The sequence below is a fragment of the Mucilaginibacter sp. P4_E8 genome, assembly GCF_056401495.1.
Map to the genome: position 1 here is coordinate 1 of NZ_JBFUJG010000040.1, position 43,384 is coordinate 43,384.

Genomic DNA, 43,384 nt, shown 5'->3' on the forward strand with positions numbered 1-43,384 from the left:
CAATACCTTACTAATGAGCCTTCCAAACTCTAATTTCTATTTGATGTCACAGTTTAAAACAAGCGGTAAGGGATTTAATCGAGGCATAGGCCTTTAAGCCTGGCAATGACGATAATGAACCCTTACCGTTGTTAACTTTTTCCACAAAAATCAAGGTTATTAACAAAGAAAAAGAAGCAAAAAGAAAGCTTCAACAATAATAATAACCTATATTATTTTGTTGAAGCTAATCTAAAGGCAATGACGCGTATAGGTTACCTTTTTTCTTAACACTTAAATGGGTATGCGATTATGTCGCCTCATCTTGATGATAATGTAATTTACGTTGCAAACGTTAAACCATATTAAGCACTCGTCACAGACGAGCGAAGGTTAGTGTGTTATATTTTTCTTGATTCCTGACTCTTACAGTCCTGTATCTCCAAAAACCCTACTTCTTATCCTCCAAAACCACCCACCTGTTCACGGTATTAAATTCCCCTTCAATACAAACCTTATAAAATTTAGACGGCATGTTTTTAACATCTAACAAGGCATGTTCATTAGTAACAGGCACTTCAGCAAGTAATTGGTAATCATCTGGTTTGCCTTCCTTGAAATTATTGGCGGCAGCTACCCATATTTTTACTTTGCCTTTGGCGTCAAGGGCTTTCCAGTTTACATCCAGTGCACCCTGTATATAGTTGGCTTCGGGTTGAGCCACCGATACCGTACCGATCAGGGATATGCCATCCATCTCGTGTAGTTGGGCCGAAGGTACTTTTACATTTAAAAAACTGTTGATGGATGATGTAATATCAATAATACCCGGATAGTAATATTTAGCATAGTTATTAAGCGGTTTATAGCTGGTCACCATCCAGGTTGAGCGCTGGCGGGTGCTTTGACCGCCGTGGTCTTTTCCGTTTAGTTCACTACGGCCATGATCGGTGGTGATAAATATCAGCCAGTCTTCCTTAAAGTTTTTCTGGCGGTACTGTATAGACTGCCAGATGCGGCCAACCTGCGCGTCCATTTTTTCAATGGCATCATAATATTGTGGGCTATCGCCATACTTGTGCCCCATATCGTCGGTATACTCTAAATAAACCCACGACAAATCAGGCGCTTTATCTTTAATACAAATAGCAGCCGATGTGGCCACCTGCTCATCAATCAGGTGCATGTAATTACCCGCCTTATCATGCGGGAATTTTACAGTATCCAGTTCATAACCGTCAAAGGCATAATCAGGGTGGATATTACCAGCCTGGGGTAATCCATCGCCTATAAGTTTAGTTCGGTTATCTGTCCAGCTCGAAAAAACAGCCGTTTTCCCTTCTGGATAAGCATTCTTAAACATCCGGAACACATTCCAATAATTATAATTTGGCGCTTTAATATCGTTGCCCCAAACATTGTGTTTGTTTACCCAGGTAGCAGTAAGCAAACTATTATATCCATTGGCCGATATGGTTGGCGTTTGTGAGTAGCCTCCCTTTTCGCCACCAACATGCGCCCTGAGGTAGGCACCCTGCTTAGCTATCAGTTTCAGGTTTGGAGTGTTCAGCTTTTCAATCACGTCGGCAGGTATACCATCGGCAATAATAAAAACAGCTTTTTTAACACGGGTTTGAGCGTTTGCGCCAAAAGTTGCCAGTAACAGCAACGTAATTAAAGTTAATTTAACAGGGTTTTGCATTGTTTATAATATCAGTTGTACAAGATACTAAACTACCGTGTTTTAAAAATCATGGGGTTAATAAATTGTTATGTTTTGATGGGACTAAGGGACCATGAGATAAAAGACGAATGGACAAAAGACAAAGCCGTTCTCAGTTTATGCGATACGTGTCTGTATATCCCTTTATCTTTTGTCCATTCGTCCTTTGCCCTCCAATCCTTTTATCTTTTGTCCCTTAATCTCATAGTCTTTTGTCCTATAGTCCAATTGTCCATGATCTTTTGTCACTATTAAAATACTTGAAATTATATATAATAAAATGTGCTTTTATTTTTACCTTTTGTCTGCCGTTATCAGCTGCCGGATAAACGCTGTCACTGCCCGGAAAAAAGAACTTAAATTAACCAGTTAATTCATACTATAACCTATTACTATGAAAAAAATAATGTCGCGAGTAATCGTTCCTGTTTTTATGCTTGTAGCCGGATTCATGTTTACCGGTCTGCAGGCAAGCGCTCAAACTGAGAATTGGAAACCGGATGCAGGTTTTGAAAGCCTCTTTGACGGGACCACGCTCAACGGTTGGTGCTACCGGAGCAAGGAGGGTGACGTCACGGAAAAGTTCGACGGAAAGAAGGTGTCTTCTGACGGACGTTATTCTTCCGCTAACGGAATCATCACGGTAAACTATCCGGTAGGAGTAGAACGTAAAGTACAGCAGTCATGGACCCTGCGGGAGTTTCCTAAAAACTTCATTCTAAAGATCGAATTCCGTGCGTCCAAAAATGCAGATAGTGGCATTTTTCTGCGCGGGAAGCAGCTCCAATGCCGTGATTATCTCCTGGCCGGTCCCTATAAAGATTTGAAAAATTACCGGGCGCAGGACTGGAACACCATTATTGTCACGGTGAAAGATAATATTGCCCACTGTGAGTGCAACGGTGAGGTGCTCGAAGATGCACTGGTGCTACCCGCAACCGGTCCTATGGGGTTGGAAGGTGATCGCGGGCAGATGGAATATCGCCATATTCAAATAAAGGAGTTACCATAAGCTTGAACATAGATGGAATAGCCGTTACGCCATGCATTGCGCCGGTGACTATCCGGATTTCCTGCGACGGTTCATATTAAACAACATTTATACATATCGGAGGAGTTTGATTTTCCCCGCTACCCTTAAATCTGTTTATATTTACCGCCGCTTACCCAGGCTTATTTTATATATGGATCAACCAAACGCTGCTAATCAAACAAAATGGCTTTACCTCTTTATAGGCATGGCCGTTGTGGTAAACTTTAGCGGCTTATTTATCACCATCATAGGGCCCGATGGCAACCTGTATGCCACCATAGCCAAAAATATGGTGCAGCGTAACAATTATGCTGATCTGTTTGCCTGGGGTACCGACTGGCTGGATAAACCTCATTTTCCGTTTTGGGTTACCGCCTTGTTTTTTAAGTGTTTTGGTTTTACTACCTGGGCCTATAAGCTACCGGGTATTTTATTTGTGATGATGGGGGCTGCTTATACCTATCATTTAGCTAAAGCACTTTACAATAAACAAATAGCCCTATGGGCCGTGTTGATACTACTTACCGCCCAGCATATTGTACTCTCCAATAACGATGTACGTGCCGAACCTTATTTAACCGGACTGATCATTGCCGCGGTTTATCATTTTTATAAAGCGCATACCCGTAATAGTTTTTGGCAATTACTTTTTGCCAGTCTATTTACCGCTTGCGCCATCATGACCAAAGGGATGTTCACGCTGATCACTATCGGCGGTGCGGTGGTTGGGCACCTGATCATCACCCGGCAATGTAAGCAGCTTTTTCACTGGCGATGGTTATTGGCAGCGGTATTGATATTACTATTTATCATGCCCGAAATATGGTGTCTGTACCGGCAGTTTGATATGCACCCCGAAAAGGTGATGTTTGGGCGTACGGGCGTATCGGGTATCAAATTCTTTTTCTGGGATAGCCAGTTCGGTCGTTTTTTTAATACCGGCCCTATAAAAGGTAGCGGCGATCCCTCCTTTTTTATCCATACCACCTTATGGGCATTTTTACCCTGGTCGCTATTATTGTTTGTTGCTATATTCCAATTCATCAAAAAAGGCATCAAAAATGTGCAGGCTCACGAGTGGTATTGCCTCTGCGGATCGATGCTTACCTTCCTGCTTTTTTCGGCATCAAAGTTTCAGCTCCCGCATTATATAGTTATCGTATTTCCGTTTTTCGCCATCATCACAGCGCAATACCTTTATAATTTAACATCAGCCAAAAGCATTCAAGCTGTACGCGTTACCCAGGTTGTGGTTATTATATTGATGCTGGTTATCATAGGCATACTTCAATATTTTTATCAGCCCGAAACCTTAAACTGGCTTAAAGGGCTTATCATTTTAGCGGTATTACCGGCGCTGATATTTTTACCGGGCAAGATCTCTGCTGGTATTCAACAAACCGTATTCCGCACATTGTTAGCAGCATTTATTGTAAACCTGTACCTTAACCTGTGTTTTTACCCTTCGTTGTTACATTATCAGGCCGGCAGTGAGGCTGCTATGTGGATCAACAAAAATAATCCCCAAAAACTCCCGGTTTATATTGCAGATGGCATGTTTCACGACGATATGAATTTTTATCTGGATGCCCTGGTTACTGAAACCAGTCCTGATGGTTCGGGAACTATCCCATCCCCCGCCTTGCTTTATGCCAATACCGATATACTGCACAATTTTGCCGCCAGGGGCTGGAAATATAAGGTTATTAAAACATATAAACGGTACCCTGTGACCCGACTTAAACCCGCTTTTTTAGACAAGGCCACCCGTGATAAAGAATTATCAGAAATGCAGATTGTATTATTAAACCCCCTTCCTCCAAATATTAAATAAATAATTACCTTATCTGTAGCATAAATAATAGTAGTTCCGTAATATATTATAAACCACTTATTTATGACACCTAAAACCACTACACTAATAAGCCTTTTGCTTTTAATTTTTTCAACTGCCTGTAAAAAAAGTCCTGTTGAACCCATTGTTGGAAAAGACCTGGTGCTTACCGCCACGGAGCAGCAAAAAGTTACTGCCGATAATGCATTTACCCTTAAATTGTTTAAAGCAACCTTTAGCGGGACAGCTGATAATCAAAACCTTTTTATATCGCCATTAAGTGTAAGCATGGCTATTGGCATGACCAGCAATGGTAGCAACGGCCAAACGTTAGCGGCCATTAGGAACACGATGAATTTTAATGGTTTTACCGAAGACCAGGTTAACAGCTATTACCATACCTTGATCACGGAGTTGCCGCAATTAGATCCTAAAGCAACCGTTAAAATAGCCAACTCCATTTGGTACGCCAACACATTTACACCCTTGCCTGCCTTTTTGCAAACTAATACCACCAATTATAATGCTAAAATAGCGGGAGTTGACTTCAAATCTGCAGCTACTAAGGACCTGATCAACAGCTGGGTAAATGAACAAACCAATGGCAAGATCACCAAAATAGTTGACCAGATACCGTCTAATGCAGTGATGTATCTTATCAACGCCATATATTTTAAAAGCACCTGGAAAGATCGTTTTGATGCGGCTAAAACAAAGAAAGCCGATTTCCATCTGTCAACAGGGGGTATAGTTCAGGCTGATTTTATGAACAATGATCTGAATTGTAACGTCGGCATTGCAAGCGATGCAACAGCTATTGAACTTCCTTATGGCAACGGAAAATACAGTATGGTACTTGTGTCACCAAAGGAAGGTACATCTGTAAAGGATTATGTTGCAGGCCTTGATTCGGCAAAATGGAAAATATTAATGGCTGGTTTAGGGTCAAGTCATGCTATAATTAGTTTGCCTAAGTTTAAATTCAGCTATGAAATTATTCTGAACGATATATTAAGCAGCCTGGGTATGGCCAATGCATTTTCGGATTTTGCCGATTTTACCCGAATAAGCGCCACTGGCCTTAAAATTACCGAGGTTAAGCACAAAGCTTATGTTGATGTAAACGAAGATGGTACCGAAGCAGCGGCCGTTACTTCGGTAAGTGTTGGGTTAACATCGGCAGCTCCGTTTTCCTACGCATTTAACCGTCCATTCGTTTTCGCTATAAGAGAAATGAAAACAGGTCTGGTGCTATTTGCGGGGGTGGTGAATGACCCTACCTTAAGCGGGAACTAAAACATAAAACATTTGATAAAGCCCTCTCCTTTGGCTACTGTGTGTACACCGGTTGATATGCTCCGTTAGGAGCTACCTGTTTGTAGTAAAAAACCAAAAAGCGGGTTTGCTCCGTAGGTGCAACCCCTAATTAGCAGATAATCGCTTTTGTTATTAACGGGTAGCCTCTACGAGGCAAAGGGTATAAATATTTAAGTGCTACAAACAGGTAGCTCCTAACGGAGCATATTACCCTGTTGCGTGTTTTCAAGATATGTACATACAGTAGCTCCGAGGAAAAGAGTTGAGTGAGTTATCACTCTGATCTTAAACTTTTAACCGGGCTATCAAGCGCTGCCTTAATGGTTTGTACAGCTATTAAAATGGCCGTAACCAAAGTTAAGCCGGCTATGGCTATGATAAAAGGATTAAGGGTAATGGCGATCTTATAGGTATAATCATTAAGCCATTGGTTCATAATTAAATAAGCCACCGGGCAGGCTATTAACCCTGCAATTAATATCACACCTAAAAACTCCTTCATAAATAAACTGATGATACCGGCAACTGATGCCCCCAGCACTTTACGGATGCCTATCTCTTTAGTACGTTTTTGTATGCTCAATGATATTAAACCTAATACACCAAGCAGCACAATAATAATAGCAAGTATAGTAGCAATATATGATGCCTGCTTCAACTGCAACTCGCTTTGATAAATCTTTGCGAGCGCGTCATCAATAAAGCTATACTCAAACGGGGCGCCAGGCAAAACTTCGCCCCATTTTTTCTGTAGGGCCTGCAGGTTATGTTGCATATTACCAGGCTTTACCTTGATAGAAAAGAAGCGGTAATAGGTAGTATAGTTAACATTAAAAAAGGTGATAGGTTGTATGCGGCTCTGCATCGACCCGAAATGAAAGTCGGCCGTAACACCACAAATGGTAAAGGGGATATTAACCCCCGGGATCATAATACGTTGACCAATGGCATTCTCAGGGGTCGGGTAACCTAATGCTTTTGATGCTGTTTCGTTAATAACTACCTGGGCGGTATCGGCTACCATAAAAACCGGCTTAAAAAATGTACCTGCTTTTAACGGGATATTATAAGTAGCCGCGTATTGATTATCTGTAGCCAAATTCTGTGAAGTTATTGCCTGGGCCGGATTTGACCCTTGTTTGTATATAGGCGAATTACCTCCGTTACTACCATCGGGGATCTCCCATGACAACGTTATATTTTTCACCTCAGGCATTTGTGCCAGCTGTTCTTTGATGGATTCCATTTTTTGCACGCCTTTTACAGACCAGTCGCGGGGTAATTGGGCGTAGATCACATAATCGCGATTATAACCCAGATCTTTATTAAAAAACAGGCCTATCTGCTGCGAAATAATAATGGCACCTATAAATACAACAGCAGCTGTACCAAATTGAAATGCAACCAGCGTTTTGCGGAACAGTACGCTCTCCTTCACCGAATTGAGTTTGCCTTTCAGTGAGTCGACCGATTTTAGCGCTGATAATACCAGCGCCGGATAAATACCAGCCAGCACACCAACCAAAAGTGCGAATAAGAAAGGAACAGGTATAAAATAAACCGGGAACGAGAAAAGGCCGGTAATTTCCGTACCAAGCACGCTGCTGAAATATGGCCGGGCTATCATGAATATGATAAGTGCCAGCACAGTTGACAACATTACCAATAAAACCGACTCCGTTAAAAACTGCCAGATGAGCTGCTTACGTAAACCACCCAATACCTTGCGGATCCCCATCTCTTTCATACGACCCGACGATCGCCCGATACAAATATTTACAAAATTGATGACCGCCATCAGCAATATAAACAGGGCAATGCAACCCAGGGTATATATCATTTTTTTTACCAGGCCTCCACCGGCAATCAAATTATAATCATGAAGTGCCACTACCTGGGTAGTAAGATTTTTACTGATCTGTTCAGGCGCATTTTTTCGGGTTAGCTCCTTTATAGGTTTTTCAAGATCTTTAGGAGTTACTCCTTTTTGTAGTTCAATGTAGTTAACAATGTTTGTATTGTTCCAGCCATTCAGGTTGCGTTTAAAATATTTAGCGGCATTTGCTGTAAAAAAGAAACCTGAATTGATGCCAGCGTTAAGATTAGTTACCGAGTTGCGACGTGTTTTGGCCAATACACCGGTAATTAAAAAATCGTGTTTTTCGCCGCCAAAGCTTTCAAAGTTGAGGGTTTTGCCAATCACCTCGGTACGGCCAAAATATTTTTTAGCCATATCAGTCGTCAACACTACCGAAAAAGGGTCATTCAGCGCGGTGTTCACATCGCCCTGTAATAGCTTAAAACCATACATTTTAAGTAGCGTGCTATCGCCAAGTTGCAGGCTTTCCCGAAAATGCATCTCGCCCCTTGATACATTAGTGGTAACGGCATCAAAATGATAATAATTGGCTACCAGATTAGGATAGTTATCCCTTAATGTTTTAGGAAGCTGCGCTATGCTCCCTATTTCGTTACCCATGTTAGGATCTTTCCACTTGCTTAACAGTATATACTGGCTCTCTGAATTTTTAAGCTGGTGGTTTACCTGAAACTCATCCCATATATAAGCACCTATAAGTAAGGCGAACGCGATACCCACCGAAAGACCGAAAATATTGATGAGTGAGAAAACCTTGTTTTTCCAAAGATTTCTCCAGGCAAGTTTGATGTAATTACGCAGCATAGGTTTTTATTTTTAGTACTTATTGATAGGGCCAATATAAAGTACGTTAACATTTTTGATATTCAATATGCGGCTTTACTTATATTAACAAACTTTAACATCATATATAAAAGCCGCAAACGCTAACCCGAACAAGATTTTTACAATAAGCATAGCTGCTTATTACAGTATTACCCCGATATTGATGGATAAACCAATATACCTATCCATCATGATAAAAAAGACCCTTTATGCTTCACTGCTGATGCTTTGTCCGTTGATGTTGATGGCACAAACCGGTAAAGTTTATGACAATCTTTCGTTACCCAGTAAAATATTAAAAAGCGACCGTAAGTTTGCCATTTACCTGCCACCAGATTATGAAACATCGGGCCGCAGTTACCCGGTTTTATACCTGCTGCATGGCTCTGGCGACGATCAAACGGGCTGGGTGCAGTTTGGCGAAGTGCTGAATATTACCGACAAGGCTATTAATGCAGGTATGGCCACCCCAATGATCATTGTAATGCCTGATGCCAATACCGGCAGGCGTGGCTATTTTAATGATGTTAAAGGCGACTGGAACTATGAGGACTTCTTCTTCAAGGAATTGGTACCCTACGTTGAAAAAAAATACCGTGTAAAAGCCGATAAACATTACAGGGCCATCGCCGGGCTTTCTATGGGTGGCGGCGGAAGTTTTGTTTATGCACTGCATCACCCCGAAATGTTTTCGGCAGCCTGYCCGCTCAGTGCGTCAACCGGTCCGCTTAGTTTGGAGGATGCCAAAACACAGTTAACAAGAAGCAACCCTAACCTCCCCGACTCCGTTATTACTAAGTATTATAACACGCACAGTGTTTTGTATATGATGAATACAATGCCCGAGGAGCAGAAAAAAGCCGTACGCTGGTTTATTGATGATGGAGATGATGATTTTTTATATGAGGGAAACTGCATGGTACATATAGCTATGCGCAAAAAGGAGATCCCGCATGAGTTCCGGATTCGTGATGGCGCCCATAACTGGACCTACTGGCGCGCGTCCCTACCCAACGTACTTGAATTTGTATCGCAAAGTTTTCATCAATATTGATTTGGTTCATTGGTTCAATTGTTCATTGGTTAATTAGTGTTAAATTTAATATGATTGCTAAATCGGGCAAGTTACCAATGAACTACTGAACTAATGAACGAATACCAATGAGCTACTGAACTAATAATAAAAATATGGAACGTCGTAAATTTTTAATAAACACCGCGCTTACCGCAGGCTCTATTGCCTTGTTAGGTAAAAGAAGCTTCGCATCAATATTTGATGACCCTTACCAGTTCAAGCCCCTGCGCAATAACGTGGGTATATTCACCGAAAAGGGCGGCACTATTGCGTGGCTGGTGAATAAGGAAGGCATTGTAGTGGTTGATGCCGAGTTCCCTGAGCAGGCCACGCACCTTATTGGTGAGTTGAAAAAACAATCAGACAAGCCTTTTGAATGGCTTATTAACACCCATCATCACGGCGACCATACCGGCGGTAATATATCATTTAAAGGCTTGGCGAAAAATGTGGCTGCCCATGCCAATTCGCTTACCAACCAAAAGACATCTGCTGTTAAACAAAAAACCGAAGACAAGCAGCTATATCCTGATACTACCTATACCGACAACTGGAAAATTAAAGTGGGTGACGAACATATTACCGCGCATTACTTTGGCGCCGGCCATACCAATGGCGATAGCTTTATCCATTTTGAAAATGCCAACGTAGTGCATACCGGCGATCTGGTTTTTAACCGTCGTTACCCCTTTGTTGACCGTACAGCCGGTGCATCATGCAAAAGTTGGATAACCACATTGGAACAGGCGCAAAAACATTTTGACAAAAACACCCTGTTTGTATTTGGCCATGCCTTTGATCCGCAAAAGGTAACCGGTAATATAAACGATGTAAAGGCTATGCAGCACTTTATGGAAAGCCTGGTAACCTTTGTGGACAGCAGCATAAAAGCCGGCAAATCAAAAGAAGAGATTGTGGCAGCTAAAGCCATCCCCGGTGTAACCGAATGGCAGGGCGATGGCATTGACCGCGGATTGACAGCAGCTTACGAGGAATTGAGCGCATAGTCGCCAGCCCCCCGGCCCCCTAAAGGGGGAGCTTTTTGATTGGCTTGGCGAGATTACTCACCCGGCCTATACTCCGCTGGAGAGGGGGAGAAAACTTATCCAGGCGTTATTGTGAGGCACGATGCAATCCCGACTTACAGAGGGGCCTGTAAGCATAAAGATTGCTTCGTTCCTCGCAATGACGCTTTTTTATTTCCTTTTACTCTCCGCCGCAGGCGAAGAGAGGGATGGCGAGCGCAGCGATGCCAGGGTGAGTCAACTCACTATACTGATCATTATGCTAATCAAAAAACTCCCCCATTAGGGGGCTGGGAGGCCCGGGCCTAATGCAATACTTTAGGCCGTTCCTTTTTTACCGGATTTAAATAATTGTTATCGGCGAGCCAGTCGGCCATGCGCTGGGGCCAGGTATTGATGGATTGCAGTTTGGATCGGTTGCCCATATTAAAGCCATGATCGCCCTTTGTATACAAATGCAGCTCCACAGGTATTTTGGCAGCACGGTACCTGTCCAATAATTTTACTACAGATGGCGAACAACAGGCATCATCATTAGCAGCCAGTAAAAATACCGGCGGCGCATCAGCCGGCAATACATCAGGAATATATAGCGGTCCCGGGTAAATCTGTATTAAAAAACTGGGGCGGGCATTTAGCCTGTCAATTGGGTCGGGAGCATGCTGATCGCCTTTACCTTCCCCATAGGCCACCATATCCACCACTTCGCCACCGGCCGAAAAGCCCATCATACCAATGCGGTTGGTATCCAAACCATATTCGGCGGCTTTACTGCGCACCAGGCGCATGGCACGGTAACCATCCTGTTTGGCATGTACATCAATTTTATAGGGCGAAAGCGTATCGCGGCCCAGACGATATTTCAGCACAAAAACGGTGATGCCCAGGTTGCTTAAATATCTGGCTGGCTCCACACCTTCGGCAGTGTAAACCAGCAAGCGGTGGCCACCGCCGGGGCATACCACCACAGCTGCGCCGTTAGCCTTGCCCGCGGGTGGTGTAAAAACAGTAAGGGATGGGTTATGGATATTTTTCACCCAGTAATCTTTAGCCTGCTCGGGCTCATTACGGCGGTTCTCAAATCCGGGAGCTCCTTTTGGCCAAAGCGGTATCACCGTGGCATTATCCTGTGCCATTACACCAATTGGCACAATAAAAAGCAACAGATATAGATAAGTGGTTAGTTTTGTTTGCATAGCTAAATTTAGGTATTTTTAAATAACAGACTTATACTTCATATATACATCAGAGCAAAAAAGTCACATTAGAAAATGACTGCGGAATTACCTTAAACTTTAACTTAATTGGTATGTTTAATTAATGTCGCTGGTTTCATGAACCATCAACTATAATCCATAAACTAAAAATAAAATCTATGGCAAATTTTCAGGAAATTATAGCATCAGAAACGCCCGTACTGGTTGATTTTTCGGCCGAGTGGTGCGGTCCTTGTAAAATGATGCCACCCATACTTAAAGATGTAAAACACGCGCTTGGCGATAAAGTGACCATCCTTAAAATAGATATCGATAAAAACCCATCTGCTGCCAGCGCTTACCGGATACAAAGCGTCCCCACCCTGATGATTTTCCAAAAAGGACAAACCAAATGGCGGCAAAGCGGCGTGGTGCAAGCCAAACAATTACAGCAGGCAGTGGAGCAGTTTATTAGCCCCCTCTAAACGGCGCAGCCATCATGAACACAAAAAATAAATATAATAATGTGAATAATCTCCCCCTGAAAGGGGAGACTTTTGAATGTCCTGCTGCACTTTGAACAGTTTTACTTCCTCTCCTTTGGAGAGGGCCGGGGTGAGGCTATCTGCAAATCAGTAAAACATCCTTTTAAATCAGACGTTTAAATTAAACAGGTATGACATTTGGCTCAACCTATGTAAGTAACTTTAACGTGTCAAATATTAAAGCAATCCTATCATGGCAACTATCGAAAGCATCCAAAACGCGTATATTGATTATGTATTGACCGAAGGCATACAGCCTAAATCGGTTTATATTTTTGCCAAGCAAAACGAAATGACCGAGGCTGAGTTTTACCAGTTCTTCGGTTCGTTTGAAGCAGTTGAACAAAATATCTGGGCCGATTTTGCCAGGAAAACTTTAACTGAGATCAAATCGCAGGAAGTGTGGGCCCAATATGCCGCCCGCGAAAAAGCATTGTCGTTTTTTTACGGCTTTTTTGAACTGCTTAAAGGTAGCCGCAGCTTTGCGGTGTACACTATCAATAAACAGCCCCGGGGATTTTCGACACCGCGCGTTTTTGAACAGTTGAAAGATATTTATGAAAACTTTGCCGATGAGATCCTGAAAGAAGGCATTGAAACCGCCGAGCTTAGCGATCGCAAATTTTTCAGCAAGCGTTACAAGGATGCCTTGTGGATCCAATTTGTTTTTGTGCTTCACTTCTGGGTAAATGATAACTCTACCGGGTTCGAAAAAACAGACGAAGCCATTGAAAAAGGTGTTAACGTAACATTCGATCTGTTTCAGCGTTCGCCCATTGATAACCTGTTTGAGTATGGCAAGTTCCTGGTTAAAAACGGTGGCATAAAAGATAAGATGGGGTTCTAAAAATTAATTATGGCAGAAAAGAAAAAAGTCTCTCCGCCTGTTGGCGAAGAAGATTTAGAGGCGGCTCCCGAACAAAATAGCATACCAACCACAAAAGTTCAGCGTTCCACAAAGTTTATTAAAACAGGCGTAAAAATAGGCGGCAATTATATTAAACATTACTCCAAAAAACTGTTCAACCCTACTATGGACCGGTCTGAACTGAACGAGGATAATGCCACGGATATTTACCAGTCATTAAGCGAGCTAAAAGGCAGTGCCCTCAAAGTAGCGCAAATGCTCAGCATGGATAAAAACCTGTTGCCGCAGGCTTACGTTGATAAATTCACTCAATCGCAATATAACGCACCACCGCTTTCGGGGCCGCTTATTGTGCAAACATTTAAAAAATATTTCGGCAAAAATCCCGATCAGATCTTCGATAAGTTCAATATCCGCTCCACCAATGCCGCATCTATAGGTCAGGTTCATGAGGCTGAGTTAAACGGTAAAAAACTGGCAGTAAAGATCCAGTACCCCGGTGTGGCCGATTCCATATCATCAGATCTTAAACTGATCAAACCATTTGCTTTCAGGATGTTGGGCATGAGTGAAAAGGAACTGGATATTTATATGCGCGAGGTAGAGGAACGCCTGCTGGAAGAAACCGACTACGAGCTGGAAGTTCGCCGCTCCATCGAATTTTCAACCGCATGTGCCGATCTGAACCATGTTGTTTTCCCTAAATATTACCCAGAACTATCCAGCAAACGCATCATCACTATGGACTGGCTCGATGGTAAACACTTGCGCGAATTTCTGGCCACCAACCCCTCGCAGGAGCTGCGCAACCAAATTGGTCAAGCCTTATGGGATTTTTATAATTTTCAACAGCACGAACTGCGCGCCGTACATGCCGATCCGCATCCAGGCAATTTTATGATCACACCTGAGGGCAACTTAGGCGTAATTGATTTTGGCTGCATCAAAGAAATGCCCGAAGAGTTTTATTACCCCTTCTTCTCGCTCACCTCCACCAATCTGCTTGACAATAAGGAAGAAACTATCAAGGCTTTCCGTCAACTGGAAATGATATTACCAAATGATAGTCCGGCTCAAGTTGAGTTTTTTTATAGCCAGTATAAGGAAATGATAGAGCTGTTTGCCATGCCTTACATCAACAACCATTTTGATTTCAGCAAAACAACATTTTTTGACCAGCTCTACAAATTTGGCGAAAGACTATCAAAAATGCCCGAGTTTAAACACGCCCGCGGCGTAAAACATTTTATTTATGTGAACCGCACAAACTTTGGCCTGTATAATATACTGCACGAGTTAAAGGCCGATGTTAAAACGGATACCTTTAAACCGCATGTGGTGCTGGAGTATTAAGCCTCGCGTTCATTTTGGCAGGCATAGGTTTGTGGATGCTGATCCGTTTTTATAAAAGAAAAAACCCTGCATTATTTGGCGCGATAAAATCATAAAAATATGATAGCATTTTCGGTAAACATTTCTATTTTTGCGAAACATTAAATAACAGTACAATGGAGTCAATACAAAATGCTAATTCAGAGAAACATTATAAATTATTGGTTGTAGCTATCGTTATAGGCATAACAGGTGTTTTCATTCGTTTTGCCGGTGATGAAAACTCTACCTACTTTTCATGGATAGCTAACATTTTATTGGCTTTAGGCGTAGCTGTAGGCTTAAGAGCTGTTTTCAAGATCATCGATTAAGTATAAAGTTTTCAAGATATAAAAGCGCGCTGGCATTCCGGTGCGCTTTTTTTATACCCCCTTTTAGGGGGTTGGGGGCTCTCTACTTCGGCCTGTACTTCGATAAATTCAATATCTTTTGCGCATCCTTATCGGCCATCAACTGTGGTAGGGTAACCTCGGGATGTTTGTCCATATACTCGCGTACAATTTGCCAGCCAGTCCATATTGCCAGTTTGGGTGCCGATTCATTTTTTTCGCCCAGACCGGGGGTAAACGGTGCTTCGGTGAGGAATTTTTGAATTTTGGGATAATCAGTTTCGTACAGCAGGTTTTCTTCCAAAAAATAGCCCCATATTTTTGCTTTAAAATCACCGCACCATTTTAGCTGTTCTGTGGTATAACCTATTTTGGTGGTATCGGCAACATCGGGTAGTATACGGTCCATAAAATACATGATCTTACCGTTATAAATCATTTTGGCAAGTAACGACCTGTCATTATCATCCTCAGGAAACATATCCTCCCGGGCAATACCTTCCATCACGCGGGGGGTAATATTATCGGGGGTAAAATGCCTTGATAAATAATGTGGAAACGCATTGGTTAAGGAAGGGTAAAACCTGGAATTGGCGCCCAGGAAAAGATCAAGCCCTACGGCAAAGTAACCATCGCCAATGGAGGTTTGCGCCTGGAAACCTGAAAGATAAGCATACACCTTAGGTAGTTTTTTTTGCGGATAATAATACTTAATGTATTTAAAAGCCTCGGTAAGGCTGGCATTCTGCGCATCCATGTTGGGGTAGGCGGCATCCACATCATGTTTCAGGTCAATGTATGCTTTGCCCTTGAAAACTTGGCGCAGGGTTTTAAAATAAGCCGTATCATTGGCATTGCCGGCCTGTAGTATATGATTTATAAAATCACTGTAAAAAACGCCATATTTTTTTTGCAGGTAAGCGACTTGCATGTTCATGGGTTTGCTGCGCATGTCATCAAAGTCACGGTCAAACCGCTCTATCTTAACATCTACATTAATATGACTTATATCAATTTTTTTATTGTGTCCGCAGGCTGCTAATATCAGGCTGATAGAAAAAATTAAGTAAATTTGCTTTGCTTTATACCGGGTAGCTACCATGTTTATCCTTTGAGCAAAAATAATTTTTATTTGCATTAATACGTTACTAAACTATTCATGAAACCATCGGGAGTTAAACACGACTTACGATAGCTTCATCGCTTTAAAACAAATATAATTGATGAAAATTGCATTAGCCCAGCTTAACTATCATATAGGTAATTTCGAATCGAACACAGCCAAAATTATTGATCATATACACAAGGCAAAGCAAAACGGCGCCGATCTGGTAGTATTTGCCGAATTATGCGTTTGCGGTTACCCCGCGCGTGATTTCCTGGAGTTTGACGAGTTTATTGGCCTGTGCGAAGAATCGGCAAAAAAAATAGCTGCAGAGTGTATTGACATTGCCAGTATTATAGGTTTGCCAACTTTTAACCATAAAGATGAAGGTAAAGACCTGAGCAACTCGGCTTATTTTATTGAGAATGGCAAGGTAAAGGCTATGGTAAACAAGGCCTTGTTACCAAATTATGATGTGTTTGATGAGTACCGTTATTTTGAACCATCAACCGAGTTTAGCTGCATTGAGTTTAAGGGTAAAAAAATCGCGCTTACCATTTGCGAAGATCTATGGAATACCATTGAAAACCCGCTGTACGTAACCCGTCCAATGGATAGCCTGATCCACCAGCAGCCTGATGTGATGATCAATATAGCGGCATCGCCTTTTTCTTATAACCACGATGAAGAGCGTATTGCTATTTTAAGTGATAATGCCAGTCGCTACAAACTCCCCCTGCTATACGTAAACCATGTTGGTGCGCAAACAGAACTGATATTTGACGGAGGATCACTAATTTTTGACAATACAGGCAAGTTGATAGATGAGCTGCCATATTTTGAAGAGAATATGGCTTATTACACTTTAAATGATGATGACACCATCAGCTTTGAACATACCCCTACCCTTAAAACCGAACGCCCGAGTGATATTGAACAAATACACCAGGGGATCTTATTAGGCATACGTGATTATTTTTATAAATCGGGTTTTAAGCAGGCCATATTAGGTTTATCAGGAGGTATCGATTCGGCCGTGGTATGTGCCCTGGCTGCTGAGGCGCTGGGTCCCGAAAATGTAATGGCGGTACTGTTGCCTTCGCGTTTCTCCAGCGACCACTCCTTAAAAGATGCTGAAGATCTGGTGAACAACCTGGGTTGTAAAAGCGAAACCATAGCCATAAAAAACATTACCGATGCTATTGAAACGGCCCTGCACCCGCAATTTCATAACCTGCCGTTTAACTTAGCCGAGGAGAATATACAATCGCGCAGCAGGGCTGTATTGCTGATGGCCATGTGTAATAAGTTTGGGTATATTTTATTAAACACCAGCAATAAAAGTGAGGCAGCTGTAGGTTACGGGACTTTATATGGCGATATGTGCGGCGGTATATCTGTAATAGGCGATGTATATAAAACCCAGGTATTTGAACTTGCCCGGTATATAAACCGCAATCAGGAAATCATCCCGGTAAACTCTATCATTAAACCACCATCGGCTGAGTTAAGGCCTGGGCAAAAGGATACCGACTCCTTACCTGAATATGATATTTTAGATAAGATACTGGCCGAGTACATAGAGAACCGTTGCTCATCAACAGAGATCATTAAAATGGGTTATGATGAACAAACCGTTAAGCGCACAATAAGGCTTATAAACCTTGCCGAGCATAAACGCTACCAAACCCCGCCAATCCTGAGGGTATCACCCAAAGCTTTTGGCATGGGCCGCAGGATGCCTATTGTGGGTAAATACCTGTCGTAGCGCAAGTATCAAATAATTAGTATCAAGTATCAGGACAGCTCCGTTTACCTTAATAAGCCTTCAAAAATCTTGCTACCAGATACTAATTACTTGATACTTGTTTTCATAAAAATGCCTATATTTCAAGGCCATGAATAAACTTTGCACAGCAATTTGTGTTTGCTTTTTATTGCTGAGTACAGCAGCCTTAACCTTTGCCCAGCAACCCCTTGTAAGCGAGGCTAAACGTGCAGCATTAATTGATCTTTCCACCCAATCCAGAAACTCATATCAGGCCAGTCGCAAGCAGGCTTTAGCACTGGCGGCAAGCAAGGGATGGCGGATACAACGCCGTTCAAAAAATGGCAACCTGATATCGTTACAGGGCTTAAATACCATGGGTTTCCCAGTGTATCTCATCACCCATAATAATACTACGTCGGCAGCTACAACAGGCACCAATGCGGTACAACCCGGTGGATCGCTTGGACTAAGCCTATCAGGTTCCAGTACCTCTTTAAATAACAAATTAGCTATATGGGACGGCGGTTCGGTATATACGGCTCACCAGGAGTTTGCCGGCAAAAATATAACTATTAAGGATGCCGGTTCAGTACTTGACCATACTACGCATGTGGCCGGCACCATGATAGCCAAAGGCGTGTATGCACCAGCTAAAGGCATGGCCTTTAATGCAGCCACCCTGCAATCATATGATTTTGATAACGATGTATCTGAGATGAGTGCGGCGGCATCGGGCCTGCTGTTATCCAATCACTCTTATGGCGACGAGGCCGGATGGAATTTTAATGATACGGATAACCGCTGGGAGTGGTTTGGCCTGCCCGGCGACTCGGTTGATTATACCTTCGGATTTTATGACCCCCGCGCGCAATCATGGGATAAGATTGCGAACAATGCACCATATTACCTCATCGTTGAATCGGCAGGTAACAGCCGCTCCAGCAACGGCCCGGCCATAGGCACAGATTATTATGGTTACAAAAGCCGGACTGATCAAACAATGGTTAATAAAGGCCCCAGGCTGGCTGGTATCAGTGATAATAATGGTTACGATGTCATCAGCACAACGGGCAATGCCAAAAATGTACTCACTGTTGGCGCGGTAAATCCGTTACCTTTTGGGCCCAGCAAGGGCCAGAGTATAAGCAGTGCCTTTTTTAGCAGTTGGGGCCCTACTGATGATGGCCGTATTAAGCCGGATATTGTAGGTAACGGGGTAAATGTATTATCTGTTGGAGTTGATAACCCTACAGCTTATCTTACCCTGTCGGGTACTTCGATGGCTGCGCCAAACATTACGGGCTCCTTATATTTATTGCAGGAATATTATGCGCAAAAAAATGGGGGTAACTTTATGCGTGCAGCCACATTAAAGGGGCTGGTATGCCAAACCGCCTTTGATGCCGGTAATGTTGGCCCCGATTATATTTATGGATGGGGTTTGCTGGATACTAAAAAAGCGGCACAAGCCATAACTGATAACGGAACAAAAAGCATCATAAGCGAAAACACGCTGCAACAGGGTCAAAAGCAAACCTTTAATATAATAGCATCAGGCAATAATGTACTGGCCGCAACCATTTCATGGACAGACCCGGAATCAACACCAACTACCGATGGTGTGATCAATAGCCGTACCCCTAAATTGATCAATGACCTGGATATAAAGATCAGTGATGGTACTACCACTTATAACGCGTGGGTGCTAAATCCAGGCAGTCCGGCTTTGGCAGCAACAACCGGTGATAACATTAGGGATAATATTGAACAGGTTTATATTACTAACACTACGCCCGGTAAAGCCTATACCATCACCGTATCACATAAAGGCACTTTAAAATCAGGCTCGCAGCCATATTCGCTTATTGTTATCGGTACAGGCGGTACAGCTTATTGCGCGTCAGCTCCCATTTCAAATGCCGATTCGCGCATAAATAACCTTAAACTGTCAAACATCAACAACACACCGGCGGCAGGCTGTAAAAGCTATTCGGACTATACTAATTTAACTGTTCAGCTGGAACAGGCAAAAACCTATCCCTTAAGCATAACATTAGGTACATGCGGCGGCAACTTTAATAAAGCCGCCAGGATATTTATTGACTGGAATGGTAACGGCGTTTTTGATGAAGACGAATTAGCAGCTACAACCGGTGTTATTAACGCCACCGGTACTTACACTGCCAATATAAAGGTACCGGGTTCAGTAGTCCCTGATAACTATAGTTTGATGCGGGTAGTGTTAACAGAAACAAGCGATACGGCAACTATACAAGCCTGCGGCACCTACAGTAAAGGCGAAACACAGGATTACCGGGTTCAGTTTTTGCAAACAAGTATTGATGCCGGTGTAGTGGCCATTGTAAGCCCTGGTTCAAGCGGTTCATGCTCGGCAAGTACGCCTGTTACTATCAGGCTTAAAAATTTTGGCAGCGCTGCCATCCGCAATATACCCGTTACGGTTACTATTACCGCGCCCGATAATACCAAAACTACCTACACTGAAACCTATACCGGAACACTGCAACCGCTGATTGAGGATAATTTTACTTTTAGTCAAGAGTTTAACGCATTGGCCGGTGCAACTTATACCATATCGGCTACCAGTAATTTAGCCAGTGACCCGGTTAGCGCGAATAATACAGTAACAGCTACCGCAGTGATCAATACTCCGGCTGTCATTGGTGCCCTTAGTGCCTATTATTGTACCGATAGTAAACAATACCTGCTATCGGGCAGCGGCGATGGAACATTGCTATGGTATCAAAACAGTACTGATGTTATCCCTATAGCCTATGGTTCGCCTGCAATTACGGCACAGGCACCTATAAATAATACCTACTATGCTGGTATAAACGATTTTAAAGGTACTGTAGGGCCTGCCACAAAAAACGTTTTTACAGCGGGGGGCTATAATCAATTTACACCTGAGGTAAATGTGAGCACCAAAATACCGGTGATTATTCAAAGCGCGCGCTTATATATTGGTTATCCGGGTAAAATAACCTTTAATGTGAACAACAGTAATGGGCAAACCGTATCCAGCACTACTATTGACGCACAGGCCACCCGCACCAACCCTCGACCGGGTGAACAAGCTGATGATGCCAATGACAAAGGAATGGTTTATGATCTTAACCTGGAATTACCGGCGGCTGGCAACTATACTATATCAGCTGAGTTTGATGCTACAGCTACCATTTATCGTAATAATGGCGGTGTAAAAGGTTATCCATTTAAAATAGGCGATATATTCAGTATAAGCGGTAACAACGCTGCTCCTGATGACCCAACGGATACCGCCTATTACAAGAACTTTTATTATTATTTTTATGATATGAAGGTGCAAAGCTTAGGCTGCGCATCGGCTGCCAGGCAGGCGGTTAGTTTAACCAAACCAATTGTTACACAAACCGCAAACACCTTAAATTCCAGCTTTGCAACGGGTAACCAATGGTTATTAAATGGTAATGTTATAAGTGGTGCCACCGCTGCTACGTTTGATCCTTTGCAAAGCGGCAATTACCAGGTGGCGGTTACTTTAGCAAGCGGGTGCCTGGCCATGTCTGATATTTATACATACGCACGTACGGTTGAAAATGCCGGTAATGCAACTGATATTGGTTTGGCGGTGTTCCCGGTTCCGACAAGCAGCCGGCTTAATGTGGTTTTTGCAGCCAAAGCCGCCGGCGATCTGAAGCTATCGCTTGTTAATTCACTTGGGCAAAGCGTTTATCTTGACAATCAAAGTGTACCGCAAGGTAATTTCAGTAAGGTAATAGATGTTACCGGGCAAATTCCAGGCGTGTATGTGTTAAAAGTATTGCTGGGGCAAAAAGTATATGCCCGTAAAATAATCATCAGCAGGTAAAAACCTCACCCCAACCCCTCTCCAAAGGAAAAGGGCTTTAAAACAAAAATCTTCCCTAAAAAGGGAAGACTTTTGTTTGTTACCCTCTTTCAGAAAGGGTAGTCAAGTATATCAATGACCAGGTGAGTCTGCTCTACGTATTACAAATACCTTTCAGTTTTCACCTTTCGCCTTTAACCTCTTTTAAAACGTGTATTTCAATCCCAGTCCGGGTGCAATATCAAAAAATGGCCCTCTTGCCAGTTCAAGTCGTGGGTTAAGGTCAAGGCTTATAGCTATTGGGGCTTCGGGTATTTTATATTCAAGACCCAAAGTGGCATCCGCGCCTATTAAAATATGTTTGCCGTTATAATATTCATCATCGCCGCCAATGCGTTTATAATAACCGCCGCGGCCTATTGATCCAAGGTGACCGCCAAAACCATAGTAAAAGTTCAGATTGTCAACGTTAAAGGCCTGTTGATGTATTTCATATAAGCCGGTGATCACCACGCCATGATCACGGATACCGATGATACCTTCGAGCGCGGTGCTTTTATCCATGAAATATTTTATAGAGGGCCCAACTTCATATGCGCCAAATTTTACTCCGACAGCTGTTTTATAATCTTGTGCCTGTGAGCGTTTACCTATTAATAAGAACGAAACCGATAAAAATAAAATGTAAGCTAATTTTTTCATGTAGTGATTTTAAGTTAATGAATTTAATCATGTATTACCATGACACATAAGTTATACGCTTGCTTAACCGCGTTTTAGCCTATATGTTTCATGCAAATAAACGGCAGATTTGAAATTTTATGGCATTTTAATTAAAAAACTATCTTTAAAAATTTCCATCGTATTGATTTTCAGCTTAAAATAATGAGTGTTTCATTGTTAGTTTATGCCCCTAAATAGGTTATTTTAGCAACAAACATTTAATGATAATAACAATGCATAGCCTTAATGTAAAGAAAAGCAGGTATTTAAGTTTGCTTTTATTATTCCTGTTTTTTGTACCTGTTAGCTGTGTGCAGAAACGTTTAGGCATAAACAACAACATTATATACCGTAACGGGATGGTGGTATGTGCCTACCCTGATGCTGCCCAGGTTGGGCTTGATATACTGAAAAAGGGCGGTAATGCTGTTGATGCTGCCGTGGCTGTACAGTTTGCATTGGCCGTTACCCTGCCCGAGGCCGGTAATATTGGCGGGGGTGGTTTTATGGTTTACCGTTCAAAAACCGGCGAAAGCAATACGCTCGATTTTAGAGAGAAAGGACCGGCCGGGGCAAATGTTAATATGTACCTTGATTCTGCCGGTAATGTAATACCAAATATGAGCCTTTATACCCACAAGGCATCAGGCGTACCGGGATCTGTTGATGGCATGGTACAGGCGCACAGTAAATATGGCAAACTAAAATGGGCCGACCTGGTGCAGCCTGCTATTGATCTGGCGCGTAACGGTTTTAAAATAACAAAACACCTTGCTACCGATTTGAACCACACCAGCGGGCAATTTAAAAAATTAAACCCAGGCAAAACCTATTTAATGAAGGAGGGCGAATGGCAGGAAGGTGATATTTTGATACAGGAGGACCTGGCTAAAACATTTGAACAGATCAGGGATAAGGGCAGGGATGGGTTTTATAACGGCGTGGTTGCCGATCAATTAGTTGCCGAAATGAAGAACGGCGACGGGCTGATTTCAAAAGCCGACCTTCAAAATTATCATTCGGTTTGGCGTAAATCAATTATCGGAAATTATAAGGGATACAAGATCATCACCATGCCGCCCCCATCAAGCGGGGGGATTGCCTTGCTGCAATTGCTGCAGTCGGTTGAAAGATATCCTTTAAAAAGATGGGGTTATAACCAGGATTCGACCGTGAGACTGATAGTAGAAGCTGAACGCCGGGTATATGCCGACCGCTCCAAATACCTGGGCGACCCTGATTTTTACAAAGTGCCCGTTGATAGTTTGCTAAGACCTGCTTACATCACAGCACGCATGAGCAGCTTTAGCTGGGATGCCGCTACCCCAAGCACAAGCATTCAACCGGGTACTTTTATAGGTTATGAGAGCGACCAAACTACTCATTATTCTATTGTTGATGGAGACGGCAATGCAGTATCCATCACAACTACCTTAAATGATACTTTTGGCTCAAGGATTTTTGTACAAGGTGCTGGTTTTTTGCTGAACAATGAAATGGACGATTTTAGCTCGAAGCCCGGCGTTCCTAATATGTATGGACTGGTGGGCGGCAAGGCCAATAGCATACAACCCGGTAAACGTATGTTATCATGTATGACACCTACCATTGTTGAAAAGAATGGCAAACTTTTTATGGTAGTAGGTACACCCGGAGGATCAACCATTATAACATCGGTTTTTCAAACCATTATTGATGTGATAGAATTTGACCAAAACATGCAGCAGGCAGTCGCATCCAAACGCTTCCATTCGCAATGGCTGCCTGATGAAGTGGCTACCGAAGCGGGTGCGCTGGATAGTGCAACCGTTATAAAATTGCAAAGCAAAGGATATAAAATAACCGGGCGTGGTGGTATTGGCCGTGTAGATGCCATATTAAAAACCAAACAGGGTTATGAAGGCGGCGCCGACCCAAGAGGAGATGATACAAAATTGGGATATTGAGTTTGCAGTTAGCAATTAGCGGTATGCAGAAGTTCAAAAAGCAAGCTCCCAACTGCAAACTAAAAATTCCCTTGCGTAATCAACAAGCATTTCTTACGTTTGGTATGCATGCAAAATAGTGTTAAACACCAGGAAACCATTGATTATTTTTTGAAAATAGTATGGCAAACCGTAGCCAACAGATATAACCAGTTGGTTACTGAGTTTGGTATTACACAGTCAATTGGTTATTTGCTTATTAATATCGACGAAAAGGAAGGTACTACGGTTTCGCAGGCAGCTGCTTTATTGGGGCTTAAATCAACCAGTTTATCGCGTATGCTTAGTCAGCTGGAAAAAACCGGGTTAATATACCGTGAATCTAACCAGGGTGATAAGCGTTCGGTTAAAATTTACCTGACTGAGTTAGGTAAAGAAAAACGACACCTGGCCCGTGCAGTGGTAAAGCAGTTTAACAATTACCTTGACGCCCACATCAGTGAAGCCGACAAGGAGTACCTGACCGAAATGCTTAAAAAGATAAATAAGCTTACCCTGAATTATAAACCTTAGCTATTTGTCATTAACTATGTGTCATTGAGTCATTTGCTGCGTGTCATTTAATTCGTGGTAATATATCAATGACTTACTGATGTGAAACCAATGACTCAATGAATTTTCACCACACTTTTACTTTAAATTGAACGTTTTATTCAGAAAATTAGTCCCTAAGTATAGGGCAATGGCAGGCTTATGTTTTTATTAATTGTTAAAAAATGTTAAGCTGCCGTTTTTCTATTATAAAAGAATAAATTTGCCTTTTGAAAAAATGAACAGGACACTGTTAATTTTATTGGTTTTAATCGCTGGTTTTAGTGCTTGTAAGAAAACGGTTGATCCTATGATTCAATACAGGGCGCAAGCCGTTATTGATGATAAGATAATCAGCGACTATTTAACAAGTCATCCCGGTTTGGGTGCTAAACGCATCGATACTTCGGGAGTTTTTTATATTATTAACCCGGGCGAAGAAGGGACAGGTAATGATCTGTTCACCAATTCAACCCAGGTTACAGTAGGATATACAGCGCAGATATTAACTACAGGGGTTGTGGTTGCGCAAACCAATGATTTTCATCCCTCATTCCCGTTAGGTAGTGTAATAAGGGGTTGGCAGTTGGGAATACCCCTGATTAAAAAGAATGGTAAAATAAGGTTGCTTGTACCATCGCGTTATGCTTATGGGCCTTTTGCACAGGATTCCATACATTTGCCGGCAAATTCAGTGATGGATTTTCACATACAACTGTATAATGTGATTAACTAATAACCGGGTAAATAATAAAGAGATACAGGTAAAATGGTCAATTAAAATCCATTTAGCCGTTACAAAACAAATAACTTAAATGAACCGAGCAATATGCGAGCTCCATTTAACCGTTAAAAAATCAAATAACTTAAATGAAACAAACAATTTTTACGCTTTTATTAATTACCTCAATAGGTTTAATATCCTGCCGCAAAACCCAAAACGATCCGGACATTAAACAGTACGACAAGATCCAGATACAAAATTATATAAGTGCCAACGGGCTTACCGGCATGAAAAGCGATACTACCAATGGCGATACCAGCGGTATATATTACCAGATACTTGCGCAAGGCTCAACTGCCGGCGTAACTCCCCTGGATTACTCAGATAGTGTGGCGTTTGTATTTACACTGAAATCATTTGATGGTAAGTATACATCTGTAGATACGATTAATAGCAACCATTTTGATGGTTTATTAGGGCATGTGTCTGCTGGCGGTTTGCCAAAAGGTTTACAATCGGCCTTACATGATCTTATTAAATATAGGGGTACAAGAGCAAGAATACTTATTCCATCGCGCCTGGCTTATGGTGTTAACGGTACCGGATCAGGTAGTTCAAGTAATGCAAACAGCCATATTGCAGGTAACCAGTGCCTTGATTATTATGTGAATGTAGTTTCAAGTGTTGATGCCTATGATGATTATCTGATCAATGATTATATGAAAAGAAATAGCATGTCGGGATTTACACATGTTACGTCAGGTCGTGGCCGAGGTTTATATTATAAAGTTACAACTCCCGGTTCGGGTACAGGAGATGTTCTTGAATATGAATCTGCCTTCACAGCTGTTTATACAGGCAAATTCTTAAATGATCTTGTGTTTGGCAGCACAGCAACTGACAATTCGGGCGCAACAAGCTCATTTTCCCTGCTTACAGATCTTGTGGCAGGTGTGCAGGAGGCATTAAAAGGACAAACGGCAGGTGCGGTGGTATCCATGTTTATTCCATCAAGATTAGCCTATGGCAAGAGTGGTAATGCTAGCAACACCGGTGGTCTTAGTATCGGTGCGGATGTTTGCTTACATTTTGATTTTACAGTATCAACAGTTACGAGCCCATAATTTATTATAACATGGTGACTAATATTAATAAAAGATAGTATTTATTTAATATAATATTATAAATAAATACTATCTTTGAAAGAAAATCACTATGAAAAAACACCTATTGCTTATTGCTTTTATTTTATTATTCGGGATGACGCGTTCCGTAAAAGCTCAAACTCTGGATTATTATTATAATATTTATCAATATTATAATGCTGCGGGAGGGATACACTTTTATACAAATAACTATAACGAACTGGGCGGCGGTCTAATAGGATATACTTATGAGAAGATTATGTGTAAATTGTATAATTCAAAAAGTACCCCTTATCAGACAGCTGTCTATAGGTTTGTGGATCCTAAGAGAGGATCGCATTATTATACAACAGTGGTTAATATGTTTCCTGATGGCTATCAATTAGAAAGTATACTTGGTTATACACCTCCATCTCCCGTCATACCAAAAAAGATTTATGAGTTTTATAATGCAGCTCATCATGACTATTATTACTCTGATAATCAAACTCCTCCTTCGGGGTATGTATATAATAAATTTGTTTTTAACGCGTTTTAGCCAACGCAGCTTTAAAAGCTTTTAAACAACGCTCACGAGCAAAAGCATGATCAATAATGGGTTTCGGATAATGGCCAAAGTCGGCATATTCCGGAACCCATTTTTTTATATACCGCAGGTTAGGGTCAAATTTTTTTGTTTGCGCATCAGGGTTAAATATGCGGAAGTATGGGGCGGCATCGGTACCAGATCCTGCAGCCCATTGCCAGCCGCCTACGTTACTGGCCATTTCATAATCAAGCAGTTTACGGGCAAAATAGTGCTCGCCCCAGCGCCAGTCAATCAGCAGATCCTTGCTTAAAAAACTGGCTACTATCATACGTACCCGGTTATGCATAAAGCCGGTGGCATTTAACTCACGCATACCGGCATCAACAATTGGATAGCCCGTTTGCCCATCACACCAGGCTTTAAACTGCTTTTCATCGTTTACCCATTTAATCCGGTCATACCCGGGCCTAAAGGCGTGGTTCATTGTATGCGGAAAATGATACAGGATCATCATGTAAAACTCGCGCCATATCAGCTCATTCAACCAGGTTTTTTCGTGGTGAGCGTGTGCTGTTCTGGCCAGCTCCCTGATGCTTACGGTGCCAAAGCGTAAATGCAGCCCAATATGTGATGTGCCTTTAACAGCGGGAAAATTCCGCTTTTCTTTATAATCACTGATCACATCCTGATACTGCTGATCGGGGAAATGCATATTACTTTTTTCAAATCCCATCTCCTTTAAAGCGGGCAACGGTAAAGCTTCTGTTTTGGCCAGGTTCTTTAAATATTTTTCGGTAGGGTAAGGTTTAAAGTAAAAAGGTTTAAGCGTACTATACCATTTACGCTGATAAGGGGTATAAACCGTGTAAGGTTTGCCATCCTCCTTAACAACCTCATCCTTTTCAAATATTACCTGGTCCTTAAAAGTTTTAAAGTCGATGCCGTGTTTGTTTAACTTTTCTTTTACAGCCTCATCGCGTTGGGTAGCATAGGGTTCATAATCATGATTAGTATAAACCGAGGCTACGTTATGCTCTTTAATGATGTTGTCCCAGGCTTGTGTGGCTTTACCATACAGCACCAATAAACTGCTGCCGTGCTGTTGCAGTTCTTTACTTAGCTGTTCAATCGCCTGGTAAATAAAGGTTACGCGGGCATCGTCCTTATCTTCCAGCTTATCCAGTATCTCTTTATCAAAAATAAACAGGGGCAGCACCGGGTTTCCACTTTTTAAGGCATGGTACAACCCCGCGTTATCATTTAAGCGTAAATCCCGACGAAACCAGAAAATTGATAAAGGCATTTTATTATCCATAGATTTCCTTTAGGGCAGCAGGCAAGTTTGTAAATTTAAAGGTGTAGCCTGCGTCCTGAATTTTTTTTGCCGATACTTTGGTACTACCCAATACGATAGTGCTCATTTCGCCCATAATAAGTTTCAATATAAATGCGGGCACATTTGGCGCCCAAAGCGGTTTGTGCAATTGTTTAGCCACCGCCTGTGTTAATTGTTTGTTGGTAACCGGATTAGGGGCAACCATATTATAAATGCCTTTAAGCGCAGTATTTTCAATACCATACAGGTATATATCTACCACATCAAGCCAATGGATCCATGGGGTCCATTGTTTGCCGCTGCCAATGGGCGAGCCTACATACAGCTTTATGGGCAGGGCCAGTTTAGGCAAAGCTCCCCCCTCTTTATCAAGCACCACACCGGTACGAAATTTCACTACGCGCAGGCCAAGTTTTTCGCCTTCATCAACGGCTGCCTCCCATGCTATGCAGCATTGGGCCATAAAGTCGTTATTGGGCGCACTGGTTTCAGCCATCAGCTCATCACCCCGATCACTATAATAGCCAATAGCAGATGCGGATACTACCGAGGTTACCTGATGCTTCTTCTTTTTAAGCAGGTCATATATCAAACCAATTGATCTGGTGCGGCTATCAACGAGTTCTTTTTTGCGATTTTCGGTCCAGTGTTTTTCTGCTATGCCGGCACCGGCCAGGTGTACTATTATATCAGCCCCGTCAATACAATGCTCATCAATAATCCCTTTGTTAACATCCCATATATAGGTTTTAACATTAGGATCGTTACCTGGCTTACGACTTAAATGACTTACCACATAGCCCTTATTCAATAAGGCCCTGGTAAGCTGCCGGCCTAACAAACCCGAACCACCTGTTATTAATATGTTCTTGCTCATTTTATGTTGCTTGGTTTGTGTTGCAGGATCTCGTTTTTCAATACACACCGAACTTCGGGCCCGAAAACCCGGCACCAATTATACCTCTTCGCCATAATTTACAATTTCACGGGCCATCCCGTTAAAAATAAATAAGTGAAACGGCCACATGGCATACCAGTACAGCCGTCCCCATAAACCGTTAGGCCTAAAGGTAGCTACCTGGCTCAGGTTTTTTTGCCCGTTGCGCTCAATTATTTTAAACTCCAGCCAGGCTTCGCCCGGCAGCTTCATTTCGGCATACAGAAGCAGGCGTTTACCTTGTTTATCGGCCAGTAACACCCGCCAAAAATCAATTACATCCCCCGGCGAAATATTGACGCTGCTGGTACGGCCACGTCTTGAACCCACGCCGCCAAAAATCTTATCCAGAAAACCACGGATGTTCCAGATCCAATCCCAGTAATACCAGCCACGGTTGCCGCCTATCGACATAAAGTTGGTGAAGACCTCGTCGCTACAGCGCTCAAATGGCATTTTAACTTTATACTCCAGCGTACCATTTTGAGGCACCTTGATCTGATCCATAAACTCAGAATTAAGATAGCCCATGTTCAACGCATCCTTCCAACTGGAAACTATGGAGTTTTGTTCAATTTTCACAAAGGCCAAATTCAAAGCTTCCTCATAAGTTAAGCATTTACGGGGTATAACATTATCAATGGCATGATCATGCATAATGGTTTCGTTCTTCATGCTGTTAACCAGGCTTTGGGCCAGTATGTAGTTAACAGAAGTAACAAAATAAAGCCAGTAAGATGATATTTTGGGCGACAGGAAAGGAATGGTAAAGATGCGTCTTTTTAAATGGCGTACTTTGGCATAAGTAAGCATCATTTCCTTAAAAGTTAAAATATCAGGGCCGCCAATATCAAAGTTTTGGTCAAAGGTTTTTTCGTTTAGCATAACGCTTTCCAGGTAGCCCAGCACATCGCGTATGCCTATTGGCTGGCAACGGGTGTTTACCCAACGGGGAACCGTCATGATGGGCAGTTTTTCGGTAAGGTCACGAATGATCTCGAACGATGCACTACCAGAGCCTATGATAATAGCTGCACGCAAAACAGTAAGGGCCGATTTGCCTTCCTTCAACACATCCTCTACATGCTTGCGCGATTCGAGGTGCCTGGATAGATTTTCGGAATTAATAATGCCGCTTAAAAAGATGCTTTGCCGGCAATTGGTTTTATCAAGCGCATGGACAAAGTTATAAGCAGATAGCGCTTCGAGGGCCGCGAAATCCTGGGCCTGTGACATGGAGTGCACCAGGTAATAAGCCGCATCAACATCAGTTGGAAAAGCCTCTATACTTGATTCCCTGAGCAAATCGCCGGTTACCAGGGTAACCCTTTCACTAAATTCGCTATGCTCATGAAAGCGCCTTTTATCGCGTACCAGGCAAATAACATCATGGCCTTTCTCCAGCAAAACCGGAATAAGACGCGTACCTATATAACCATTGGCACCAGCAAGTAACACCTTCATGTTATGAGGAACAACAGAAAAGGCAGGGTGTTTTAAAATACTCACCCTGCCCGGGAATATGTTTTATGTATTGCTGTTTATACGTTAACGCTATCAGATACCACAACCTTACTGCAAAGCGGTTTGGCATATTCTTCGGCAAAAATAACATGGGTAGGATCAATTTGGTAGGCTGCCTGTGCCTCTGGGGTACTAAACAACAGTAATAATGATACATCATATGAGCGGTCTATCACATCACGGTTGGTATCGGCAGGTACGCCAATATGGATATCACGAATGTGAGCAATAGGTTTCAGGGTATTCAAACCTTCAATAAGCTTGTCTTTATCGGCCTTATTTTTAAGCCAGAAATGTACGTGATGCACAAAGGTGTTTTCGAGTAGTGGCATATATGTTTTGTTTGATAACAATCGATTGATTTGAATGCTAATCTACAGGATTGACTGTAATGATGCAAGCAAATCAATTATGCAAATTCTAAACCTTTCTATTTGCTCTGTAAAGCATATAGATTATTAATGTTGTGTTTGTTTATATTGCGCTAATGAACTCCCTATGGTCGGTTGTCTTAGTGCACAAGTGTTCGGAAGAAATAAAAGGACTGTCATTTCGAACGAGGTACGAGGAGAAATCTTATGAGATTTGCAGTTAAAGCTTTGCATTACGTAGAAGATTTCTCTTTCGCCCCCATGCTCTTGCCAACCCAGCTCTATCGAAATGACAATTTTTTTTTGAAATTTATTCTTCCAAACACCTATGGCTCTGTACCAATGACGATTGTATAAGAAACAAAAAAAGCCCGGCTTGCGCCGGGCTTTTAAATATTACTATAATATTAAACTCCTAATAATAACCTTGCAGGATCTTCCAGTAATTGTTTTACACGTACCAGGAAGCTAACTGACTCGCGGCCATCAATAATACGGTGATCGTAGGATAAGGCCAGGTACATCATTGGGCGAATCACCACTTGTCCGTTTACGGCAACCGGGCGTTCAATAATGTTGTGCATACCTAATATAGCCGATTGTGGCGAATTTAATATCGGGGTTGACATCATGGAACCAAACACACCACCATTGGTTATGGTAAAAGTACCACCTGTCATTTCAGGGATGGTCAGCTTATTTTCGCGGGCTTTACCGGCTAATACAACAATCGCTTTTTCAATTTCGGCAAGGCTCATGCTATCAGCATTACGGATCACCGGAACAACCAAGCCTTTAGGAGCCGATACGGCGATAGAGATATCAGCAAAATTACTATATACCACTTCTTCGCCTTCAATGCGGGCACCAACAGCAGGCCAGTCTTTTAAAGCCTCAGTAACTGCTTTGGTAAAAAACGACATGAAGCCTAAGCCAACACCATGTTTCTCTTTAAACTTATCTTTGTATTTACCGCGCAATTCCATGATGGGCTGCATATCAACCTCGTTGAAGGTGGTAAGCATGGCCGTTTCATTTTTAACTGCTACCAAACGTTTGGCAACAGTTTTACGCAGCGAAGTCATTTTTTCACGTTTCTCGCTTCTTTCGCCGGCAACTACAGGTGTAGCAGCGGGCTGTGCAGCGGCAACAGGTTGAGCAGCGGGAGCTTGTGCACCCAGGGCATCGCCTTTAGTAATACGACCATCAACGCCGGTTCCGTTTACACCTTTAGGGTCAACACCTTTTTCGGCCAGTATTTTAGCAGCGGCAGGTGATGGAGTACCAGAAGCATAAGTTACCGCACCGGCGGCTGTGGTAGGAGCTCCGCCACGTGGCGACTCATCAGCAGCACTAACAACAGCCGGGGTTACCGCGATAGGCTGCACTGCAGGTGCTGCAGCACCTGTACCTTCAATGGTACAAACTACAGCGCCAATTGGCAATACATCGCCTTCTTTGGCTAAGGTTTTTAATGTTCCGGCTTTTTCGGCAGTAAGTTCAAAAGTTGCCTTGTCTGATTCCAGTTCGGCAATGGCTTCGTCCATTGCAACAGCATCGCCATCCTTTTTGATCCAGCGCGATAAAGTAACTTCAGTTATTGATTCGCCTACGGTAGGCACTTTGATCTCTAATGAGCCACCACCAGTTGCAGGTGTAGGTGCTGCAGCGGCAACAGGAGCCGGGGCAGGTGCGTTAGCAACAACTTCGGGCTGTGGTTGTGCGGCAGGTGCGTTTTCCTTTGCGGGGGCAGCAGCGCCGGCGCCTTCTTCAATATTGGCAACAACAGCACCAATAGCTAAAGTATCACCTTCTTTGGCAACGGTTTGTAGGGTACCTGCTTTTTCGGCAGTAAGTTCAAAAGTGGCCTTGTCCGATTCTAACTCGGCAATAACCTCATCCATTTCTACGTGGTCGCCATCTTTTTTTATCCAGCTCGATAGGGTTACTTCTGTTATTGATTCGCCTACCGGCGGAACTTTGATCGCTAAACTCATATTTTAGTGTTGTAGATTTAATATTTTATAGTTGCGGGTTTTTAGTTGCGAGTTGCCTGTTGCGGGGGTCGTGTAAAACAATTACTGATTTAACACCCGCACCCCGAAACTCGCAACCGGCAACAGAACTTAATCCGCACCGGCATCAGCCATTTTTTTAGTTGTCTTTTTTATTACCTCTTTTACTACCTTACCTGCGGGCGCTTCAAACGCTTTTGAAACAATGTATGCCTGCTGTGCAGCGTGTTGTTTTGCAAAGCCGGTAGCGGTACTGCTGCCTTCTATTCTGGAGATCACGTTCAATCTCAAAATTTTATCATTGTGGAATTTACGGCATATATAAGGCCATGCACCCATATTTTCCGGTTCTTCCTGTACCCAGACAAACTCAGTAGCTTTATCGTATTTGGCTTTAATTTTCAGTATTTGAGTAACAGGTGTAGGATATAATTGTTCTACACGAACAATAGCAACATCCTTGCGCTTATCAGCCTGTTGTTTCTCCAGCAGGTCATAATATACCTTACCGGTACAAAGTAATACGCGTTTTACCTTTTTAACATCAACATAGGTATCGTCAATAAGTTCATGGAACTTACCACTGGTAAAATCTTCAATTGGCGACACACATTTAGGACTGCGAAGCAAGCTTTTTGGTGTAAAAATGATCAATGGCTTACGGAAATCGCGGTGCATTTGCCTGCGTAGTATATGGAAGAAGTTGGCTGGGGTTGTACAATTGGCCACCTGGATATTATCATCGGCACAAAGCTCCATAAAACGCTCTACGCGGGCTGATGAATGCTCCGGACCCTGACCTTCGTAACCATGCGGCAACAGCATTACCAATCCGTTACCACGCTGCCATTTAGTTTCGGCGCTGGCTATGTATTGGTCAACTATGATCTGGGCTCCGTTAAAGAAATCGCCAAACTGAGCTTCCCATATTGTTAAGGCATTAGGATTAGCTAAGGCATAACCATATTCAAAACCTAACACGCCATATTCAGACAGTAAGGAGTTGTATATGCTCAGTTTAGCCTCGGTATCAATAGTAGCCAGCGGCGTATATTCATCTTCTGAATCAACCAGGGTTAATACCGCGTGGCGATGAGAGAAAGTACCACGTTTAACATCCTCGCCGCTTAACCTTACCGGGTAACCATCTTTTAACAGGGTGCCATAAGCCAGCAGTTCGGCCATGGCCCAGTCAAAAATCTGGGTTTTGTTCACCATGATATTACGGTCTTCAAACAGCTTCTCTATCTTTTTAAAGAACTCTTTATTCGGTGGTAAAGTAGTTAACTTATTACCTATTTCAAGTATTTCTTCCTTGGGTACTGATGTATCAACAGCCGAAACAAGCTCTTTATGGCTGGCTAAATGTAAACCGCTCCAGGCGCCCTCAAACATGGCAATGGTTTCGGTAAACCTATCTTCAGATTTAGATTCATCAAGCTTTTGCTGCAGCTCATCACGGAAAGTTTTTTCCATCGATTTAAGCAGGTTGGCATCAATACTACCTTCGTCTACCAATTTTTGGTTATAGATCTTGAGTGGATTAGGGTGAGCTTCAATAGCTTTGTATAATAAAGGCTGAGTGAATTTTGGCTCATCGGCCTCATTATGACCGTAGCGGCGGTAACATAAAATGTCAATAAACACATCTTCGTTAAACACCTGGCGGTATTCCATAGCCAGGTTAACCACAAAGGCCAATGCTTCCACATCATCGCCATTTACGTGAAAAACCGGCGAAAGCACTGTTTTAGCCACATCGGTACAATAAGTACTTGAACGGGCATCTTTATAATTGGTGGTAAAACCTATTTGGTTATTAATAACCAGGTGAATGGTACCACCTGTGCGGTAGCCATCCAGTTTTTCCATTTGTAAAACTTCGTAAACAATTCCCTGGCCCGCAACTGATGCATCGCCATGAATTAATATAGGAGCGATCTTGGAATGATCGCCATTGTATTTAAAGTCGATCTTTGAACGGGTGATACCTTCCACAACCGGGTCAACCGCTTCCAGGTGCGATGGGTTGGGACAAAGGCTCAGGTGAACTTTTTTTCCGTTAGATGTAATAACATCGGTTGAAAAACCTAAGTGATATTTAACATCACCACCAAACGGTGATTCAGAATCAAAGTTTTTACCTTCAAACTCAGAGAATACCTCTTTATAGGTTTTCTCCATGATGTTGGTGAGCACGTTTAACCTGCCGCGGTGAGCCATACCAATGATGAACTCTTCGATACCCAGGTCGGCACCTGTTTTAATAACAGAGTCAAGTGATGGGATCAGCGCTTCGGCCCCCTCCAGCGAGAAACGTTTTTGGCCCAGGAACTTGGTACCTAAAAAGTTTTCGAAAGTTACCGCTTCGTTGAGCTTGTTCAGCATCAGCTTTTTCTCGTCGATGGTAAATGAAGGCGTGTTGCGGCGGCTTTCCATCCTTTCCTCAAACCACTTGATCTTTATAGGGTTACGGATGTACCTGTACTCGGCACCAATGGCCTGGCAATAAGTATCTTCCAGCAGCTGGCGAATATCGCGCAGGGTGGCAGCACCCAGCCCTACTTCAACACCGGCGTTAAAAACGGTATCCATATCGGCCTCGCTCAGGCCAAAGGTTTCCAGTTCTTTACCGGGATAATAGTGACGGCGTTCGCGTACGGGGTTGGTCTTGGCAAAAAGGTGGCCGCGTGAACGGTAGCCATAGATCATGTTCAATACGTTGATCTCCTTTAAAAAGTGATCAGGCGTTTTGTCGCCCGCACTTGGCGCGACCGCAGCAGATGCTTGCGTATCCTTGCCAAAATCAAAGCCTTCAAAAAACTTTTGCCATCCAAAATCCACAGATTCGGGATTTTCTTTGTAGCTGTCGTATAGGGTATTAATGTAGTCTGCGTTGCCGCTATTTATATAATTGAGACGATCCATGAGAAACTGATCTTTAAAACGGTACAAAAGTAAGCATATAGGCTTATATACTTCATAATTAATTGTAAAGAAATTTACATCTGTCCAATATTTGTGGCATATCGGGCAAAAGTGTTATTAAATGGAGTTTTAATTTTGAAAATGGTTTAATGGGGTGGACAGAAAAATTGTGGAAAGTTTCCAGGCTGCTAAAATTCATGCCCATTACGCGGGGTTTATGCTAAGTAAGTGTTAACGTGCAGTTTTAGTGCATTAAGTGGCGTTAAGGTGCAGTTTTCAGCATATTTTACGCTTGTTTTGGGCTTATTTAACTATTTATAATTAGCAAAAAGATGCGCCTTTTGGCATTTTACAATCATTATCAGCGGGTTTCTGACAGTTTTGGGGCTTAAAGTGCTTGTTTTATTTCAAAGATCTGGCTCCTTTGTTTTTTGGGAAAATTTAAAAAATACCGTTCGGTTTGTTTTTTATAAGGATGAAAGAATTAGGCCTTGGGTTAGTATTATCACTGCACTATTACTAACATTGAGCTAAATAAAAGCACATGCCATATAATGTGAACAAAGTGGTGCGGTGATAACACTATAGGTGTTCGGAAGAAATAAAAAGAAAGCTTGGGCCTAGTGCGATTCCTTCCTTGGGGAAGGGGGAGGTAGGGGTTTATTGAACATTACAGGTTTAATCGCACGTATAAACCCCTCCCTGCCATTTCACAATCCACGGCACCCCTCCCAAGGGAGGGAATATATACTACAATTACAATCTTCCGAACACCTATGGTGATAACACCGACCACAAGCAAAATGGGCTGGATAAAATAAGTTGAGTTGTATTGCAATTTATTTTATAACTATTGTTTTAAATTAATAAATAATATTTATTTTTAACACAATACAACCTTAAACCATATGAAAAAACTTAAACCCAAGCCTATTTTAAATAAATTATACGTATTACTTGTTGTTATTGCGTTATCAGCGCTTATTATTGAAAGCTGTAAAAAAGATAACCATGCAGAACAGCAAACCACTATTACCGACCCAGCGGTTATTCAAGCTAAAAGCTGGTACGAAAGTACCTTCCCTGTAAATAGTAATAAGCAAAATACCCAGGCTACAACAACCAACAGTGATTTAAGTCAGCTTATAAAGCCCGACTGGCAGCATAATGCCAGTTATACGCGTTTTAATAAGCCGGTAATTGAAATACCCATTGACCCTTCATCAAAATTCAATCCATCCATAAAAAATAAGACTACCGGTTGGAGCAGCAACCAGGCTTATAGCCGCAGCTCGTTTATATTGCTGAACAACGGCAGTGGCTATGATGCTTATGTGATGACGCTGATTGCTGATTCGGCGTATCTTAAGAACGATTTAAGTAAGCTTGACCGCAATAAGTATAATAAGCGGGATGCCAACTACAGCGGCCTGGTACTTTATTTTACCCCCAAAGGCAAATATGTTGGCGGCTGGCGTTATAAGGACGGTCATATTGTTTCATCCGGAAGCCAAAGTGGCTCAGGTATTAAGGTGCAAAGCACGGGCAATTCAAAGCTGAAACCGATGTATGTTGAATGCTGGGATTATTGGTTATCCAGTCCATCGGGTGATGTAATGATCTATCTTTTTACCTCCTGTTCAGGCGGTGATGGGGGTACAGGTAGCAACGGTGATGGCGGCCCCGGCAGCAGCAGTGGAGGCGAAGGAAGTGGTGGCGGAACTGGTGGAAGCGGAAGCGGTAGTGCATCTTCACCAACACCGCCACCGCCATGCAATGGGGCGCCTCCAATTATACATTCAGGCGGTAATCTGGTTGTAAACAATGTGCCACCAGATCCATATCCGGGGGATGGGTTTCCGCCGCCGCCAACTGATCCTTGTACGGTTGAGGTGCCTGTACCACATATGGATATTATAGATAGTCTAAGCTCAAAATATCCCTGTGCTAAGGCATTGGTTGCTGCTTTGCCAAATCTTAATACTAATATTGCTCAGCTAATTTATCAGGCATTTGATTCCAAAGACGGAAATAATATGATATTTCTTGAAGGTGACGCGGCTTATTTCGCGGCAAATAAACAAGAAGATGGTCACACGGTATTTGACAATGACAATGGGTTTCTTACTAATAAGATATATATTAATCCTGCGGTATTAGCCAACTCATCAAATGAATATAGGTTAGTCACTTTGTACCATGAGGCAATACATGCGTTTTTGAACTCGGAACACACTACATTGACTAGTGCTGCATTTGCTGCCAAATACCCTATGGTAAACGTGGTAGAAAGACCAAATTTCTCACAAGTGGTTATTGCAGATAAATATGATTACTATTTAGACCCAGCTTATGAAACGAAAGTTGTGGGTAAAGATCATTTAACAATGGCAGAATATTTTATAACCGGCCTCAAAGATGCTATACTTGCGTACAATCCTAATTTTCCTCCCGAAAGGGCCTTGGCTTTGGCTAAAGCAGGAATTGTGCAGGATAATAGCACAATATTTGCTAATTACAATGATCAGGAACGAGACGTTACAAAAGGCGCCTCTGTCGGAACTAAATGCCCATAAATTTAATTATATGAAACCATTTTCAATATTATTATTCTTAATTGTTTTTACTTCACTTAACGTAAAAGCCCAGTTAAAAATTTACGGCGGTAAAAATCACGATCAGTTTTTAGGTTGTATAACCTGCGATACCGACGATTTAAATTCGGTATGGAGTTCTTATAGCGCATTCGGCACTATACATAATGCCAATTCTATATGGAACCCCGATGGTAAATATGGAAGCAAGACGAGTAATTACTCCCCCTTTAATGAAAAAGCCAAATATCCACCAATAATATTAGATAGAAACGGGAAATCCTATGGTTATTTCACCGTCAATAAAAAGTTTCCCAACCGATCTTTAAATGGCAAGGCTAACATTATTTGTGAAAGACGAGACGATATTGTAAAAGACATACCAGAGTTCTACAAGACCATTTATGGCATCAAGTATAAAAAATAGTATGACAGCATCATCATCTTACTATGAAAGTAATTATATGGAGTTTTGTAATAGTTTTCTTCTGTTTTGTAACTTTTTCAATCCATTACAATGGAAGCTATGTAACTCAAATGGGCTACCCGCAAATATTTTATCAATCAGCTGTTTTTAAAGGCGAATATGGACAAGCGGCAACCCATGGCTTATTGGTTTATTCTTTGTTATTCGATCTTTTTATTGCTATAGTAATTGCTCTTTTATGTGGGTTAATTAATAAATTACGGTTGAGATAGGAAAGTAAGTATTGCCCCTTGCCGAAGTACGCGTACACGTGTGTCCTTATCATTTACAATAAATCATTATTAACCCATTTCTTTATTATTAGAAAAATTCAGGAACCTAAACATTTTCAGCTTGTTAGATGAACACGCGACACGCGTGTGCCAGCAGTGGGGGAAGATTAGGGTCATCCTGAACTTGTTTCAGGATCTCTCAGGGTAGTTGCCAGCAGGCTGTCCATCTTTAATATTATCGACCGTGCTTGTGGGATCCCGAAATAAATTCGGGATGACTACCAATTTCAATCGTTACCAAAAATGGATATTTCGCAGGAGGTAGTTGCCAGCAGACTGTCCATCTTGAATATTATTGACCGTGCTTGTGGGATCCCGAAATAAATTCGGGATGACTATCAATTTCAATTGTTACCAAAAATGGATATTTCGCAGGAGCTATTATTAACCACCTCACACATGCATCAGATCCCCGGCCTCATCTATGGGCGAAGGCTGCCAGGTGGTCACAAAGTCGCTTACCATGTCTTTTGGTTGCATGGCGGCTATGGCATATTTACTTTCTTTGGCATCGTTTACGCCGGCTATAAAGGCCCAGTTGCCCCAGTTGCTGGCCGGTGAGTAATCTATCAGCTTTTCTTCAAAATAGGCTGCGCCGCGGGTCCAGTCGGCTTTAAGGTCATGTACCAGGTAGGTGGCTACTATTTGCCTGCATTGGTTGCATATATACCCGGTAGCGTTAAGTTCATGCATACAGGCATCAATAAACGGAACGCCGGTTTCGCCATGTGCCCATTTATTAAAATCAAGCTCATTTACGGCCAGCACAGGTGCTTCATCTTCGGCAGTTTTGGCTTTAATGAATTTTTGCCCGTGCTTTTTAAACATGAACCTGAAATAATCACGCCACAACAGTTCCAGTTTTAACAAACTTGCATTGGGATTGTTGCCATCCTGGTTGTGTTTAAATATTTCCCAGTATACCTGCCTGGGCGATATACAGCCCACCGCTAACCAGGGCGATAATTTTGATGAATTATTGCTACCGCTGTTGCGGGAGCTTTTCGATTTAACGGCCACATCGCCTTGTGAAAAATATTTGTGCAGCTGAACCAAAGCAGCGGTTTCGCCACCCTGAAAATAGTTGGTAGCCCGAGGGTCGTCAACAATCCCATCCAAACCTAATTGCGATAAAGTAGGCAACTCGCCTGCATCCGTAATTTCGGGGGTAACAATATGCTCGGGAGTAGGTACACAAGGGCGTACATTGCTGTCGCGCTCCACCTTCTTTTTAAATACGGCAAAACTATCCGGGATGTCCTTGATCGGGAAGGGAAGATCCTCTTTATGATACAGCGTATGACCAATAAAATGTTTGAGGTTAAGCCTCAGTTTCCATAAAGCGGTTTCTACCTGTTCAGATATCTCTGTTTCTTCATAAGCCACCTCGCGGTGATGGTATACTTCGTTTACCTGGTATTGTTCTGCAAGCTGCGGTAGTATCTCGGCAGGGTTCCCGGTCCTGATGATTAGTTCGGCACCGTAGCCCTGCAGGTTCTTACGCAGATCGGCTACTGCCTCTAAAAGGAACCGTGCCCTGAAGCTACCCGTTTTTGAAATACCCGATGCGGTGCGCTGAAAATAATAAGGATCAAAACAATATACCGGCAATACTTTATCAGCCTTGCGAACAGCCTCTAACAAAATTTCGTTATCGTGTATCCGCAAGTCATTTCTAAACCAAACCAATATTGTCTTTTCGCTCATAGTTAAACAGGGGGTTAACTGAATTTATGCAGACCACAAATTTGCAATTTATTTATGTCTTACACGCATTTTGCTGCAATATTTGACATCGTCTCAACATTTTTACTGTTTTTTAGACAGTTTAAAAGGTCAATTGAATGGTCAAACCCGTAGTTACAAGCTCAAATTTCAATAGATAAATATAAGCTATCTTTACAAAAATCCAATAACCTGCTATTTATCAGCTTTTATTTTAGCCCGGATAACAGAGTCTTTTTGTGCCGCGTTAAGCTTGTAATTAAACTGGAACAAAGCACCTTCAAAATCGCCGTATGACGGATTGGGTATTACAATATACCTGCTTCCAAATTCCTTTTGCAACTTTTGTGTTGTTGCTATACGGTTTTCTTCGGATGGATGATTGTCATACAACACGTCAAAGTCGGGCAGGTTATCGCCACAAAGCAACAGGATATCGTGCGTTTTTAATACATCTTGTCTGCGGCCTTCCTTGCTTGATGTGCCTTGTTTAAGAAACAAGTGCTCATCATCGGAATTGGGTAAGTTATATCGCTGCAGGTTATAAAGCGTTGCCGTGCGCTCATTTTCATTACGGTTGGTAATATAAAAAATGGTTACCCCTTTTGATGCCGCGTATTTAAAAAACGCGATAGCTCCAGGTACCGTATCGGCTGCGGCCTTATCGGTCCACTGTTTCCAGGTTTCATCACTGTAATCTAAATTCTGCAATCCACGTTTAGCATCGTACGGACTGTTATCAAGCAGTGTTTCGTCAATATCGGTAACAATGGCCAATGGCTTGGTACTTGTACGTTTTACGCCTTCGTCAACCCGCTGCCTGGCAATATTATAAGCCTGAAAACATAAAGCCTTATACTCCGCGGCCCTTTGCTGCCATAGTGAGGCCCATACCTTGCCATCATTGGTGATAGAAGTATTTCCGGTTGAATTTACCGGGGAGTTTGTATTAGCGGCAGTGGTTGTTGCCACTTTTTTTGCCGGTGAACAGGCGTTTAAAAACAGGATAACAGATAAAAAGAACGGGCAGATTTTTTTCATGTACAGATATATATTTTGCCTGGCAGTTTCCAGGCAAGCGTAATTACAGCAGTTCCGGCTTAATTTTATCCGCAAACTCCTTGGCAAATTTATTCAGTTTTGGCTGGATAACAAATGCGCAGTACGACTTATTAGGGTTATCATTAAAATAATTCTGATGATATTGCTCGGCCTTGTAAAACGTGCTGGCGGGGGTAACTTCGGTAACTATGGGGCTGTCAAAAACCTTTTCGTCGGTCAACCTTTTGATCATAGCTATTGATGCCTGTTTTTGTTCGTCAGTAGTATAAAATATAGCCGAACGATATTGCGTACCTACATCATTACCCTGGCGGTTTAATGTAGTGGGGTTATGCGTTCTGAAAAACACCAGCAGCAATTCATCAAATGATAGTACATCAGCATCGTACTCGAGGTCAATTACCTCGGCATAGCCGGTAGCGCCGGTACATACCTGCTCATAGGTTGGATTTACTACTTTACCACCCATATAGCCGGATGTTACTGATATTACACCTTTAAGTGACTGAAATATGGCTTCGGTACACCAAAAACACCCATTACCAAAAGTTATTTTTTGTATGTTAGGGGATACTTTTTTATTTTCTTCCATTTTGTTAAATTTTTACAGCGGGTTGTTTTACAATCATTTTTCGCTGACATTTTTTACAAATTTACGAAACGCCAACTATCCATTGGTTACATACTTTCACCTTAATGTAATGATTGGTTTTGAAAATAAATTTAAGGACAGTATGCCCCCCTTACCCG

At 42.3% G+C, this 43,384-nt stretch carries 33 protein-coding genes; 19 read left to right on the top strand and 14 right to left on the bottom strand.

Features of this window, described 5'->3' with window-relative positions; genetic code table 11:
- Positions 1-430 precede the first annotated feature (430 nt).
- Positions 431-1,681 carry an alkaline phosphatase family protein gene (locus tag AC1DRQ_RS15790; protein WP_477425626.1) on the bottom strand — a complete coding sequence of 417 codons (1,251 nt, stop codon included), beginning with the start codon at positions 1,679-1,681 and terminating at the stop codon, positions 431-433.
- Between the two features lie 415 nt (positions 1,682-2,096).
- On the opposite strand from AC1DRQ_RS15790, the gene AC1DRQ_RS15795 reads away from it, so the two are divergent.
- From AC1DRQ_RS15795 to AC1DRQ_RS15805, 3 genes are all read left to right on the top strand, one after another.
- Complete coding sequence (locus tag AC1DRQ_RS15795; RefSeq protein WP_477425627.1) at positions 2,097-2,714, top strand: 3-keto-disaccharide hydrolase; 618 nt, start codon at positions 2,097-2,099, stop codon at positions 2,712-2,714.
- A 172-nt stretch (positions 2,715-2,886) separates the two neighbouring features.
- Positions 2,887-4,569, top strand: coding sequence for an ArnT family glycosyltransferase (locus AC1DRQ_RS15800; protein ID WP_477425628.1), 1,683 nt, complete (start codon positions 2,887-2,889; stop codon positions 4,567-4,569).
- Positions 4,570-4,632: 63 nt separating this feature from the next.
- Entirely contained in the window at positions 4,633-5,865 is a 1,233-nt protein-coding gene (locus AC1DRQ_RS15805) for a serpin family protein (RefSeq protein ID WP_477425629.1), read from the top strand.
- A gap of 295 nt (positions 5,866-6,160) precedes the next feature.
- Here the strand turns inward: AC1DRQ_RS15805 and AC1DRQ_RS15810 are convergent, their stop codons facing one another.
- Positions 6,161-8,569: an ABC transporter permease gene (locus AC1DRQ_RS15810; protein ID WP_477425630.1), complete on the bottom strand. Its 2,409-nt coding sequence runs from the start codon at positions 8,567-8,569 to the stop codon at positions 6,161-6,163.
- A gap of 211 nt (positions 8,570-8,780) precedes the next feature.
- On the opposite strand from AC1DRQ_RS15810, the gene AC1DRQ_RS15815 reads away from it, so the two are divergent.
- Together AC1DRQ_RS15815 and AC1DRQ_RS15820 are read left to right on the top strand one after the other, a co-directional pair.
- Positions 8,781-9,644, top strand: a complete 864-nt coding sequence (locus AC1DRQ_RS15815) for an alpha/beta hydrolase (protein WP_477425631.1) — start codon at positions 8,781-8,783, stop codon at positions 9,642-9,644.
- 134 nt (positions 9,645-9,778) lie between these two features.
- Positions 9,779-10,672 (top strand): MBL fold metallo-hydrolase, encoded by an 894-nt coding sequence (locus tag AC1DRQ_RS15820; RefSeq protein WP_477425632.1) that lies wholly within the window; start codon positions 9,779-9,781, stop codon positions 10,670-10,672.
- Positions 10,673-10,995: 323 nt separating this feature from the next.
- On the opposite strand, the gene AC1DRQ_RS15825 is transcribed toward AC1DRQ_RS15820, so the two are convergent.
- Complete coding sequence (locus AC1DRQ_RS15825) at positions 10,996-11,886, bottom strand: alpha/beta hydrolase (RefSeq protein ID WP_477425633.1); 891 nt, start codon at positions 11,884-11,886, stop codon at positions 10,996-10,998.
- A gap of 179 nt (positions 11,887-12,065) precedes the next feature.
- On the opposite strand from AC1DRQ_RS15825, the gene trxA reads away from it, so the two are divergent.
- The 4 genes from trxA (at position 12,066) to AC1DRQ_RS15845 (ending at position 15,002) form a co-directional block, all read left to right on the top strand.
- Positions 12,066-12,371, top strand: coding sequence for a thioredoxin (trxA, locus tag AC1DRQ_RS15830; RefSeq protein WP_429400362.1), 306 nt, complete (start codon positions 12,066-12,068; stop codon positions 12,369-12,371).
- Between the two features lie 253 nt (positions 12,372-12,624).
- Positions 12,625-13,278 carry a TetR family transcriptional regulator C-terminal domain-containing protein gene (locus tag AC1DRQ_RS15835; protein WP_477425634.1) on the top strand — a complete coding sequence of 218 codons (654 nt, stop codon included), beginning with the start codon at positions 12,625-12,627 and terminating at the stop codon, positions 13,276-13,278.
- Positions 13,279-13,287: 9 nt separating this feature from the next.
- Positions 13,288-14,652 carry an ABC1 kinase family protein gene (locus AC1DRQ_RS15840; RefSeq protein WP_477425635.1) on the top strand — a complete coding sequence of 455 codons (1,365 nt, stop codon included), beginning with the start codon at positions 13,288-13,290 and terminating at the stop codon, positions 14,650-14,652.
- A gap of 155 nt (positions 14,653-14,807) precedes the next feature.
- Positions 14,808-15,002: a hypothetical protein gene (locus AC1DRQ_RS15845; protein ID WP_429400359.1), complete on the top strand. Its 195-nt coding sequence runs from the start codon at positions 14,808-14,810 to the stop codon at positions 15,000-15,002.
- Between the two features lie 82 nt (positions 15,003-15,084).
- Here AC1DRQ_RS15845 and gldB read toward each other — a convergent pair whose 3' ends face one another.
- Positions 15,085-16,122: a gliding motility lipoprotein GldB gene (gldB, locus tag AC1DRQ_RS15850; protein WP_477425654.1), complete on the bottom strand. Its 1,038-nt coding sequence runs from the start codon at positions 16,120-16,122 to the stop codon at positions 15,085-15,087.
- A gap of 121 nt (positions 16,123-16,243) precedes the next feature.
- On the opposite strand from gldB, the gene AC1DRQ_RS15855 reads away from it, so the two are divergent.
- Positions 16,244-17,893 (top strand): NAD+ synthase, encoded by a 1,650-nt coding sequence (locus AC1DRQ_RS15855; protein WP_477425636.1) that lies wholly within the window; start codon positions 16,244-16,246, stop codon positions 17,891-17,893.
- Between the two features lie 130 nt (positions 17,894-18,023).
- Positions 18,024-21,767 carry a S8 family serine peptidase gene (locus tag AC1DRQ_RS15860; protein WP_477425637.1) on the top strand — a complete coding sequence of 1,248 codons (3,744 nt, stop codon included), beginning with the start codon at positions 18,024-18,026 and terminating at the stop codon, positions 21,765-21,767.
- Positions 21,768-21,950: 183 nt separating this feature from the next.
- Here the strand turns inward: AC1DRQ_RS15860 and AC1DRQ_RS15865 are convergent, their stop codons facing one another.
- Positions 21,951-22,448, bottom strand: coding sequence for a hypothetical protein (locus tag AC1DRQ_RS15865; protein ID WP_477425638.1), 498 nt, complete (start codon positions 22,446-22,448; stop codon positions 21,951-21,953).
- A gap of 254 nt (positions 22,449-22,702) precedes the next feature.
- On the opposite strand from AC1DRQ_RS15865, the gene ggt reads away from it, so the two are divergent.
- The 5 genes from ggt (at position 22,703) to AC1DRQ_RS15890 (ending at position 27,392) form a co-directional block, all read left to right on the top strand.
- A complete protein-coding gene (ggt, locus tag AC1DRQ_RS15870; protein WP_477425639.1) occupies positions 22,703-24,415 on the top strand; it encodes a gamma-glutamyltransferase in 1,713 nt (570 codons plus the stop codon).
- A 108-nt stretch (positions 24,416-24,523) separates the two neighbouring features.
- The gene (locus tag AC1DRQ_RS15875; RefSeq protein WP_429400353.1) at positions 24,524-24,967 is read left to right on the top strand and encodes a MarR family winged helix-turn-helix transcriptional regulator; all 444 of its coding nucleotides are present in this window, start codon (positions 24,524-24,526) and stop codon (positions 24,965-24,967) included.
- A gap of 256 nt (positions 24,968-25,223) precedes the next feature.
- Positions 25,224-25,721, top strand: coding sequence for an FKBP-type peptidyl-prolyl cis-trans isomerase (locus AC1DRQ_RS15880; protein WP_477425640.1), 498 nt, complete (start codon positions 25,224-25,226; stop codon positions 25,719-25,721).
- 134 nt (positions 25,722-25,855) lie between these two features.
- A complete protein-coding gene (locus AC1DRQ_RS15885) occupies positions 25,856-26,833 on the top strand; it encodes an FKBP-type peptidyl-prolyl cis-trans isomerase (RefSeq protein ID WP_477425641.1) in 978 nt (325 codons plus the stop codon).
- Positions 26,834-26,924: 91 nt separating this feature from the next.
- A complete protein-coding gene (locus AC1DRQ_RS15890; protein ID WP_477425642.1) occupies positions 26,925-27,392 on the top strand; it encodes a hypothetical protein in 468 nt (155 codons plus the stop codon).
- Here AC1DRQ_RS15890 and AC1DRQ_RS15895 read toward each other — a convergent pair.
- From AC1DRQ_RS15895 to AC1DRQ_RS15920, 6 genes are all read right to left on the bottom strand, one after another.
- The gene (locus AC1DRQ_RS15895; protein WP_477425643.1) at positions 27,379-28,686 is read right to left on the bottom strand and encodes a cryptochrome/photolyase family protein; all 1,308 of its coding nucleotides are present in this window, start codon (positions 28,684-28,686) and stop codon (positions 27,379-27,381) included. The genes AC1DRQ_RS15890 and AC1DRQ_RS15895 overlap by 14 nt on opposite strands.
- 4 nt (positions 28,687-28,690) lie before the next feature.
- Positions 28,691-29,596: a TIGR01777 family oxidoreductase gene (locus AC1DRQ_RS15900; protein ID WP_477425644.1), complete on the bottom strand. Its 906-nt coding sequence runs from the start codon at positions 29,594-29,596 to the stop codon at positions 28,691-28,693.
- Between the two features lie 78 nt (positions 29,597-29,674).
- The gene (locus AC1DRQ_RS15905) at positions 29,675-31,120 is read right to left on the bottom strand and encodes an SDR family oxidoreductase (RefSeq protein WP_477425645.1); all 1,446 of its coding nucleotides are present in this window, start codon (positions 31,118-31,120) and stop codon (positions 29,675-29,677) included.
- A 77-nt stretch (positions 31,121-31,197) separates the two neighbouring features.
- On the bottom strand, positions 31,198-31,512 hold the full coding sequence (locus AC1DRQ_RS15910) for a Dabb family protein (RefSeq protein ID WP_429400347.1): 315 nt from the start codon (positions 31,510-31,512) through the stop codon (positions 31,198-31,200).
- 446 nt (positions 31,513-31,958) lie between these two features.
- On the bottom strand, positions 31,959-33,548 hold the full coding sequence (gene odhB, locus AC1DRQ_RS15915) for a 2-oxoglutarate dehydrogenase complex dihydrolipoyllysine-residue succinyltransferase (RefSeq protein WP_477425646.1): 1,590 nt from the start codon (positions 33,546-33,548) through the stop codon (positions 31,959-31,961).
- Positions 33,549-33,677: 129 nt separating this feature from the next.
- The gene (locus tag AC1DRQ_RS15920; protein WP_477425647.1) at positions 33,678-36,494 is read right to left on the bottom strand and encodes a 2-oxoglutarate dehydrogenase E1 component; all 2,817 of its coding nucleotides are present in this window, start codon (positions 36,492-36,494) and stop codon (positions 33,678-33,680) included.
- A gap of 908 nt (positions 36,495-37,402) precedes the next feature.
- On the opposite strand from AC1DRQ_RS15920, the gene AC1DRQ_RS15925 reads away from it, so the two are divergent.
- The 3 genes from AC1DRQ_RS15925 to AC1DRQ_RS15935 are packed head-to-tail and all read left to right on the top strand — an operon-like array spanning position 37,403 to position 39,787.
- Entirely contained in the window at positions 37,403-39,070 is a 1,668-nt protein-coding gene (locus tag AC1DRQ_RS15925) for a hypothetical protein (RefSeq protein WP_477425648.1), read from the top strand.
- 10 nt (positions 39,071-39,080) lie between these two features.
- A complete protein-coding gene (locus AC1DRQ_RS15930; RefSeq protein WP_477425649.1) occupies positions 39,081-39,515 on the top strand; it encodes a hypothetical protein in 435 nt (144 codons plus the stop codon).
- A 23-nt stretch (positions 39,516-39,538) separates the two neighbouring features.
- The gene (locus AC1DRQ_RS15935) at positions 39,539-39,787 is read left to right on the top strand and encodes a hypothetical protein (RefSeq protein ID WP_477425650.1); all 249 of its coding nucleotides are present in this window, start codon (positions 39,539-39,541) and stop codon (positions 39,785-39,787) included.
- A 453-nt stretch (positions 39,788-40,240) separates the two neighbouring features.
- Here the strand turns inward: AC1DRQ_RS15935 and AC1DRQ_RS15940 are convergent, their stop codons facing one another.
- The 3 genes from AC1DRQ_RS15940 to msrA form a co-directional block, all read right to left on the bottom strand.
- Positions 40,241-41,554 carry a DASH family cryptochrome gene (locus AC1DRQ_RS15940; protein ID WP_477425651.1) on the bottom strand — a complete coding sequence of 438 codons (1,314 nt, stop codon included), beginning with the start codon at positions 41,552-41,554 and terminating at the stop codon, positions 40,241-40,243.
- A 213-nt stretch (positions 41,555-41,767) separates the two neighbouring features.
- Complete coding sequence (locus tag AC1DRQ_RS15945) at positions 41,768-42,613, bottom strand: 5'-nucleotidase, lipoprotein e(P4) family (protein WP_477425652.1); 846 nt, start codon at positions 42,611-42,613, stop codon at positions 41,768-41,770.
- Positions 42,614-42,656: 43 nt separating this feature from the next.
- Entirely contained in the window at positions 42,657-43,226 is a 570-nt protein-coding gene (gene msrA, locus AC1DRQ_RS15950) for a peptide-methionine (S)-S-oxide reductase MsrA (RefSeq protein ID WP_477425653.1), read from the bottom strand.
- Positions 43,227-43,384 lie beyond the last annotated feature (158 nt).

Excerpts from the sequence above, each read along its gene's own strand:
- AC1DRQ_RS15790 (WP_477425626.1), bottom strand. The coding sequence starts at position 1,681 with ATGCAAAACCCTGTTAAATTAACTTTAATTACGTTGCTGTTACTGGCA.
- AC1DRQ_RS15795 (WP_477425627.1), top strand. The coding sequence starts at position 2,097 with ATGAAAAAAATAATGTCGCGAGTAATCGTTCCTGTTTTTATGCTTGTA.
- AC1DRQ_RS15800 (WP_477425628.1), top strand. The coding sequence starts at position 2,887 with ATGGATCAACCAAACGCTGCTAATCAAACAAAATGGCTTTACCTCTTT.
- AC1DRQ_RS15805 (WP_477425629.1), top strand. The coding sequence starts at position 4,633 with ATGACACCTAAAACCACTACACTAATAAGCCTTTTGCTTTTAATTTTT.
- AC1DRQ_RS15810 (WP_477425630.1), bottom strand. The coding sequence starts at position 8,569 with ATGCTGCGTAATTACATCAAACTTGCCTGGAGAAATCTTTGGAAAAAC.
- AC1DRQ_RS15820 (WP_477425632.1), top strand. The coding sequence starts at position 9,779 with ATGGAACGTCGTAAATTTTTAATAAACACCGCGCTTACCGCAGGCTCT.
- AC1DRQ_RS15825 (WP_477425633.1), bottom strand. The coding sequence starts at position 11,886 with ATGCAAACAAAACTAACCACTTATCTATATCTGTTGCTTTTTATTGTG.
- trxA (WP_429400362.1), top strand. The coding sequence starts at position 12,066 with ATGGCAAATTTTCAGGAAATTATAGCATCAGAAACGCCCGTACTGGTT.
- AC1DRQ_RS15835 (WP_477425634.1), top strand. The coding sequence starts at position 12,625 with ATGGCAACTATCGAAAGCATCCAAAACGCGTATATTGATTATGTATTG.
- AC1DRQ_RS15840 (WP_477425635.1), top strand. The coding sequence starts at position 13,288 with ATGGCAGAAAAGAAAAAAGTCTCTCCGCCTGTTGGCGAAGAAGATTTA.
- AC1DRQ_RS15845 (WP_429400359.1), top strand. The coding sequence starts at position 14,808 with ATGGAGTCAATACAAAATGCTAATTCAGAGAAACATTATAAATTATTG.
- gldB (WP_477425654.1), bottom strand. The coding sequence starts at position 16,122 with ATGGTAGCTACCCGGTATAAAGCAAAGCAAATTTACTTAATTTTTTCT.
- AC1DRQ_RS15855 (WP_477425636.1), top strand. The coding sequence starts at position 16,244 with ATGAAAATTGCATTAGCCCAGCTTAACTATCATATAGGTAATTTCGAA.
- AC1DRQ_RS15860 (WP_477425637.1), top strand. The coding sequence starts at position 18,024 with ATGAATAAACTTTGCACAGCAATTTGTGTTTGCTTTTTATTGCTGAGT.
- AC1DRQ_RS15865 (WP_477425638.1), bottom strand. The coding sequence starts at position 22,448 with ATGAAAAAATTAGCTTACATTTTATTTTTATCGGTTTCGTTCTTATTA.
- ggt (WP_477425639.1), top strand. The coding sequence starts at position 22,703 with ATGCATAGCCTTAATGTAAAGAAAAGCAGGTATTTAAGTTTGCTTTTA.
- AC1DRQ_RS15875 (WP_429400353.1), top strand. The coding sequence starts at position 24,524 with ATGCAAAATAGTGTTAAACACCAGGAAACCATTGATTATTTTTTGAAA.
- AC1DRQ_RS15880 (WP_477425640.1), top strand. The coding sequence starts at position 25,224 with ATGAACAGGACACTGTTAATTTTATTGGTTTTAATCGCTGGTTTTAGT.
- AC1DRQ_RS15885 (WP_477425641.1), top strand. The coding sequence starts at position 25,856 with ATGAAACAAACAATTTTTACGCTTTTATTAATTACCTCAATAGGTTTA.
- AC1DRQ_RS15890 (WP_477425642.1), top strand. The coding sequence starts at position 26,925 with ATGAAAAAACACCTATTGCTTATTGCTTTTATTTTATTATTCGGGATG.
- AC1DRQ_RS15895 (WP_477425643.1), bottom strand. The coding sequence starts at position 28,686 with ATGCCTTTATCAATTTTCTGGTTTCGTCGGGATTTACGCTTAAATGAT.
- AC1DRQ_RS15900 (WP_477425644.1), bottom strand. The coding sequence starts at position 29,596 with ATGAGCAAGAACATATTAATAACAGGTGGTTCGGGTTTGTTAGGCCGG.
- AC1DRQ_RS15905 (WP_477425645.1), bottom strand. The coding sequence starts at position 31,120 with ATGAAGGTGTTACTTGCTGGTGCCAATGGTTATATAGGTACGCGTCTT.
- AC1DRQ_RS15910 (WP_429400347.1), bottom strand. The coding sequence starts at position 31,512 with ATGCCACTACTCGAAAACACCTTTGTGCATCACGTACATTTCTGGCTT.
- odhB (WP_477425646.1), bottom strand. The coding sequence starts at position 33,548 with ATGAGTTTAGCGATCAAAGTTCCGCCGGTAGGCGAATCAATAACAGAA.
- AC1DRQ_RS15920 (WP_477425647.1), bottom strand. The coding sequence starts at position 36,494 with ATGGATCGTCTCAATTATATAAATAGCGGCAACGCAGACTACATTAAT.
- AC1DRQ_RS15925 (WP_477425648.1), top strand. The coding sequence starts at position 37,403 with ATGAAAAAACTTAAACCCAAGCCTATTTTAAATAAATTATACGTATTA.
- AC1DRQ_RS15930 (WP_477425649.1), top strand. The coding sequence starts at position 39,081 with ATGAAACCATTTTCAATATTATTATTCTTAATTGTTTTTACTTCACTT.
- AC1DRQ_RS15935 (WP_477425650.1), top strand. The coding sequence starts at position 39,539 with ATGAAAGTAATTATATGGAGTTTTGTAATAGTTTTCTTCTGTTTTGTA.
- AC1DRQ_RS15940 (WP_477425651.1), bottom strand. The coding sequence starts at position 41,554 with ATGAGCGAAAAGACAATATTGGTTTGGTTTAGAAATGACTTGCGGATA.
- AC1DRQ_RS15945 (WP_477425652.1), bottom strand. The coding sequence starts at position 42,613 with ATGAAAAAAATCTGCCCGTTCTTTTTATCTGTTATCCTGTTTTTAAAC.
- msrA (WP_477425653.1), bottom strand. The coding sequence starts at position 43,226 with ATGGAAGAAAATAAAAAAGTATCCCCTAACATACAAAAAATAACTTTT.